The sequence below is a fragment of the Streptomyces sp. NPDC002054 genome, assembly GCF_040296685.1.
Taxonomy (GTDB): Bacteria; Actinomycetota; Actinomycetes; order Streptomycetales; family Streptomycetaceae; genus Streptomyces.
This window is the reverse complement of sequence record NZ_JBEOXT010000035.1, coordinates 1-56,874: the sequence shown is the minus strand read 5'-3', so window position 1 is coordinate 56,874 and position 56,874 is coordinate 1. Positions and strand designations below refer to the sequence as shown.

Annotated in this window: 53 protein-coding genes and 2 pseudogenes (1 of these 55 only partly in view); 22 read left to right on the top strand and 33 right to left on the bottom strand. The window is 70.7% G+C overall.

Annotated elements, in window-relative coordinates:
• The 13 genes from ABT123_RS28490 to ABT123_RS28430 all read right to left on the bottom strand — a co-directional run.
• Positions 1-782, bottom strand: partial view of a PBSX family phage terminase large subunit gene (locus ABT123_RS28490; RefSeq protein WP_351319808.1) — the 5' portion only. The gene continues 451 nt to the left of window position 1, outside the view; only the first 782 of its 1,233 coding nucleotides appear in the window; the start codon lies at positions 780-782; the stop codon falls past the left edge of the window.
• A complete protein-coding gene (locus ABT123_RS28485; RefSeq protein WP_051762326.1) occupies positions 782-1,231 on the bottom strand; it encodes a helix-turn-helix domain-containing protein in 450 nt (149 codons plus the stop codon). Before ABT123_RS28485 ends, ABT123_RS28490 begins: the two co-directional genes overlap by 1 nt.
• 110 nt (positions 1,232-1,341) lie before the next feature.
• Complete coding sequence (locus tag ABT123_RS28480; RefSeq protein ID WP_351319806.1) at positions 1,342-2,121, bottom strand: hypothetical protein; 780 nt, start codon at positions 2,119-2,121, stop codon at positions 1,342-1,344.
• Positions 2,118-2,483, bottom strand: coding sequence for a hypothetical protein (locus tag ABT123_RS28475; RefSeq protein WP_351319804.1), 366 nt, complete (start codon positions 2,481-2,483; stop codon positions 2,118-2,120). Before ABT123_RS28475 ends, ABT123_RS28480 begins: the two co-directional genes overlap by 4 nt.
• Positions 2,480-2,671, bottom strand: coding sequence for a hypothetical protein (locus tag ABT123_RS28470; protein WP_351319802.1), 192 nt, complete (start codon positions 2,669-2,671; stop codon positions 2,480-2,482). The genes ABT123_RS28475 and ABT123_RS28470 overlap by 4 nt, the downstream gene beginning before the upstream one ends.
• Positions 2,668-2,910 (bottom strand): hypothetical protein, encoded by a 243-nt coding sequence (locus tag ABT123_RS28465; protein ID WP_351319800.1) that lies wholly within the window; start codon positions 2,908-2,910, stop codon positions 2,668-2,670. The genes ABT123_RS28470 and ABT123_RS28465 overlap by 4 nt, the downstream gene beginning before the upstream one ends.
• Positions 2,907-3,119 (bottom strand): hypothetical protein, encoded by a 213-nt coding sequence (locus ABT123_RS28460; RefSeq protein WP_351319798.1) that lies wholly within the window; start codon positions 3,117-3,119, stop codon positions 2,907-2,909. Before ABT123_RS28460 ends, ABT123_RS28465 begins: the two co-directional genes overlap by 4 nt.
• Entirely contained in the window at positions 3,116-3,835 is a 720-nt protein-coding gene (locus ABT123_RS28455) for a zinc finger domain-containing protein (protein ID WP_351319796.1), read from the bottom strand. The genes ABT123_RS28460 and ABT123_RS28455 overlap by 4 nt, the downstream gene beginning before the upstream one ends.
• Complete coding sequence (locus tag ABT123_RS28450; RefSeq protein WP_351319794.1) at positions 3,832-4,779, bottom strand: mucin-2; 948 nt, start codon at positions 4,777-4,779, stop codon at positions 3,832-3,834. Before ABT123_RS28450 ends, ABT123_RS28455 begins: the two co-directional genes overlap by 4 nt.
• A gap of 186 nt (positions 4,780-4,965) precedes the next feature.
• Positions 4,966-5,868, bottom strand: coding sequence for a recombinase RecT (locus ABT123_RS28445; RefSeq protein WP_351319792.1), 903 nt, complete (start codon positions 5,866-5,868; stop codon positions 4,966-4,968).
• Positions 5,865-6,923 carry a YqaJ viral recombinase family nuclease gene (locus ABT123_RS28440; protein ID WP_351319790.1) on the bottom strand — a complete coding sequence of 353 codons (1,059 nt, stop codon included), beginning with the start codon at positions 6,921-6,923 and terminating at the stop codon, positions 5,865-5,867. Before ABT123_RS28440 ends, ABT123_RS28445 begins: the two co-directional genes overlap by 4 nt.
• Positions 6,920-7,213 (bottom strand): hypothetical protein, encoded by a 294-nt coding sequence (locus tag ABT123_RS28435; protein ID WP_351319788.1) that lies wholly within the window; start codon positions 7,211-7,213, stop codon positions 6,920-6,922. Before ABT123_RS28435 ends, ABT123_RS28440 begins: the two co-directional genes overlap by 4 nt.
• Complete coding sequence (locus tag ABT123_RS28430; RefSeq protein ID WP_351319786.1) at positions 7,210-7,350, bottom strand: hypothetical protein; 141 nt, start codon at positions 7,348-7,350, stop codon at positions 7,210-7,212. The genes ABT123_RS28435 and ABT123_RS28430 overlap by 4 nt, the downstream gene beginning before the upstream one ends.
• A gap of 206 nt (positions 7,351-7,556) precedes the next feature.
• Here ABT123_RS28430 and ABT123_RS28425 point away from each other — a divergent pair, with 206 nt between their 5' ends.
• Both ABT123_RS28425 and ABT123_RS28420 read left to right on the top strand, forming a co-directional pair.
• Entirely contained in the window at positions 7,557-8,003 is a 447-nt protein-coding gene (locus ABT123_RS28425; RefSeq protein WP_351319784.1) for a helix-turn-helix domain-containing protein, read from the top strand.
• A 121-nt stretch (positions 8,004-8,124) separates the two neighbouring features.
• Complete coding sequence (locus ABT123_RS28420; RefSeq protein ID WP_351319782.1) at positions 8,125-8,331, top strand: hypothetical protein; 207 nt, start codon at positions 8,125-8,127, stop codon at positions 8,329-8,331.
• A gap of 64 nt (positions 8,332-8,395) precedes the next feature.
• Here ABT123_RS28420 and ABT123_RS28415 read toward each other — a convergent pair whose 3' ends face one another.
• Complete coding sequence (locus tag ABT123_RS28415; protein ID WP_351319780.1) at positions 8,396-10,123, bottom strand: recombinase family protein; 1,728 nt, start codon at positions 10,121-10,123, stop codon at positions 8,396-8,398.
• Between the two features lie 228 nt (positions 10,124-10,351).
• Here ABT123_RS28415 and ABT123_RS28410 point away from each other — a divergent pair, with 228 nt between their 5' ends.
• Positions 10,352-11,236 carry a hypothetical protein gene (locus tag ABT123_RS28410; protein WP_351319778.1) on the top strand — a complete coding sequence of 295 codons (885 nt, stop codon included), beginning with the start codon at positions 10,352-10,354 and terminating at the stop codon, positions 11,234-11,236.
• Between the two features lie 102 nt (positions 11,237-11,338).
• Here the strand turns inward: ABT123_RS28410 and ABT123_RS28405 are convergent, their stop codons facing one another.
• Positions 11,339-12,181, bottom strand: a complete 843-nt coding sequence (locus tag ABT123_RS28405) for a C40 family peptidase (protein ID WP_351319776.1) — start codon at positions 12,179-12,181, stop codon at positions 11,339-11,341.
• 707 nt (positions 12,182-12,888) lie between these two features.
• Between ABT123_RS28405 and ABT123_RS28400 the strand changes: the two genes are divergently transcribed.
• From ABT123_RS28400 to nuoN, 14 genes are read left to right on the top strand one after another with little or no spacing between them, the layout of a single operon-like run.
• Entirely contained in the window at positions 12,889-13,248 is a 360-nt protein-coding gene (locus ABT123_RS28400; RefSeq protein WP_030201784.1) for an NADH-quinone oxidoreductase subunit A, read from the top strand.
• Positions 13,249-13,263: 15 nt separating this feature from the next.
• A complete protein-coding gene (locus tag ABT123_RS28395) occupies positions 13,264-13,818 on the top strand; it encodes a NuoB/complex I 20 kDa subunit family protein (RefSeq protein WP_351319774.1) in 555 nt (184 codons plus the stop codon).
• Positions 13,815-14,543: an NADH-quinone oxidoreductase subunit C gene (locus tag ABT123_RS28390; RefSeq protein ID WP_351319772.1), complete on the top strand. Its 729-nt coding sequence runs from the start codon at positions 13,815-13,817 to the stop codon at positions 14,541-14,543. The genes ABT123_RS28395 and ABT123_RS28390 overlap by 4 nt, the downstream gene beginning before the upstream one ends.
• A complete protein-coding gene (locus ABT123_RS28385) occupies positions 14,543-15,868 on the top strand; it encodes an NADH-quinone oxidoreductase subunit D (protein ID WP_351319770.1) in 1,326 nt (441 codons plus the stop codon). The genes ABT123_RS28390 and ABT123_RS28385 overlap by 1 nt, the downstream gene beginning before the upstream one ends.
• Entirely contained in the window at positions 15,865-16,611 is a 747-nt protein-coding gene (gene nuoE / locus ABT123_RS28380) for an NADH-quinone oxidoreductase subunit NuoE (RefSeq protein ID WP_351319768.1), read from the top strand. The genes ABT123_RS28385 and nuoE overlap by 4 nt, the downstream gene beginning before the upstream one ends.
• Positions 16,611-17,957, top strand: coding sequence for an NADH-quinone oxidoreductase subunit NuoF (gene nuoF, locus ABT123_RS28375; RefSeq protein WP_351319766.1), 1,347 nt, complete (start codon positions 16,611-16,613; stop codon positions 17,955-17,957). Before nuoE ends, nuoF begins: the two co-directional genes overlap by 1 nt.
• A complete protein-coding gene (locus tag ABT123_RS28370; protein WP_351319764.1) occupies positions 17,954-20,428 on the top strand; it encodes an NADH-quinone oxidoreductase subunit G in 2,475 nt (824 codons plus the stop codon). Before nuoF ends, ABT123_RS28370 begins: the two co-directional genes overlap by 4 nt.
• Complete coding sequence (nuoH, locus tag ABT123_RS28365; protein WP_351319762.1) at positions 20,425-21,789, top strand: NADH-quinone oxidoreductase subunit NuoH; 1,365 nt, start codon at positions 20,425-20,427, stop codon at positions 21,787-21,789. The genes ABT123_RS28370 and nuoH overlap by 4 nt, the downstream gene beginning before the upstream one ends.
• The gene (nuoI, locus tag ABT123_RS28360; protein ID WP_351319760.1) at positions 21,782-22,375 is read left to right on the top strand and encodes an NADH-quinone oxidoreductase subunit NuoI; all 594 of its coding nucleotides are present in this window, start codon (positions 21,782-21,784) and stop codon (positions 22,373-22,375) included. Before nuoH ends, nuoI begins: the two co-directional genes overlap by 8 nt.
• Positions 22,372-23,190 carry an NADH-quinone oxidoreductase subunit J gene (locus ABT123_RS28355; protein ID WP_351319758.1) on the top strand — a complete coding sequence of 273 codons (819 nt, stop codon included), beginning with the start codon at positions 22,372-22,374 and terminating at the stop codon, positions 23,188-23,190. The genes nuoI and ABT123_RS28355 overlap by 4 nt, the downstream gene beginning before the upstream one ends.
• Positions 23,187-23,486, top strand: a complete 300-nt coding sequence (gene nuoK, locus ABT123_RS28350; RefSeq protein WP_150209175.1) for an NADH-quinone oxidoreductase subunit NuoK — start codon at positions 23,187-23,189, stop codon at positions 23,484-23,486. Before ABT123_RS28355 ends, nuoK begins: the two co-directional genes overlap by 4 nt.
• Before the next feature lie 11 nt (positions 23,487-23,497).
• A complete protein-coding gene (nuoL, locus tag ABT123_RS28345) occupies positions 23,498-25,393 on the top strand; it encodes an NADH-quinone oxidoreductase subunit L (RefSeq protein ID WP_351319755.1) in 1,896 nt (631 codons plus the stop codon).
• A 1-nt stretch (position 25,394) separates the two neighbouring features.
• Positions 25,395-26,975: an NADH-quinone oxidoreductase subunit M gene (locus ABT123_RS28340; protein WP_351319753.1), complete on the top strand. Its 1,581-nt coding sequence runs from the start codon at positions 25,395-25,397 to the stop codon at positions 26,973-26,975.
• Between the two features lie 5 nt (positions 26,976-26,980).
• Entirely contained in the window at positions 26,981-28,597 is a 1,617-nt protein-coding gene (nuoN, locus tag ABT123_RS28335; protein ID WP_502971083.1) for an NADH-quinone oxidoreductase subunit NuoN, read from the top strand.
• Positions 28,598-28,662: 65 nt separating this feature from the next.
• Here the strand turns inward: nuoN and ABT123_RS28330 are convergent, their stop codons facing one another.
• The 8 genes from ABT123_RS28330 to fahA form a co-directional block, all read right to left on the bottom strand.
• Positions 28,663-29,271: a hypothetical protein gene (locus ABT123_RS28330; protein ID WP_351319749.1), complete on the bottom strand. Its 609-nt coding sequence runs from the start codon at positions 29,269-29,271 to the stop codon at positions 28,663-28,665.
• A gap of 122 nt (positions 29,272-29,393) precedes the next feature.
• Positions 29,394-32,264, bottom strand: a complete 2,871-nt coding sequence (locus ABT123_RS28325) for a fumarate reductase/succinate dehydrogenase flavoprotein subunit (RefSeq protein WP_351319747.1) — start codon at positions 32,262-32,264, stop codon at positions 29,394-29,396.
• Positions 32,265-32,276: 12 nt separating this feature from the next.
• A complete protein-coding gene (locus tag ABT123_RS28320; RefSeq protein WP_351319745.1) occupies positions 32,277-33,014 on the bottom strand; it encodes an ABC transporter ATP-binding protein in 738 nt (245 codons plus the stop codon).
• Between the two features lie 4 nt (positions 33,015-33,018).
• Entirely contained in the window at positions 33,019-33,948 is a 930-nt protein-coding gene (locus ABT123_RS28315; protein WP_351319743.1) for an ABC transporter permease, read from the bottom strand.
• Positions 33,945-35,291: an ABC transporter substrate-binding protein gene (locus tag ABT123_RS28310; protein WP_351319741.1), complete on the bottom strand. Its 1,347-nt coding sequence runs from the start codon at positions 35,289-35,291 to the stop codon at positions 33,945-33,947. The genes ABT123_RS28315 and ABT123_RS28310 overlap by 4 nt, the downstream gene beginning before the upstream one ends.
• A gap of 14 nt (positions 35,292-35,305) precedes the next feature.
• Positions 35,306-35,533: a 4Fe-4S dicluster domain-containing protein gene (locus ABT123_RS28305; protein WP_351319739.1), complete on the bottom strand. Its 228-nt coding sequence runs from the start codon at positions 35,531-35,533 to the stop codon at positions 35,306-35,308.
• Positions 35,534-35,574: 41 nt separating this feature from the next.
• Positions 35,575-36,330 (bottom strand): GntR family transcriptional regulator, encoded by a 756-nt coding sequence (locus tag ABT123_RS28300; protein ID WP_351319737.1) that lies wholly within the window; start codon positions 36,328-36,330, stop codon positions 35,575-35,577.
• 149 nt (positions 36,331-36,479) lie between these two features.
• Positions 36,480-37,706: a fumarylacetoacetase gene (gene fahA, locus ABT123_RS28295; RefSeq protein WP_351319735.1), complete on the bottom strand. Its 1,227-nt coding sequence runs from the start codon at positions 37,704-37,706 to the stop codon at positions 36,480-36,482.
• Positions 37,707-37,853: 147 nt separating this feature from the next.
• Between fahA and ABT123_RS28290 the strand changes: the two genes are divergently transcribed.
• On the top strand, positions 37,854-38,708 hold the full coding sequence (locus ABT123_RS28290; RefSeq protein WP_351319733.1) for an HAD family hydrolase: 855 nt from the start codon (positions 37,854-37,856) through the stop codon (positions 38,706-38,708).
• Here ABT123_RS28290 and ABT123_RS28285 read toward each other — a convergent pair.
• The 4 genes and pseudogenes from ABT123_RS28285 to ABT123_RS28270 all read right to left on the bottom strand — a co-directional run bounded on the left by ABT123_RS28285 (position 38,705) and on the right by ABT123_RS28270 (position 44,805).
• Positions 38,705-40,344: pseudogene (locus ABT123_RS28285) on the bottom strand (nuclease/transposase family protein). The gene ABT123_RS28290 and the pseudogene ABT123_RS28285 sit on opposite strands and share 4 nt — an antisense overlap.
• A pseudogene (locus ABT123_RS28280) lies at positions 40,337-40,907 on the bottom strand (IS607 family transposase). The pseudogenes ABT123_RS28285 and ABT123_RS28280 overlap by 8 nt, the downstream one beginning before the upstream one ends.
• Before the next feature lie 344 nt (positions 40,908-41,251).
• Positions 41,252-43,255: a CocE/NonD family hydrolase gene (locus ABT123_RS28275; RefSeq protein ID WP_351319731.1), complete on the bottom strand. Its 2,004-nt coding sequence runs from the start codon at positions 43,253-43,255 to the stop codon at positions 41,252-41,254.
• A 53-nt stretch (positions 43,256-43,308) separates the two neighbouring features.
• Positions 43,309-44,805 (bottom strand): peptide MFS transporter, encoded by a 1,497-nt coding sequence (locus ABT123_RS28270; RefSeq protein WP_351319891.1) that lies wholly within the window; start codon positions 44,803-44,805, stop codon positions 43,309-43,311.
• 259 nt (positions 44,806-45,064) lie between these two features.
• Here ABT123_RS28270 and ABT123_RS28265 point away from each other — a divergent pair, with 259 nt between their 5' ends.
• From ABT123_RS28265 to ABT123_RS28250, 4 genes are all read left to right on the top strand, one after another.
• A complete protein-coding gene (locus ABT123_RS28265) occupies positions 45,065-46,075 on the top strand; it encodes a polyprenyl synthetase family protein (RefSeq protein WP_351319729.1) in 1,011 nt (336 codons plus the stop codon).
• 213 nt (positions 46,076-46,288) lie between these two features.
• Positions 46,289-47,491: a LolA family protein gene (locus ABT123_RS28260; RefSeq protein ID WP_351319727.1), complete on the top strand. Its 1,203-nt coding sequence runs from the start codon at positions 46,289-46,291 to the stop codon at positions 47,489-47,491.
• Between the two features lie 108 nt (positions 47,492-47,599).
• Positions 47,600-47,803, top strand: a complete 204-nt coding sequence (locus tag ABT123_RS28255) for a plasmid partition protein ParG (protein WP_351319725.1) — start codon at positions 47,600-47,602, stop codon at positions 47,801-47,803.
• Positions 47,800-48,234: a hypothetical protein gene (locus ABT123_RS28250; RefSeq protein WP_351319723.1), complete on the top strand. Its 435-nt coding sequence runs from the start codon at positions 47,800-47,802 to the stop codon at positions 48,232-48,234. The genes ABT123_RS28255 and ABT123_RS28250 overlap by 4 nt, the downstream gene beginning before the upstream one ends.
• Here the strand turns inward: ABT123_RS28250 and ABT123_RS28245 are convergent.
• The 6 genes from ABT123_RS28245 to ABT123_RS28220 form a co-directional block, all read right to left on the bottom strand.
• The gene (locus ABT123_RS28245; RefSeq protein ID WP_351319721.1) at positions 48,224-49,582 is read right to left on the bottom strand and encodes a M28 family metallopeptidase; all 1,359 of its coding nucleotides are present in this window, start codon (positions 49,580-49,582) and stop codon (positions 48,224-48,226) included. The genes ABT123_RS28250 and ABT123_RS28245 overlap by 11 nt on opposite strands.
• Positions 49,583-49,770: 188 nt before the next feature.
• A complete protein-coding gene (rarD, locus tag ABT123_RS28240) occupies positions 49,771-50,736 on the bottom strand; it encodes an EamA family transporter RarD (protein ID WP_351319719.1) in 966 nt (321 codons plus the stop codon).
• A 206-nt stretch (positions 50,737-50,942) separates the two neighbouring features.
• Positions 50,943-52,019: a 2-oxoacid:ferredoxin oxidoreductase subunit beta gene (locus ABT123_RS28235; protein WP_351319717.1), complete on the bottom strand. Its 1,077-nt coding sequence runs from the start codon at positions 52,017-52,019 to the stop codon at positions 50,943-50,945.
• Positions 52,012-53,955, bottom strand: coding sequence for a 2-oxoacid:acceptor oxidoreductase subunit alpha (locus ABT123_RS28230; RefSeq protein WP_351319715.1), 1,944 nt, complete (start codon positions 53,953-53,955; stop codon positions 52,012-52,014). Before ABT123_RS28230 ends, ABT123_RS28235 begins: the two co-directional genes overlap by 8 nt.
• 141 nt (positions 53,956-54,096) lie before the next feature.
• Positions 54,097-54,756, bottom strand: a complete 660-nt coding sequence (locus tag ABT123_RS28225; RefSeq protein ID WP_351319713.1) for a response regulator transcription factor — start codon at positions 54,754-54,756, stop codon at positions 54,097-54,099.
• A gap of 215 nt (positions 54,757-54,971) precedes the next feature.
• Entirely contained in the window at positions 54,972-56,288 is a 1,317-nt protein-coding gene (locus ABT123_RS28220) for a sensor histidine kinase (protein ID WP_351319711.1), read from the bottom strand.
• Between the last annotated feature and the right edge of the window lie 586 nt (positions 56,289-56,874).

Below are 56,874 nucleotides of genomic sequence, written 5' to 3'. Positions count from 1 at the left end.
CCGAGGCCGAGCAGCAGTGCGGCGAAAGGATTCGCCGTGCCGTAGTCGATGCCGGCCCAGTAGCGGCGCATGGGGGGCAGCTCGTCGACGACGTGCTGCTGCTCGTCGTAGGCGTCGTAGATGGCGCCCTCGGCGACGACCCACTCGCCGAGGATCATGCGCCGGCGCCAAAGGCCGGTGAACTCGGCGGCGAGCGCGGCGACGTACGCCTCGCTCAACGAGGGGTTGTCGGCGAGGCGGAAGTGAAAGGCGGCGAGGTCGAGGTCGCCGGCGCGGTCGAGGTAGTCGGTCCGCAGCCAGTGCCGGGGCGAGTCGGGGTTCGTGGTCCCGATCAGCTTTGCGCCGGGGGCGGAGAGGCGGGCGAGGAGCTGCCGGAAGAACGCGGCGGGCAGCAGCGTGACCTCGTCGCAGTAGGCGAGCGAGGCGGTCATGCCGCGCAGGCGTCCCTCGGCGCGCGCGTCCGAGGCGCCGACGAGGTGAACGACGCGGCCCAGGATCACGGCGGTGGTGGCGCCGCGGGTGTGGTGGACCTCGGCCGCAACGTCGCCGAACAGCGTCGGGTCGGCGAGGACGTCGAGACAGTTCCGCTCGATCGTCTGGAGCGACCGACCGCAGATGACGATCAGGCCCGACGCGGGGGCGCGCCGGATCATGAGCAGGAAGCAGACGAGACTCGCGATCGTCTTTCCCGACCTGACGCTGCCGTGCCAGATGTTGATACGGGCGGTGGCGCCGCGGATCGAGTCGACCTGTTTGGGGGAGAGCGGGGCGAGGGTGGTCACTACACCCCCTCGCGGTCACCTCCGGCCGGGGGCCCGAGCAGGGCGTCGGCGAGGCGGTCGAGCATCGAGCCGCCGCTGCTCCCGTTGCTGCTGTGGCGGGCGAGTTCAGCGACGCGGGCGTGTACCTCGGTGAGGGCGCGGGCGGCGGTGGCGTGGTCGCGGGCATCGCGCGCTGTCTCGGCGCCGGCCGTGCGGGCGACTTGACCGAGGGCGCCGTCGAGGGCCTCGTCGGCGAGCTGCTCGCGGCGGGCGGCGGCGTCGGCTCGTCGGGCCTCGGTCGCGGCGGCAACGCGGGCGCCCCCGGAGAAGGTGAGCCCCTCGGCCTTGGCGATCTTGCTTACGGTCGCGGCGCTGCGCCCGGTGAGTCGGGCGATCTGGTTGCGGCTCTTGCCCTCGGAGTGGAGGCGGCGCACCTGCTCGCGGTCGCGTTCGCGGATCGGCTCGGGCACGTGTTCACCTCCCGGGCGGACATGAGTACGCCCCGCCGCAGGGGGGTGCGCGGCGGGGCGTACGGGATCGGGGGGTTTCCGGGCACGCCGGAGACGCCTCGAACAATAGGTCACGAACCGATAACGGCGCAAGCCTGTTCGTCGTGGGTCTCTCCCGACTCCGTCGCGGCGGCGAACAGAGCGAGCAGCGGGCCCATGTCGGACCGCTCCCACACCCGGTGTCCGTCGAGGTCGAGGGGGACCGGCGCCGAGCAGGACGGACCGCCCGAGCAGGTGATGCGCTGCACGTCCCCCGACGCCGAGTACGAGGTGAGGGGGGACGCGCACCACGGGCACGGGTACCGGCTGCTTGCCGACCGCTCGTCGTGGCGCAGGGTGCGCAGTACGCGGTCGGCGCACTGCCTCGCGACGCGGTGCGCCTCGTGCAACGCCCATCCGGGCAGGGGGGCGAACAGCGGGTCGGGCCCGTCGGTCTGCTCGCCGAGCACGCGTCCCTCGACGTACACGCTTGCCCAGTGGGCGCCCTGCGCTCGGGAGCCGTGCCCGTGCTGCGTGCGGTAGTTCCAGCGGTGCAGCTCGTCGAGGGGGGTGTGCTCCTGTGTCACGGCGGCGCAGGTGTCGGCGAGGTCGAACAACGCACCCTCGACGGCGACCACGGCATCGTGGGCGGTGAGGTTCAGCGGGGCGGGGTGCGCGCGCAGGGCGTACGGCTCCCGGTCCTCGACGAGCAGGGGCCCCTCGGCGACCTTGTCGAGGAACGCGGTCGTCTCCCTCGGTGGCCAGTCGGCCGCGGTGGGCGGCGCCTCGACGGCGGCGAGCAGCGCGCCCCACTTGTCGCGCACGATGCGCAGGGCGGCGACGGTCTGATCTATGGCTCGGGTCTGGTTCATCGGTCCCCCTCGACGGCGACGTGCTGCTCGACGAGCTGCTCGCGCAGGGCCTCGGCCTCGGCGAGCGCGAGGTCGCGGTCGGCTTCGGTCTCGACGAGGGCCTGCTCGGCGGCCTCGATGCGCTTGTGCAGGCGCATCGCCGCGGCCTGCTGTCCGCCGGCGCTGCGGCGGTGGGTGTCGCTCTCGGCGACCTCGGCCTCGACGTCGGCGCGCAGGGCGGCGCAGTCCTCGGGGGTGAGCACGCCGCGGTCGGCGCGGGCGAGGAGCAGCAGGAAGCGCTCGCGCCGGGCCTCGCGGGTAAGTTCGCGGACGAGGACTCGGCCGCGACGGGAGTCGGTACGGGTACGGGCGTGCAGTGTCATGCGGGCGTGTCTCCGTTCGAGGCTCGGCGGGCGGCCGACGAGCAGGCGGTGCAGTGGAGCGGGCAGGGACGGCGGACGAGGGCGCGCGCCTCGCGGTCGAGGCGGCCGTCGAGCCGCACGGCGCCGACGAGGGCGGCGACCACGGCGAGGGCGAGCGCGGCGACGAGGCCGAGCAGGACGTCGGTCATGTGGTGCGGTCCCCGTCCGTACGGGCACGGCGGAACCAACGGGCAAGGGAGCGCCGAGCGCGCGGTTCCCGCGCGCGAGGCGCGACCGGTCGCGCGTAGTGGGTGCTGTTGATCTCCCATCCGTCGATGGCGAGGCGGTCGAGCAGGGATGCGGCGGTGAGCGTGGCGAGGTGGGGGTGCACGTCGAGCGTGTCGGTCAGGTGGGCGGCGATCGAGGCGCGGGCGGCGGGCGGGGTCATCGGTGCTGTCCTCCTGATGTGTGGCGGGCGCGGGTCTCTCGGGGCGAGGGCGGGGTGCACATGAGGCGCACGAGGCGGTCGTGCTCGTCCTCAGCGTGGTCGGCGAGGATGCGGTCGCAGAACGCGGCGGTCAGTTCGGCGAGATGGGCCTCGGCGCGGGCGCGGCGGGCGGCGTCCTGCTCGACGAGGCGTCGAAGGTGATCACTCACGCGGCGGCCTCCTGTGCGGCTCGGATGCGGGCGGGGTGCGGTTCGGGGGCGGTGCAGTGCTGGCCGGGGGTGGCGCCGCAGTCGGGGCAGGTGGTGACCTCGACGGCGTAGGCGTCGCGGCGGCGGCCGTGGACGTTGTTGCGCAGCTCGATCCCTGCTCCTCGCTTGCACAGTCGGCGGCGGCCGGCGCGGCAGGTCTCTACCGGGCACGGCACGGCGAGCGCGGGCAGCGCGGCCCGTTGGTTGGGCAGGGGCGCGCGCAGGGCGGACCGCTGCTCGGGCGTGATGTACGGGCGCACCTCGTCGTCGACGGGCCGGCCGACTCCGGCGACCAGGGCGAGGACGGCGGCCGGCGGGGCGGCGTCGAGTGCCTGCGTGATCGACCGCGCGGGCAGGTGTCCCTCGGCCGCGGCGGCGAGCTGCTCGCGGCGGCGTGCGGTGAACTGCGCTCCGGTCTCGGTCGGGTTGCCGTCGTAGACCGGGTGGGCGGCGCCGATCCGGGCCTCGCGGATACGGGCGCGAATCCTGCGCACGTCCGCGGGGGTGGCTCGCTTCTCGGTCACGCCGTAGTGGTCGGCGACCGCTTGGCGGGTGTCGTCGTCGAGGGGGACGTCGCGCAGGGCGTAGGCCCATGCTCGGGCGTCCGCCTCGCCGATGGTGCGCAGGTCGAACGCGGCGCACAGGGCAAGGACTTCGGCGGCGTCTGCCGGGGTCATCGGGCGTTCTCCTGTTCTCGGAGTTGGGCGGCGAGGTCGAGACCGGCGCGCACCCGCTGATCGGTGGTGGAGGGGCGGGCGGCGCCGGGGTTGAGCGGGACGACGTTCGGGCCGGCCCCGGGTGCGCGCGGGGGCGGGGTGGGCAGGGAGCGCCAACCCGAGACGAAGTAGCGGGCGGAGCGGGGGCGGGTGCGTGCGGCCTGCCAGGCACCGCCGGCGTGGTCGACGAGGACTTGTACGCCGCACCGCTCGATCAGGGCGTGCAGCAGCAGCCACTCGGCGGAGGACAGTTCCCAGGAGACGACCATTCCGGCGGCGCTCATGGCGTCGACGAGGGGCCGTACAGGCTCGGCGATCCGGGGACCGTCCGGGCTAGCTTGTTCCCCTCTACTTCCGAAGGAAGTAGAGGGGTAAGGCTTGGTGCTGGCTTGGGGGCCTGTGACGCTATCGACGGCGTCACGGTGTGACACCCCCTCGCGACCTGCGGATTCCTCCTGAAACGGGGGTGCGTTTCGGTTCTGATTCGGAGCCGATCCGCGCTCGTTTCGCGCACGATCCGCCGCCGATTCGCCGCCGATCCGAGCCTCGTTTCGCGTGCGGCTCTTCGCCTTGCGCTCCGCGGCGGCGGTCCGGTTGGCCTCGACCTGCGCCCTCGTCGAGTTCCGCCCGCCCTCGAAAAAGTCGTGCACCATGAAGTCGCCGACGGGGGGCTGCGGGCACCGCGGGCAGGTGTGACCGTGCTCGTGCCACAGACCGACCGTGACCAACTTCCGGGCCTGCGGGGCGGTCCCGTACTGGCGGGCGACCACGGCGGGCACGGTGCCCTCGGTGAGGTGCTGCGCGGAGTAGGCGCCCGCCCGTACCCACAGACCGAGGGCGGCGTTACCCGCCTTGACGATCTTCGGGTGCATGTGCGAGCTGTCGTCGATCTTGAACCACGCCACGGCGGGTGACTCCTTCCTGATCTGCGGGGGGTGGGGTGCCCGGCTCGGGCCGGCCGGCGAGAGCGGCCGGGGTGTGCAGCGGGCAGCGGTAACCGGGCAGGTAGCGGCGGGCGCCCGGGGCGCCGCAGTAGCGACGCCCCGCCCCGCTCCAGTGCCGGCACCGGTAGTCGATGGCCGGCCCCGGGGTCACTGCGCGGCCGGCTCGGCGGCCTCGGGCCACCCGGCGAACCGCGAGGGCACGTCCTCGACCGACGACTGCTCGCCGCCCTGTACGGACGGCTGCTCGACGATCTCGCCCTCGATGAACTCCCCGGGCACGTCGAGCCCCTCCGGGGACGCATCGCGCCGCACGGTCCCGTCATGGGCCACGGCGCGCGCGAGTTCAGCGGACTTCGGCAGCAGCTTGAACAACTGCCGTACGGCCGTCTTGCACGCCATCGCGTCGTAATCCGTGGACCACGGCCCGAAATCCTTCGCCTTGCTCCGCTTGCGGATCGCCTCGACGTCGTCGACGTCCAGCACCACGAACGCGCTGCCACCGTTGGCCAGTCGCGCAACGGCGTAGTAGTGCGTCGCCTGCCCCCTCGCCGAGCCGCGCGCCGGAACATGCCGCAGCTTGGGGTCGAGCCCGTACTCGAACTCGAACTCGTCGCCCTCGTGCACGGTCCCGGTGTCGAGGCCAGCGGCGAGCGGGTGCTGCCAAAACAGCTTGATCATGCCCTGATAGCCGATGACGAGCTGTACCTCGTACCCGCGGATCTTCTTGTTCCAGAACGGCAGCAGGTACGCCTCGCCGGACACGCCGCCCGGCTCCAGCCCGAGGGCAGAGCAGGTCATCAGGGCGCCGGCGAAGCTCTCGCGGCTGCACTCGGCGAGGTGTTCGACCCTGCGCAGCTCGGTAAGCGCGATCCGGGCGATACGGTCGGCGCCGCCCATGTGCGCGGGCAGCGCGCGCTCGATCTCCGGGCGCATCTGCTGCACGAACTGCACGAGGGTCGCGGCCGGTTGCGCGGCGCGGGTGGCGGGGACGGCGGGTGTACGGGTCTGCGTGGTGCGGGTGGCGACGCGGTCGGCAAGGTTGCTGCTCATGCTGCGGTGCTCTCTTTCGGGACGACGAGGCGTCGGGCGCGGTGCGCCCGGAACTCGTCGGGGCGCTCGGCGGCGAGGCGCGCGGTATCGAGCGCGTCGACGCGGTGCGTGTACTGCTGCGCGAGGTCGGGGTGCGCGGCGGTGAATCGTTTCTGTGAGAGCGGGCCGTTCTGCTTCCACGTGAACGCGACGGCGCCCTGCGTCTTGACGATCTCGGCCTCGCCCGCGGCGGCTTTCAGGCGGTTGTCGACCTCGCGCAGCTCGGCCGCGGTGCGCTCCTCGCGCGCCTTGAGCTCGCGGCGGCGCTCCAGCAGGGGCAGCACCTCGGCGGGGTCGGCGACGAGCACGCCGCCGGCCTTGACCGCGTAGAGGTGATCGAGCAGGGACTCGGTCGCCTCGGAACCGTCGACCGGCGGCGGGACGCGGTCGAGCACGCCCTGCCAGAAGCGGCCGACGATCTCGACGAGGTGCTCGACGAGGGTCTCGTCGCGCTCGACGCGGTGAATCAGCAGCCGGTTTCCGCCGAGCAGCGCGGCGACGTGTGCGTGCCCGTATCCGGTGACGGCGAGGTACCAATGCGTTTGGAGTGCCGGCCCGTCCGGCACGCCGAGCAGCCACTCGTCGAGCTGAAAGGCGCTGCGGGTCTTGATCTCCAGCAGGCTCGACGGCGCCGAGGCGCCCTCGTCGAGCACGTACCGGTCGACGTTCGCCAGCATCCAACGCCGCTCGACGTGTGCGAGCGTTCCCGGACCATCGACGACGCCGAGGCCGGTCCGCTCGGCGAACACGCGGGCGACCGTCGGCTCGTGTTGGTGCCCCCAGAACGCCGCCTCGGCGAGGATCGGGTCGAGCGGGCGGTCGAGCGGCAGCTCGCCCATCTTGTCTAGGTAGACCTCGGTCGGCGAGGTGTACCTGCTCATCCCGAGCACCGCGGCAACCTCAGAGCCGCCCACCCCCGTACGCCGCACGGTGAGCCACTGCTCGCGGTCGAGGTTCGACGGGGCGACGACGACGCCGGTCGGCGTCACGAGCGGCGCCGCCGGAGCGCCGCTCACTCCGCACCCCCGACGTACCGGGCGTAGACCCGGTATTCGGTCGAGCCCCCCGAGGTGACCGTGCGGGCGACCGCCTCGAAGCTGCCAGCAGGACCGTACGCGGGCAGTCGGGCGTTACGGATCGCCTGCGCGGCAGACGAGGCGCGGGTGACGCTCGCCGGCTTCTGTACGACACCCCAGACGTTCGGGTGAGCGCGTAGGTCGGCGGCGATCCTGACGTGCTTCGTGTTGCGTTGCTTGGGCGGCGGGCCGACGAACTCGACCGCGCTCACGCGCTGTTCGCTCTTCACGCTGCGACCCCCTGCTCGGCGCGCACCTGCCGGATGCGAGGGGCGAGGATGCGTCGGATCACGGCGAGCTGCTCGTCGGTGGGTTCGGGCCAGTCTTCGCTTTTGGTCGGTGTGTCGGGTGCCTCTTTGGTGTGCACGGTTCCCCCTCCGTGTGTTGCAGATGTCGAACAATCAAGGGCCCAAAGTGCTCCATAGCGCCCAACTGGCTGTTGCAGATGTCGAACAATGGCAACCGTAGGTGGCAGGAAAGTGCACGTCAACGGCATTGATCCGCGTGCAGTTCGGGGCAATGGCTGATTAGATGAGACTGTTCGAGTTGTGAAACAAGAACGGAGACAAGAGAGTGCCGGAGAGTGACAACCCGTTTCGGGCTCCGTATGGGACGCCCTTCGGGGATCTCCTGCGGTCTGCGAAGGAAGAGCTAGGGCTCTCGTATCGCAAGCTCGCCGAGAGGGCGATCGACCCCACGACGGGCGAGGCGGTGGGGTACACGACGCTGCATCGGATAGCGGCGAACAAGTCGATCATGCTCTCGCCCGGGGTGGTGGGTGCCGTTGCCGCTGCCATTGGTCGCCCCGAGCGCGACGTTCGAATCGCCGCATCGCAGCAGTATTGCGGCCTGGTCGCCGATGATCCGTTCGACATGAGCAACGACGAGACGACCGTCGTCGTCGTGCACGCTCCCGGCATGGGTCGGAAGGACATGCCCAAGGTCGAGGCGCTCCTGCGACGCTATGCGGCGGGTGAGGTTCCGCCGGAACTTTCCGAAGGGGACCGCTCGTCTTCCTAGTTGATCACTACGCGTCGTATGCGCGTGACCTGCGGTGTTGGGATGAGTAAGGTGGTTCGGGCGTCTTGCCTCGTGCATATGTTCGAGTCAAGGTCCGTCATGCCACGAGGGGGGCAACACCTTGATCCGCGTCATCCGCACCCAACTCGATACCGGAGCGATCACCGTAGTCCGCGCCACCGAACACGGACTCACGATCGACATGGACGGCCGCCACATCACCCCCACAGGTGCGGCAAGCCTCCAGCAAGCCCTTAACGGCCTCGCCCCCCACGCCGAACAGGACGGCGCCGCCCAAGGCGCTCCGTCGGCGCCCGCTGGCGAGTGAACCTGAACACCACAAAGGGCCGCAGGGGGCGCATCCCCTGCGGCCCTTCGGCCGTCCGTATCCGCTACGCCGCGCCCGCTGCCGACTTCACCGGCATACGAGGAGCGAGGGACACGTGCTCGCTCGCCGGCACGCTCGGACCGTGCGGGACCTTCTTCATCCGTACATCGAGCAGCGTCTCGGCGATCAGGCGACGCTGCGGAAGCTCCAGCGTCGCCCACCCCTTGGCGACCTCTTCCGGCGTGGTCCCGACGATCTCGCGCACGACCGACGGGGCCTTGAGCGACTTCACCTTTGCTTCCGCGGCGGCGATCTTCGGAGTGAGACCGGCCTCGATCTCAGCAAAGCTGTCCGCCGAGAGGGCCCCCTCGATCGCCTTCGAACGGAACTCCTTAAGGCGTACCCGCAGCATGACGACCTCGGCCTCGGCCTCTTCGATCTGGTTCAGCGCCTCGTCGTCGCCCTCCGTAAAGGCGGCGATGAACGCCGGCGACGACAACCACTTGAACAGCTCGCCCTCGACGTACGCGTCTATCCCCTTTGTCAGACCGGAGACGTGATACCCCTTACCGCCGAACTTGCCCTCGACCTTGGGCTGCACACACCGGTAATAGGGGCCGTACTTGTTCCTTCCCGACCCAACCGCCACAGAGCACACATCACAGACCATGCTGCCGGACAGCCAGTTAACGGCCTTTCCGGGCCTGGAATTGTGCCTCTTCGCCTTGCGTTCGGCGATGATCGCGACCGCCCTCACGTGCACTGCCTTGTCGACGATGCGCGGCCACGCGTCCTCGGCCGTCACCTTGCCGTGGTGGGTGCGAGCACCGAGGTATCGCGGGTCTTCCGCGTAGTCAACGACCGTCGCAGGGTGCCACCGGGCGAGCAGCAGCGGCTCGCGGCGCGCGTTGAAATCCTGCGAGATGTCGAGGGGTAACTCGCCTGCCGCCAGACGGGTGCGAGCCTCGACGCGCAGATCTTCACGGTCAACGAGGCGGGTCACCCATGCGGGATGCAATCGAGAGTTGGCCGGGAGATCTTCCCTCCACTCGGCCAACGCCTTGATCTGTTCCTTGCGCCACTCGCGGGCGGGCGGGGTCACGCCGCGGCGATTCAACGCCAGAGCGATTTGGGCGTACGCCTTGCCATCCGCGACCGCCTTGCAGATCTCCGCGACGATCTCGGCCTCGGCCGGCTCCTTCTCCGTTCGCAGCAGCTCGCGGGTGTGCGGGTCGTAGACGCGTCGGTACCCGTATGCGCGCTGACCGTGCGGCTTGCCGTTGATCGCGTTCGCGCGCAGGGACCGCAGCACGTTGTCGCGCATCTCGTCGACCTCGCGCTCGCCGATCAGCGCGTCGAGGCCCGTGCGAAAGCGGTCGTCTTTGTCGCTGAGGTCATAGACCTTGCCGCCGTAGCACCAGAGCACACCGTGCTTGGCACAGGCATCGCGGAGACGGGCATAGACAGCCAAGTCGCGTTGCAGACGAGTCGCCGCCCACGCGTACACGATGTCGAGCTTCCCCTGCTCGATCCACTCGATCATGCGCTCAAAGTCTTCACGCTCGCGGCCCCCCGCGTGACGTGATGCCGAACGGTCGTCGTCGATGAACGTCTCAACGATGTTCACGCCGTCGCGATCAGCGTCGGCCTGCGTGGCGTCGAGCTGCTCACGGACCGATCGGCCCTTGCTGTTCGTCTTGCCGCGGTACGCGCTCTTGCGTGCGTATCGGCCGCCCCGCAGGCCGGCGAGGCTACGTGTCCCCCGCGGCCCTGCAATCGTCTTTAGGCTCATGCCTCCCCCTCGCTTCAACCGAAGTATCTCTAACTCGGTGAAACCAAGGTGGCTCCGAAGGCCTGACGACGGTGCGGCGGTTGTCCGCCCGTGGCGGTCAACCGCCGCGGGCGGAAAGCCCATTGCCCCGCATATCCCTCCATTGGCAGACTCGCGGCGATCAGCCGACGATCATCGTTTGGCTGACGATCATCTGTCCCATGGGGGGAACACAGAGTGAGATTCCGCATGCCCGCGCTCCGGCGCACCGCAGCCGTCCTGACCGCGCTGGCCCTGCCGCTGACCGCCGGCCTGGCCGGCGCCGGCACCGCGCAGGCCGCGCCGATGCCGACGGGCGAGTTCCACTGGGCGGGGGACCAGGGGGACGGCGACACCGATCGGTCCGTCTGGTACGGGCCGGTGTACGGGGACCGGCTCGACGCCACAGCCTCCGCCGACCACCGCACCCTGCGCGTGGTCATCACGCGGCCGGGCGACACCTGGACCGTGGACCTGGCGGCGCCCGCCGGGCAGGCCCTGGGCGTGGGCAGCTATGCGAACGCGGTGAAGACGCCCGAGATGCCCGGGGTTGCCCTGGACACGCCGAGCATGTTCGTGAACGGGTACCAGAGCGGCTGCGCCACGCTGTCCGGCGGGTTCACCATCAGCGAGCTGACCTTCGGCGAGGGCGGCACCGTCAAGTCTCTGAAGGCGAACTACCGGCAGGAGTGTGCGGACCGGGGTGTGCTGACCGGGTACGTGCAGCTCAGCGATGTGGCGCCGCCGAAGCCGCTGGCCCTCGGCATGACCATCAAGGCGGGCGGCAAGCTGGCCAACGGCAAGGCCACCCTGAACGGCACGCTCACCTGCACCAAGCCGGCCCGGGTCCACGTCGGCGGCTCGGCGAGCCAGGAGCAGCCGCTGTTCGTGCAGGGCCGGTTCGTGGCCGAGGTGGACTGCGTACCGGGCAAGAACGTGCCGTGGAAGGTCGAGGTGCAGGTGCACACCCCGGCGGAGGGCACCCCGTTCATCCGGTCGGAGCGTCTGAAGGTCTTCGGCAATGTGCAGGCGCAGGACCCGGACACCGGTTCCTACGTCTTCGGTGACGCCAACAAGTGGGTGACGCTCGGCTAGCCGCTGCCGCAGGGCATGCCGAAGGGCCGGCACTCCACCCCCGAGCGGGGGAGTGCCGGCCTTTCTGCACGCTTGGGTGCGTCTCTGCGCGTCTGTGACGGCTCAGAGGACGCGGACCGCTCCGGTGGGGCGGTCGTAGCTCAGGGAGCGCTCGACGATGCCCGTGCGGGGGTTCTGGGCGCCGACGAACTTGCCGCCGCCCACGTAGACGGCCACGTGGTAGGCGCTGCCCTTGGAGCCCCAGTACAGGATGTCGCCCGGCTGGAGGTTGCTCAGCGAGACGGAGCGGCCGGCCAGCGACTGGTCCTGGGACATGCGCGGCAGGGAGATGCCGGCCTGCCGGTAGGCGGCGCGGACGAGGCCGGAGCAGTCGTACGCGGTGGGGCCGGTGGAGCCCAGCACGTACGCCTTGCCGACCTGGGCGCGGGCGAAGCTCACGATGGCGGCGGCGGAGCCGGTGGCCACCGGGGTGCTCGGGCCGTCCTCGTCCACGGTGGTGGTCTTGGTGGACTTGGTGGAGGTCGTGGTGAGGGAAGTGCGGCTGTCGTTGCGGGAGGCGCGCTCGGCGGCGGCCTTGCGGTCGGCCTCCTCCTTCGCCTTCTTCTCGGCGTCCAGCCTCTTCTGGGCCTCTTCCTTGGCCTTCTTGGCCTCGGCGGCGGCGCCGGTGCGGGCGCTCTCCTCCTGCGCGTTGAGCTCGCCCTCGACGGCCGCGGCGCGGCTGTTGTCGGCGGCCGTGGTGACGGCGGAGGACACCTCGGAGCCCAGGTCCAGGTTGAGGACCGGCATCTCGAGGGTCTCGGTCACGGGCTCGACGGGGGTCGCGCTCGCCGTGCCGGCCATCGCCAGCGTGCTGAGAACGCCACCGGCAACTCCGGCGCGGACCGCGAGCTTCGAGGCGCTGCGGCGCGGCTTCCGGTGGCTGGGTATGTGAGCGGTGAGGGACATGAGTACAACCGCTATCAGGGCGTCAGGGTTCCCTTCAAGAAACGTGGGTTGCGCCACAGTTGTGCGCGAACGGCTCGAACCGGACGCTCCGCTCACCTTATTGACGCCGTAACGGGCGAATCGGACAGGCCGTTGCAAGCCCGTGATCATTGGCTTTCCATGATTCGTCCGTTTTGGTCCAGTGCCTACCATCCATGCGCACAGTTGGCCAAGCCCTCTTTCCTCGGCGCGAATCGGGCGTGACGCAGGTCACAGATTCATCACTCTGTGAGGGGCCTGTGGAGTTCGTGAACGGATGCACGCGTCCACTTCGGTCCCCGCCGCCTCCCCCGGTCGGGCGACGCGGGTTCCCTTATCACGCGATTGCCCGCTGTTGCCAATTTGCATGCAGGATCCAGGCTTTGATAGTGCGACAGTCTTTCTACCTGCGGAAACCGGCCCGGATGTCACCTCTGGTGATCATGTGGGTGCTTCGCGTATGAAGATCACCACTCATTGGACTTCATGATCGTTCGTCAGGTGGTGGAGATCACAAACTCGGTCTGGACACCCGTGTCGCAGATCACAGACCGCCGGGCATAGGATGCGCAGCAGTCCGGCTTGTGAACTGCCTCACATGCGACCTCGAACCTGGGGGCGATCTTCGAGGCGGGGCACGCGCCGGCGAGCGGTCCAACGGTCAAGGACGACTGGAAGGAGCGAGGAGCGTGAATGCCTACGCGCCCATCCTCGTGCTCGGCGCCCTCGGGGCAGGGTTTGCGATCTTTTCCGTGGTCATGGCCACGCTGATCGGTCCAAAAAGGTACAACCGGGCAAAGCTTGAGGCATACGAGTGCGGCATCGAGCCGACACCGGTGCCCGCTGGCGGCGGCCGCTTCCCCATCAAGTACTACCTGACGGCGATGCTCTTCATCGTCTTCGACATCGAGATCGTCTTCCTCTACCCCTGGGCCGTCACCTTCGACGCCCTGGGGATCTTCGGGCTCGTCGAGATGCTGCTCTTCGTGCTCACCGTCTTCGTCGCCTACGCGTACGTCTGGCGGCGCGGCGGCCTGGAATGGGACTGAGGGGCTGAATTTTCCATGGGACTGGAAGAGAAGCTGCCGAGCGGCTTCCTGCTGACCACCGTCGAACAGGCCGCGGGCTGGGTGCGGAAGTCATCCGTCTTCCCCGCCACCTTCGGCCTGGCGTGCTGTGCCATCGAGATGATGACCACCGGCGCCGGACGCTACGACCTGGCCCGCTTCGGCATGGAGGTCTTCCGCGGCTCACCGCGCCAGGCCGACCTGATGATCGTGGCCGGGCGGGTCAGCCAGAAGATGGCGCCGGTGCTGCGGCAGGTGTACGACCAGATGCCCGCTCCCAAGTGGGTCATCTCCATGGGCGTATGCGCCTCTTCGGGCGGAATGTTCAACAATTACGCGATCGTCCAGGGCGTTGACCACATCGTCCCGGTGGACATCTATCTGCCCGGCTGCCCGCCCCGGCCCGAGATGCTGATCGACGCGATCCTCAAGCTCCATCAGAAGATCCAGACCTCCAAGCTCGGTGTGAACCAAGAGGAGGCGGCCCGTGAGGCGGAGGAGGCGGCCCTCAAGGCGCTCCCCACCATCGAAATGAAGGGGCTGCTCCGGTGACCGACCAGACAGCCGAGAACGGCAACAACGTTCCTGCCCCCCGCGATGCCGCCGGAGCTGGCGCCGGCGAGGTGATCGGCGTACGCAAGGGCATGTTCGGCGCCGCGAGCGGCGGCGACACCAGCGGCTACGGCGGCCTGGTCCGGGTCGTGGCCCTGCCGGGGCCCTCCGCCCGCCCCTACGGTTCGTACTTCGACGAGGTCGCCGACGAGCTCGAAGGCGCCCTGGAGGAGCAGGGACTCGTCCCGGCGAACGCCATCGAGAAGACGGTGGTGGACCGGGGCGAGCTGACCTTCCACATCGCCCGCGAGCATCTCGTACGGGTTGCCCGCACCCTGCGCGACGACCCGGCCCTGCGCTTCGAGCTCTGCACCGGGGTCTCCGGAGTGCACTTCCCGGGGGACAAGGGCCGCGAGCTGCACGCCGTCTACCACCTGCGTTCGCTCACCCACGGCAGGCTGATCCGGCTGGAGGTCTCGGCGCCGGACGAGGACCGGCACATCCCGTCGCTGGTCGCGGTCTACCCGACCAACGACTGGCACGAGCGCGAGACGTACGACTTCTTCGGCCTGATCTTCGACGGGCACCCGGCCCTCACCCGGATCATGATGCCGGACGACTGGCAGGGCTTCCCGCAGCGCAAGGACTACCCGCTCGGCGGCATCCCCGTCGAGTACAAGGGCGCCCAGATTCCGGCTCCCGACCAGCGGAGGTCGTACAGCTGATGTCCACGTCAAACCACGCCTCCGCCCGGGAGACGACCGAAGGCACCGTCTACACCGTCACCGGCGGCGACTGGGACGAGATCGTCCAGTCCGCCGTCAAGGCGGACGACGAGCGGATCGTCGTCAACATGGGTCCGCAGCACCCGTCCACCCATGGTGTGCTCCGGCTGATCCTGGAGATCGACGGAGAGACGGTCACCGAGGCCCGCTGCGGGATCGGCTACCTGCACACCGGAATCGAGAAGAACCTCGAATTCCGCAACTGGACGCAGGGCACCACCTTCGTCACGCGCATGGACTACCTGATGCCGCTCTTCAACGAGACGGCGTACTGCCTGGGCGTGGAGAAGCTGCTCGGCATCACCGAGCAGATCCCCGACCGGGCCACGGTCCTGCGGGTGCTGCTGATGGAGCTCAACCGGATCTCCTCCCACCTGGTGTGCATCGCAACCGGCGGCATGGAGCTGGGCGCGACCACGATCATGATCTACGGCTTCCGGGACCGCGAGCTGATCCTCGACATCTTCGAGCTGATCACCGGTCTGCGGATGAACCACGCGTTCGTCCGCCCCGGCGGCCTCGCCCAGGACCTGCCGCCGGGCGCCATGGACCAGCTCCGCGAGTTCGTGAAGACCATGAAGAAGAACCTGCCGGAGTACGACAAGCTCGCCACCGGCAATCCCATCTTCAAGGCCCGCATGCAGGACGTCGGCTACCTGGACCTGGCCGGCTGCATGGCGCTGGGAGCCACCGGTCCCATCCTCCGCTCCGCCGGCCTCCCGCACGACCTCCGCAAGACCGATCCGTACTGCGGCTACGAGACCTACGAGTTCGACGTGCCGACCACCGAGACCTGCGACTCCTACGGGCGGTTCCTGATCCGCCTGGAGGAGATGCGGCAGTCGCTGCGGATCGTCGAACAGTGCCTGGACCGGCTGCGGCCGGGCCCGGTCATGGTCGCCGACAAGAAGATCGCCTGGCCGGCGCAGCTCGCCATGGGCCCCGACGGCCTCGGCAACTCGCTCGACCACATCAAGAACATCATGGGCACCTCCATGGAGGCCCTCATTCACCACTTCAAGCTGGTGACCGAAGGCTTCCGGGTACCGCCCGGCCAGGCCTACGCGGCCGTCGAGTCCCCCAAGGGCGAACTCGGCGTGCACCTGGTCTCCGACGGCGGCACCCGCCCCTACCGGGTCCACTTCCGCGACCCGTCCTTCACCAACCTGCAGGCCATGGCCGCGATGTGCGAGGGCGGCCAGGTCGCCGACGTCATCGTCGCCGTCGCCTCCATCGACCCCGTGATGGGAGGCGTCGACCGATGACAGACGCTACGTCGACGAGCCTGGGCATGCCGCAGCTGCCGGCCCCCGACTTCCCGGCCGACGTACGAGCCCGGCTCGACGCGGACGCGAAGGAGGTCATCGCCCGCTACCCCGACAGCCGGTCCGCCCTGCTGCCGCTGCTGCACCTGGTGCAGTCGGAGGAGGGCCATGTCTCCCGCACCGGCATCCGGTTCTGCGCCGAGGTCCTGGGCCTGACCACCGCCGAGGTCACCGCCGTCGCCACCTTCTACACGATGTACCGGCGCAAGCCCTCCGGGGACTACCAGGTCGGGGTCTGCACCAACACCCTGTGCGCGGTGATGGGCGGTGACGCCATCTTCGAGGAGCTCAAGGACCACCTCGGGGTCGGCAACAACGAGACCACCCCCGACGGCAAGGTCACCCTCGAGCACATCGAGTGCAACGCCGCCTGCGACTTCGCCCCCGTGGTGATGGTCAACTGGGAGTTCTTCGACAACCAGACCCCCGAATCGGCGAAGGCCCTGGTCGACGACCTGCTCGCGGGCCGCCCGGTCGAACCGACCCGGGGCGCGCCGCTGTGCACGTACAAGGAGACCGCCCGGATCCTGGCCGGGTTCCCCGACGAGCGCGAGGGCGCGGTCGAGGCCGGCGGCGGTGCCGGACCGGCCTCGCTGGTCGGCCTGCGCATCGCGCGCGGCGAGTCCCCGCACGCCCCGATCGTCCACCCGCGTGGCGCGAGCACGGCTGAGGGAGGGGAGTGATGAGCGTGTCGACTGAGCTGAGCAAGAACGGGAGCCCGGAGAAGCTGCTCGCACCGGTGCTGTCGGCCTTCTGGGACGACCCCCGGTCGTGGACGCTGGACACCTACCGGCGGCACGAGGGCTACGAGGGCCTGCGCAAGGCGCTCGCCATGACTCCCGACGACCTGATCGCGTACGTGAAGGACTCCGGTCTGCGCGGACGCGGCGGTGCGGGCTTCCCCACCGGAATGAAGTGGCAGTTCATTCCGCAGGGCGACAACAAGCCGCACTACCTCGTCGTCAACGCCGACGAGTCGGAGCCGGGAACCTGCAAGGACATCCCCCTTCTCTTCGCCAACCCGCACTCCCTCATCGAGGGAATCGTGATCGCCTGCTACGCCATCCGCTCGCAGCACGCCTTCATCTACCTGCGCGGCGAGGTCGTCCCCGTACTGCGCCGCCTGCACGAGGCCGTGCGGGAGGCGTACGAGGCGGGCTACCTCGGCAAGAACATCCTCGGCAGCGGGATCGACCTCGAACTGACCGTGCACGCCGGCGCCGGCGCGTACATCTGCGGCGAGGAGACCGCTCTCCTCGACTCCCTCGAAGGCCGGCGCGGACAGCCCCGGCTGCGTCCCCCCTTCCCCGCGGTGGAAGGCCTCTACGCCTGCCCCACTGTGGTGAACAACGTGGAGTCGATCGCCTCGGTTCCCGCGATCCTCCACAGGGGCAAGGACTGGTTCAAGGCGATGGGGACGGAGAAGTCCCCCGGCTTCACGCTGTACTCGCTCTCCGGGCACGTGGCCAGCCCCGGCCAGTACGAGGCCCCGCTCGGCATCACCCTGCGCCAGCTGCTCGACATGAGCGGCGGCATGCGGCCCGGCCACCGGCTGAAGTTCTGGACCCCGGGCGGCTCCTCCACCCCCATGTTCACGGACGAGCACCTGGACGTCCCGCTGGACTACGAGGGGGTCGGCGCGGCCGGCTCGATGCTCGGCACCAAGGCCCTGCAGTGCTTCGACGAGACCACCTGCGTGGTGCGGGCCGTGACCCGGTGGACCGAGTTCTACGCCCACGAGTCCTGCGGCAAGTGCACGCCCTGCCGCGAGGGCACGTACTGGCTGGTCCAGCTGCTGCGCGACATCGAGGCCGGCAAGGGCCGGATGTCCGACCTCGACAAGCTCAACGACATCGCCGACAACATCAACGGCAAGTCGTTCTGTGCGCTCGGCGACGGTGCGGCCAGCCCGATCTTCTCCTCGCTGCAGTACTTCCGCGAGGAGTACGAGCAGCACATCACGGGCAAGGGCTGCCCCTTCGACCCCAAGAAGTCGACCCTGTGGGCCGACACGGAGGTGACCGCATGACCGCCCCGGCAGAGGACCACGTCTCCCTGACCATCGACGGGGTCGAGCTGTCCGTGCCCAAGGGGACGCTCGTCATCCGGGCCGCCGAGCAGATCGGCGTCGAGATCCCGCGCTTCTGCGACCACCCCCTCCTCGACCCGGTCGGCGCCTGCCGCCAGTGCATCGTCGAGGTCGAGGGCCAGCGCAAGCCGATGGCCTCCTGCACCATCACCTGCACCGACGGCATGGTGGTCAAGACCCAGCTCAGCTCCCCGGTCGCGGAGAAGGCCCAGCGCGGGGTGATGGAGCTGCTGCTCATCAACCACCCGCTGGACTGCCCGGTCTGCGACAAGGGCGGCGAGTGCCCGCTGCAGAACCAGGCGATGTCGCACGGCAACGCCGAGTCCCGGTTCGCCGGGCAGAAGCGGACCTACGAGAAGCCGGTGGCGATCAGCACCCAGGTGCTGCTCGACCGCGAACGGTGCGTGCTGTGCGCGCGCTGCACCCGCTTCTCCAACCAGGTCGCCGGCGACCCGATGATCGAGCTGCTGGAGCGCGGCGCGCTCCAGCAGGTCGGCACCGGCGAGGACGACCCCTTCGAGTCGTACTTCTCCGGGAACACCATCCAGATCTGCCCGGTGGGCGCGCTGACCTCGGCCGCCTACCGTTTCCGGTCCCGCCCCTTCGACCTGGTGTCTTCGCCGAGCGTGTGCGAGCACTGTGCGGGCGGCTGCGCCACCCGCACCGACCACCGGCGCGGAAAGGTGCTGCGCCGGCTGGCCGCGGAGGACCCCGAGGTCAACGAGGAGTGGATCTGCGACAAGGGCCGCTTCGCGTTCCGGTACGCGCAGCGCCCTGACCGGCTCACCACCCCGCTGGTGCGGAACCCCGCCTCGGGCGGGCTGGAGCCGGCGAGCTGGCCGGAGGCGCTGGCCGCGGCGGCGAGCGGGCTGGCCGCGGCGCGCGGCCGGGCCGGGGTGCTGACCGGCGGCCGGCTGACCGTCGAGGACGCCTACGGCTACGCGAAGTTCGCCCGGGTGGTGCTGGACACCAACGACATCGACTTCCGGGCCCGGACCCACAGCGCGGAGGAGGCCGACTTCCTGGCCGCCACCGTGGCGGGCCGCGGGGTCGGGCTCTCCGGTGACGGGGTGACGTACTCCTCGCTGGAGGCTGCCCCGGCGGTGCTGCTGGCCGGGATCGAGTCCGAGGAGGAGGCCCCCGGGGTCTTCCTGCGGCTGCGCAAGGCCCACCGCAAGCACCGGCAGCGGACCTTTGCGCTGGCGCCGTTCGCCACCCGGGGCCTGGAGAAGGCAGGCGGCACCCTGCTGGCCGCCGCCCCCGGCACCGAGCCGGAGTGGCTGGCCGCGCTGGCCTCCCGTACCGGTCTGGAGGAGGGCGGGCACGAGGCCGCCGAGGCGCTGCGCGCGCCCGGTGCGGTGATCGTCGTCGGCGAGCGGCTCGCGGCCGTGCCCGGTGCGCTGACCGCGGCCGTACGGGCGGCTGGCGCGACCGGCGCGCAGCTGGTGTGGATCCCGCGGCGGGCCGGTGAGCGGGCCGCGATCGAGGCGGGCGCGCTGCCCTCGCTGCTGCCGGGCGCCCGGCCGGCCACCGACCCGCGGGCCCGTGAGGAGGTCGCCCGGGCCTGGGGCCTGGACGAGCTGCCGCACCGGTACGGCCGGGACACCGGCCAGATCGTGGAGGCCGCGGCCGGCGGTGAGCTGGGCGCGCTGCTGGTCGCGGGCGTCGAGGTGGCGGACCTGCCGGATCCGGTACGGGCCCGGGAGGCGCTGCGGGAGGCCTTCGTGGTCTCCCTGGAGCTCCGCCCCAGCGAGGTCACGGACCATGCCGACGTGGTGTTCCCGGTTGCCGCGGTGGCCGAGAAGCCGGGCGCCTTCATCAACTGGGAGGGCCGGATCCGCCCGTTCGAGGCGGCGCTGAAGCCCGAGCAGATGACCAGGCGGCTGGCTCCGTCCGATGCCCGCGTGCTGCACATGCTCGCGGACGAGGCGGGCCGGCCGCTGGGCCTGGCGGACATCCACGCCGTACGCCGGGAGATCGAGCGGCTCGGCGGGTGGACCGGTGAGCGGGCCTCCGATCAGCCGGCCGGTCCGCAGCCGCTGCCGCGCCCCGGCGCGGGCGAGGCGGTGCTGGCGGGTCACCGGCTGCTGCTGGACCAGGGCCGGCTGCAGGACGGGGACGATGCCCTGGCCGGCACCCGGCACGAGGCCAGTGCCCGGCTGTCGGCGGCCACGGCCGCCGAGACGGGCGTCAAGAACGGTGACGTGCTGGCCGTGACCGGCCCGGCCGGCACCGTCGAACTCCCGCTGCGGATCACCGAGATGCCGGACCGGGTGGTCTGGCTCCCGCTCAACTCGACGGGCGGCGGGGTCACCGCGGACACCGGTGCCCTGCCGGGCGCCCTGGTCCGCATCGGCGCGGCAACCCCGGCCGCCGCCGGCGGCGAACCCACTGCGGAGGTGGACGCGTGAACCCCGTACAACTCGCGGCCGAGGACCTCTCGCTCTTCGGGCGGGACGTGTGGTGGCTGGTCCTCATCAAGGCGGTGTTCTGCTTCGCCTTCCTGATGGTGACCGTGCTGTTCTCCATCGTGTGGGAGCGCAAGGTGGTCGCCTGGATGCAGCTGCGCATCGGGCCCAACCGGCACGGCCCCTGGGGAATGTTGCAGTCCCTCGCCGACGGCATCAAGCTGATGCTGAAGGAAGACATCATCGTCAAGCGGGCCGACAAGGCGGTCTACGTCCTGGCCCCGATCGTGGCGGCGGTCCCGGCCTTCATGGCGATCGCGGTGATCCCCTTCGGCCCGGCCGGCGACGAGGTCTCCATCTTCGGGCAGCGCACCACCATGCAGCTGACCGACCTGCCCATCGCGATGCTGTACATCCTCGCGGTGGCCTCGGTCGGGATCTACGGCATCGTGCTGGCGGGCTGGTCCTCCGGCTCGACGTACCCGCTGCTCGGCGGACTCCGCTCCTGCGCGCAGATGATCTCGTACGAGATCGCCATGGGCGCGGCCTTCGCCTCCGTGTTCCTCTACTCCGGGTCGATGTCGACCTCGGCGATCGTGGAGGCGCAGGCGGACCGCTGGTACATCGTGCTGCTGCCGGTGTCCTTCCTCATCTACGTGGTCACGATGGTCGGCGAGACCAACCGTGCGCCCTTCGACATGCCGGAGTCCGAGGGCGACCTGGTCGGCGGCTTCAACACCGAGTACTCCTCGATCAAGTTCGCGATGTTCATGCTCGCCGAGTACGTGAACATGGTCACCGTCTCGGCGGTCTCGGTCACCCTCTTCCTGGGCGGCTGGCGGGCCCCGTACCCGATCAGCACCTTCTGGGAGGGCGCGAACCACGGCTGGTGGCCGATGCTCTGGTTCGTCCTCAAGGTGCAGCTGCTGCTGTTCTTCTTCATCTGGCTGCGCGGCACCCTGCCCCGCGTCCGCTACGACCAGCTGATGAAGCTCGGCTGGAAGGTCCTCATCCCGGTCTCGGTGGTCTGGCTGATGCTGGTCGCGACCGTCCGGGCGCTCCGCAACGAGGCCTACGACTTCGGCGAGATCGTGCTGTACGTCGGCGGGGGCGTGGTCGCGGTCCTGCTGCTCTCCCTGGTCGTGGACGTGTTCCGGGACCGGAAGGAGAAGGCGGCGGCGCCCGCGAAGGACGCCGCGGAGGAGCCCTTCGACCCGATGGCGGCCGGCTTCCCGGTGCCGCCGAAGCCCGGCCAGAGCCTGCCACCCGTGCCGCGCAGGCGGCCCCGCAGCGAGCGGGAGCTGATTGTCAGTGGCGGGGCGAATACTGACAGTGACCGAGAGGAGGGTGCTGAGAATGTCTGAGGAGAAGTGGCAGAACCCGGTGGCCGGCTTCGGCGTGACCTTCAAGGCCATGTTCAGGAAGCGGCTCACCGAGCAGTACCCGGAGCAGCAGAAGACCACCGCTCCGCGCTTCCACGGACGGCACCAGCTCAACCGCCATCCGGACGGTCTGGAGAAGTGCATCGGGTGCGAGCTGTGTGCCTGGGCCTGCCCCGCCGACGCCATCTATGTGGAGGGCGCGGACAACACGGAGGAGGAGCGCTACTCCCCGGGTGAGCGGTACGGCCGGGTCTACCAGATCAACTACGCCCGCTGCATCCTGTGCGGTCTGTGCATCGAGGCCTGTCCGACCCGCGCGCTGACCATGACGAACGAGTTCGAACTGGCCGACGCCAGCCGCGAGTCGCTGATCTACACCAAGGAGCAGCTGCTGGCCGGGCTGACCGAGGGCATGGTCGACAGCCCGCACTCGATCTTCCCGGGGATGGACGAGCAGGACTACTACCGGGGCCGGGTGACCGGGGCGGCTCCGGGCACGGTCCGGCAGCCGGCCGTCTCCAAGGGCGAGGAGCCCGCGTCCACCTCCTCCGAGGAGGTGGACGCGTGAGCGCCGTTGTCGCAGCCGCCGCCACCTCCACCGGTGAGGCCGTCCAGTTCTGGGTGCTCGGCACGATCGCCGTGATCGGCGCGCTGTGCACCGTCCTGATGAAGAAGGCCGTGCACAGCGCGCTGTGCCTGGCCGGGACGATGATCATCCTGGCTGTCTTCTACCTCGCCAACGGGGCGTACTTCCTCGGCGTCGTCCAGGTCATCGTCTACACCGGCGCGATCATGATGCTGTTCCTCTTCGTGGTCATGCTGGTGGGTGTCACCGCGGCGGATTCGCTGAAGGAGACCCTCAAGGGGCAGCGCTGGCTGGCCCTGCTCTGCGGGCTCGGCTTCGGCATCCTGCTGATCGCCGGCATCGGGCAGGCCGGGCTGACGCAGTTCAACGGGCTGGGCCGGATCAACTCCGGCGGCCATGTCGAAGGCCTCGCCGAGCTGATCTTCACCAAGTACGTGTTCGCCTTCGAGCTCACCGGCGCGCTGCTGATCACCGCGGCCGTCGGCGCGATGGTGCTCACCCACCGCGAGCGCACCGAGCGCGCCGCCACCCAGCGCGAGCTGTCCGAGCGGCGGGTCCGCGACGGAGTCCAGCTGCCGCCGCTGCCGGCGCCCGGTGTGTATGCGCGGCACAACGCGGTGGACGTCCCCGGCCTGCTCCCGGACGGCACCCCGTCCGAGCTGACGGTCAACAAGACCCTGCGCGACCGCGGCCAGATCCGCGATGTGTCCGGTCAGTCCCTGGAGGACCTGAAGGCGCTGGAGCAGCGCTCGGCGGAGCGCCTCGGACGGGACGATCGCGAGGAGGCTGCCAAGTGAATCCGGTCAACTACCTCTACCTGTCGGCGTTGCTGTTCACCATCGGGGCGGCCGGGGTGCTGATCCGGCGGAACGCGATCGTGCTGTTCATGTGCATCGAGTTGATGCTCAACGCCTGCAACCTCGCCCTGGTCACGTTCTCGCGCATGCACGGCAATCTCGACGGCCAGATCATCGCGTTCTTCACGATGGTCGTCGCCGCCGCGGAGGTCGTGGTCGGCCTGGCGATCATCGTGTCGCTGTTCCGTACCCGCCACTCGGCCTCGGTCGACGACGCCAGCCTGATGAAGCTGTAAGGGGCGTACACGTGGAGAACCTGATTGCGCTGCTGATCGCGGCGCCGCTGCTCGGAGCGGCGGTGCTGCTGTGCGGCGGCCGGCGCCTCGACAAGGCCGGCCACTGGATCGGCACCCTGCTGGCCGCCGTCTCCTTCGGGATCGGCGTGGTGCTGTTCGTCGACATGCTGGGGCTGAGCGCGGACGACCGCACCCTGACCCAGCAGCTGTACACCTGGATCCCGGTCGAGGGCTTCCAGGCGGACGTCGCCTTCCAGCTCGACCAGCTGTCGATGACCTTCGTCCTGCTGATCTCCGGCGTGGGCACGCTCATCCACGTGTACTCGATCGGGTACATGGAGCACGACGAGCGCCGGCGCCGATTCTTCGGCTATCTGAACCTGTTCCTCGCGGCGATGCTGCTGCTCGTCCTCGCCGACAACTACCTGCTGCTGTACGTCGGCTGGGAGGGCGTGGGCCTCGCCTCGTACCTGCTCATCGGCTTCTGGCAGCACAAGCCCAGCGCGGCCACCGCCGCGAAGAAGGCCTTCCTGGTCAACCGGGTCGGCGACATGGGCCTGTCGATCGCCATCATGATCATGTTCACCACCTTCGGGACCTTCGCCTTCGGCCCGGTGCTGGCTTCGGCGGACAAGGCCTCCGAAGCCACCCTGACCGGCATCGGCCTGATGCTGCTGCTGGCCGCCTGCGGCAAGTCCGCCCAGGTGCCGCTGCAGTCCTGGCTCGGTGACGCGATGGAGGGCCCGACCCCGGTCTCGGCCCTGATCCACGCGGCCACCATGGTGACCGCCGGCGTGTACCTGATCACCCGGTCCGGTGCGATCTTCAACGCGGCTCCGGACGCCCAGCTCGCGGTGGTCGTGGTGGGCGCGGTCACGCTGCTCTTCGGTGCGATCATCGGTTGCGCGAAGGACGACATCAAGAAGGCCCTCGCCGGGTCGACGATGTCGCAGATCGGCTACATGATCCTGGCCACCGGCCTCGGCCCCATCGGATACGCCTTCGCCATCATGCACCTGGTGACGCACGGCTTCTTCAAGGCCGGGCTCTTCCTCGGCGCCGGCTCCGTCATGCACGGCATGAACGACGAGGTCGACATGCGCAGGTACGGCGGCCTGCGGAAGTACATGCCGGTCACCTTTGTGACCTTCGGCCTGGGGTACCTGGCCATCATCGGCTTCCCGGGGCTGTCCGGCTTCTGGTCCAAGGACAAGATCATCGAGGCGGCCTTCGCCAAGGGCGGCACCGAGGGCTGGATCCTCGGCTCGGTCACCCTGCTCGGCGCGGCCATCACGGCGTACTACATGACCCGGGTCATGCTGCTCACCTTCTTCGGCGAGAAGCGCTGGCAGCCGGACGAGCAGGGGGAGCTTCCCCACCCGCACGAGTCGCCCAAGTCGATGACTCTCCCGATGGTCGTGCTGGCCTTCGGATCGGTGTTCGCGGGAGCGCTGTTCAGCTTCCACGACTCGTTCGTGAACTGGCTGAAGCCGGTCACCTCCTTTGAACACGGACACCCGCCGCTGAGCGCCGGGGCCATCACCGCCTCGACCGTTGTGGTCCTGCTCATCGGTGTCGGGATCGCGTACACCCAGTACGGCCGCAAGCCCGTCCCGGTCGTCGCCCCCCGCGGCTCGCTCCTCACCCGGGCGGCCCGCCGGGACCTGCTCCAGGACGACTTCAACCACGTCGTGCTGGTGCGCGGCGGCGAGCACCTGACCCGCTCGCTCGTGTACGTCGACCACACGCTGGTCGACGGAGTGGTCAACGGCACGGCCGCCTCGGTCGGCGGACTGTCGGGCCGGCTGCGCAAGCTGCAGAACGGCTACGCCCGCAGTTACGCGGTGTCGATGTTCGGGGGCACGGCGGTCCTGATCGCCGCCACCCTGCTGATGAGGGCGGTGTGACATGAACTTCCCGCTTCTGACGGTGACGGCCGCTCTCCCCGCGGCCGGCGCGATCCTCACGGCGGCCGTACCGGCCGCCCGCCGGACCGCCGCCAAATGGCTCGCGCTGCTCGTCTCCCTGGCGACGCTGGCGCTGGCGGCGCTCGTCGCGATCCGCTTCGAGCCCGGCGGCGCCCGCTACCAGCTCACCGAATCCCACGCCTGGATCCCCGACTTCGGGGTCCGCTACGAGGTGGGCGTGGACGGCATCGGAGTGGCGCTGATCGCGCTCACCGCACTGCTGATCCCCTTCATCATCGCGGCCGGCTGGCACGACGCCGACCCCCTCGAGACGAAGAGCTCGCGCTGGCGGCCGACCCAGGGCTTCTTCGCCCTGATCCTGATGGTCGAGGCGATGGTGATCATCTCCTTCGCCGCCACCGACGTCTTTGTCTTCTACGTCTTCTTCGAAGCCATGCTCATCCCGATGTACTTCCTCATCGGCGGCTTCGGGGACCGGGCACACGCAGGCACCGACGAGAACGCCGCCGCCCAGCGCTCCTACGCCGCGGTCAAGTTCCTGCTCTACAACCTGGCCGGCGGCCTGATCATGCTGGCCGCGGTCATCGGGCTGTATGTGGTCGCCGGGACCTTCTCCCTCCAGGAGATCGCCGACCTGCGCGCCGCGGGCAAGCTCGACATGGCGACCAACACCGAGCGGCTGCTCTTCCTCGGGTTCTTCTTCGCCTTCGCGGTGAAGGCCCCGCTGTGGCCGCTGCACACCTGGCTGCCCAATGCCATGGGGGAGTCCACCGCCCCGGTCGCCGTCCTCATCACCGCGGTGGTCGACAAGGTCGGCACCTTCGCGATGCTCCGCTTCTGCCTCGGCCTGTTCCCCGAGGCCAGCAAGTGGGCCACCCCGGTGGTCCTGGTCCTGGCCCTGATCAGCATCGTGTACGGCGCGCTGCTCGCGGTCGGCCAGCGGGACATCAAGCGCCTGGTCGCCTACGCCTCGATCTCGCACTTCGGCTTCATCATCCTGGGCATCTTCGCGATGACCTCCCAGGGCCAGTCCGGCGCCACCCTCTACATGGTCAACCACGGCCTGTCGACGGCGGCGCTGATGCTGGTGGCCGGGTTCCTGATCTCCCGGCGCGGCTCCCGGCTCATCGCCGACTACGGCGGTGTGCAGAAGGTGGCCCCGGTGCTCGCCGGCACCTTCCTGATCGGCGGCCTCGCCACCCTCTCGCTGCCGGGCCTCGCCCCGTTCGTGAGTGAGTTCCTGGTGCTGGTGGGCACCTTCGCCCGGTATCCGGTGGTCGGCATCATCGCCACCTTCGGCATCGTGCTGGCCGCGCTCTACACCCTGGTGCTGTACCAGCGCACCATGACCGGCCCGGTGAAGGAGGAGGTCCGGTCCATGCCGGACCTGCGCCTGCGGGAGGTGCTGGTCGTCGCTCCGCTGATCGCCCTGCTGATCTTCCTGGGCGTCTACCCGAAGCCGCTGACCGAGATCGTCAACCCGGCGGTGCAGCACACCATGTCCGACGTCAACGAGAAGGACCCCAAGCCGACAGTGCCCACCGTGGAGGCGGCGAAGTGAACGTCCTGAGCGCCGACGCGATCGAACGGATCCCGGCACCGCACATCGAGTACACCCAGCTCGCCCCCACGCTGATCGTGATCGGCGCGGCCATCCTGGGTGTCCTCGTGGAGGCCTTCGTACCGCGCAAGTCCCGCTACTACGTCCAGGTGTTCCTCTCCGTCGCGGCTCTCGCCTCCGCCTTCGCGGCGGTGGTGGCTCTGGCCGCCGGCGGGTACGGGACCACCAAGGCGCAGGTCGCCGCGATGGGCGCCATCGCGGTGGACGGCCCCGCCCTGTTCCTCCAGGGCACCATCCTGCTCGCCTCGGTCGTCGCCCTCTTCACCTTCGCCGAGCGGCGCCTGGACCCGGCCGCGCACGGCAACCGGGTCGACTCCTTCGCCGCCCAGGCCGCCTCGGTCCCGGGCAGCGAGAGCGAGAAGGCCGCGGTCAAGGCCGGGTTCACCACCACCGAAGTGTTCCCGCTCGCCCTGTTCGCGATCGCCGGAATGCTGATCTTCCCGGCAGCCAACGACCTGCTGACCCTGTTCATCGCGCTGGAAGTGTTCTCCCTCCCGCTGTACCTGCTCTGCGCCGTCGCCCGCCGCCAGCGGCTGATGTCGCAGGAGGCCGCGATCAAGTACTTCCTGCTGGGCGCGTTCTCCTCGGCCTTCCTGCTGTTCGGCATCGCCCTGCTGTACGGCTACGCGGGCTCCGTCTCGTACGCCGCCATCGCCGACGTCGTGGACGGCACGGTCGCCACGCTGGACCCGGCGCTGGCCTCCACCATGGGCAATGACGTGCTGCTGCTGATCGGCGGCGCGCTCATCCTGATGGGCCTGCTGTTCAAGGTCGGCGCGGTGCCCTTCCACATGTGGACCCCGGACGTCTACCAGGGCGCGCCCACCCCGGTGACCGGCTTCATGGCCGCGGCGACGAAGGTGGCCGCCTTCGGCGCCCTGCTCCGTCTGCTGTACGTGGTCCTGCCCGGCCTGCGCTGGGACTGGCGGCCGGTGATGTGGGGCGTGGCGATCGTGACGATGCTGGCGGGTGCGGTCATCGCCGTCACCCAGACCGACGTCAAGCGGCTGCTGGCCTACTCCTCGATCGCGCACGCCGGCTTCATCCTGGCCGGTGTGATTGCCACCTCGGAGGAGGGGATCTCCGCGGTCCTCTTCTACCTGGCCGCCTATTCCTTCGTGACGATCGGTGCGTTCGCCGTGGTCACGCTGGTGCGCGACGCGGGCGGCGAGGCCACCCACCTGTCCAAGTGGGCCGGTCTGGGCCGGCGTTCCCCGCTGACCGCGGCGGTCTTCGCCGTCTTCCTGCTGGCTTTTGCCGGTATCCCGCTGACCAGCGGGTTCTCCGGAAAGTTCGCGGTGTTCAGCGCGGCGGCGGCGGGCGGCGCGGGTGCGCTGGTGGTGGTTGGTGTGATCTCGTCCGCGATCGCCGCGTTCTTCTACATCCGGGTGATCGTGCTGATGTTCTTCAGCGAGCCGAAGGCCGACGGCCCGACGGTGGCGGTGCCGTCCCCGCTGACGATGTCCACCATCGCGGTGGGCGTCGCGGTGACGGTGGTGCTGGGCGTGGCCCCGCAGTACTTCCTGGACCTGGCGGGCCAGGCAAGCACCTTCGTCCGCTGACCGGCCTGTTCATCCCGCAGGGCCCGGCTCCCCGATTCGGGGGCCGGGCCCTGCGGCATGTGGTGCTAGTGGTGGCCGTGTGCCGGCGTGGTCGTGGTGGCGGTGGTCTTCTTGGTCTTGGGGCAGGTCAGGGCCGTGTTCCAGTTGTGGAAGCGGCCCGCCGGGTTGTGCTTGTAAGCCCACATGTGCAGGTCGTAGTGCTTGGGCATGCCCTTCCAGTGGCCGGGCATCGGGCCGTCGAACGGCAGGCCGAACATCGTCGGCCGGTCGTCGGCGGTCTTCAGGTCCTGGTCCCGGTCGGTGACCATCCACTCCACCGCCTGGAGCTTGCGGCGGCCGTGTTCGTCGGTTTCCGCGCTGTAGACGAGCGCGGTGGGCCTGCTCGGGTCGGTCGAGCCCCAATAGGCGTCCTTGACGTAGTGGAAGCCCATGGAACCGGCCCCGAACGGGTTGTTCATGCACTCGCCGTGCTTCACATACCCGTCCTTGATCGCCAGCCGCTCGTCCACGTACTTGGCGGTCACCGCGATGGCAATGGCCATGTCGCGCATCGCGCGGTGGTTGCGGGGGTCGGGGGCCGGGCCCTCCACCGCGTGGGACGCCGGTACGACCGTCAGGGCAAGGGACGCGGCAGCCGCGCAGGTGAGGGCGGTCTTGAGGTGACGGGCGGTCATGGGGACTCCTCGCGGTGGGTGTACGGAGCTACGGGCCTGCCCGGGCCCGTCCGTCCACCCTGGCGGCCCGCCCGGCGCGGCGCACGCGGGCCGCGCCCAATGGGGGTGCGCCGCGCGGGGGATCAGGTGGAGGGTGCCGCCGCCCGGGTGGCGTACGCGCGGACGTCCGCGTCCGGGTCGGTGACCGCCGAGGCCAGTGCCGCGCCGGCGTCCGGGGCGTTCCGGTGGGCCGTCAGGGCCAGCACCGCGGCCTTGCGGACGTCGGCGTTCGGGTCGGCCAGCGCCTTCGCCAGCGCGGGCACCGCCAGGTCGGCCGGAGCCGCCGACAGGGCCGTCGCGGCCCCGGCCCGGACCTGCCACGCCGTATCACCGAGAGCAGCCGCGGCCCGCTCGGCGTGCCCGGCCGGGCAGCCGGTCGTGGCCAGCGCCGCCAGCGCGGCACCCCGGACCAGCGGGTCGGCGTCGTCCAGCAGCGGCTCCAGCAGCTCCAGCGGCTCCGGCGACTCCGGCGACTCCGGCGCGGGCGCGCGCACCGCCGCGAGGCCCTTGGCGACCGCGACCCGCACCTCCCGGGCCGGGTCGGCGGCGGCCGTGCCGAGGGCCTGGACGGCGTCCACGGAGACCAGGCCGCGGACCGCCTGGATCCGGACCCCCACCTCGGGGTCGGCGAGCGAACGGGCGTACAGTCCGGCGTCCCCCAGCCGGAGCGCACGCAGTGCTTCGAGCGCGGCCGTCCGGACGGCCGGGTCGGCGACGCCCAGCGCAGCCCGCAGCCCGGCGCCGAACTCCACTTCGCCCGGCAGTACTTCGAGCAGCTCGCGCAGCGACGCGGCGGCGGCCGAGCGGACCTGCGGCGCCGCGTCGGCGAGCCGCTCCGCGAGGGCGGGCCCGGCCCCGGCCGGCAGGGTCTCGGCGAGCGTGGCCACGGCCGCTGCCCGCACCGCGGGGTTCGGGTCGGTGAGGTACTGCCGCAGCGCGGCCAGGTCGGGCTCCTCCTCGCCGAGCGCGAGCAGCTGCAGCAGCCGCCCCTCGCCCGACCCGGAACTGGTTGTTCCGGCCGGGCTGTCGCCCGGGCTGCCGGTCGGGCTGTCGGTCGGGTCGCCGGCCGAGCCGCCCGTGGCGGTACCCGCGGCACCCGCAGCCGCTCCCGTGACAGCCGCGGGCCGGGCCGCCGCCGGCGCCGCGTCGCGCGGGCCGGCCGTGGCCACCGGGACGAGTGCGACCTCGCCCAGGTGCCGGGAGGGGCCGCCCGGCGGGTCGAATTCCGGGACGGGCACCACGTACGGCTCCACCGGCCGGGCGGTGAACTCCATCGCCCCGGACGGGGATTTGCGCAGGTCGAGGTGGTGCAGCCAGCCCGAATCGTCCCGCTCCGGGTGGTCCAGCCGCTCGTGGTACAGGCCCCACCGGGACTCCGTCCGGGCCAGCGAGGCCCGCGCCGCCATCTCCGCGCAGTCCCGGATGAAGGACACCTCGGCGCAGCGCATCAGCTCGTGCGGGGTGCGTGCGCCCATCTCCGCGATCTCCCCGGACATCCGGGTGAACGCCTCCACCGCCAGGGACAGCTTCGCCCCGGTCTTCGGCGGGGCCACGTAGTCGTTCACGAACCGCCGCAGCTTGTACTCCACCTGCGGCTGGGGCGGGCCGTCCGGATTCCGCAGCGGCCGGTAGATCAGCTCGTGCGCGTCGGCCAGCTGCCCGGCGGGCAGGGGGCCCTCGTACGCCCGGTGGCGGGCCGCGTCCGCGCCCGCCAGATCGCCGAAGACGAACGCGCCGATCATGTAGTTGTGCGGGACGCAGGCCAGGTCGCCGGCCGCGTACAGCCGGGGCACGGTGGTGCGGGCGTGCGCGTCCACCCGTACGCCCGAGGCCGAGTGGCCGCCGCACAGGCCGATCTCCGAGATGTGCATCTCGATGTCGTGGGTGCGGTAGTCGTGGCCGCGATTGGCGTGGAAGGTGCCGCGGGTGGGCCGTTCGGTGGAGTGCAGGATCGATTCGACGGCGCCGATCGTCTCCTCCGGGAGGTGGCTGAGCTTCAGGTACACCGGGCCCCGGTCGGAGGCGAGTTCGGCGGCGAACTCGGCCATCATCTGCCCGGACCAGTAGTCGGACTCGACGAACCGCTCGCCGTGCCGGTTGACCTGGTAGCCGCCGAACGGGTTCGCGACGTACGCGCAGGCCGGGCCGTTGTAGTCCTTGATCAGCGGGTTGATCTGGAAGCACTCGATCCCGGTGAGCGCGGCGCCCGCGTGGTAGGCCATCGCGTAGCCGTCGCCGGCGTTCGTCGGGTTCTCGTACGTGCCGTAGAGGTAGCCGGAGGCGGGCAGGCCCAGGCGTCCGCACGCTCCGGTCGCCAGGATGACGGCCCCGGCCCGGACGGTCACGAAGGCGCCGGTGCGGGTGTGGAAGCCGGCCGCGCCGATGGCCGCGCCGCTGTCCGGGTCGGTCAGGACGCGGACCGGCATCACCCGGTTCTCGATCCGGATCCGCTCGCGCATCTCGCGGCGCCGCAACTGCCGGTAGAGCACCTTCTTGACGTCCTTGCCCTCCGGCATGGGCAGGACGTACGAGCCGGACCGGTGGACCTGGCGGACCGCGTACTCGCCGTGCTCGTCCTTCTCGAACTTCACCCCGTACGACTCCAGGCGCTGGACCATGGCGAAGCCCCGGGTGGCGGTCTGCCGGACCGTGGACTGGTCGACGATGCCGTCGTTGGCGCGGGTGATCTCGGCGACGTAGTCGTCGGGCTCGGCGCGGCCGGGGACCACCGCGTTGTTGACCCCGTCCATGCCCATGGCCAGGGCGCCGGAATGGCGTACGTGCGCCTTCTCCAGGAGGAGCACGTTTGCGCCGCGTTCGGCGGCGGTGAGGGCGGCCATGGTGCCGGCCGTGCCGCCGCCGATGACGAGGACGTCGCAGGAGAGTTCCTCGGCCTCGCCGATCGCGGGGATGGCGACGGGGTCCGTGATGTCGGCGGTGTCGGTGGTGGCCACGGGTGGTGCCTTTCAGAGGGAGTCGAGGATGCGCTGCCGGAGGGCTGCGGTGTCGGCGCCGCGCTCGCGGGGGTGCGGCACGTCGAGCACGGCGCCGAGGCGTCCGGAGCCGAGGAGGGCGACCCGGTCGCCGAGGTAGAGGGCCTCGTCCACGTCGTGGGTGACGAAGACGACGGTCGCGCCGGTGTCGTGCAGGATCTCCACCAGCAGGTCCTGCATATCGGCGCGGGTCTGTGCGTCGAGCGCGCCGAAGGGCTCGTCCATCAGGACGGCGCGGGGGCCGCCGGCCAGCGCGCGGGCCAGCTGGACGCGCTGCCGCTGGCCGCCGGACAGCTGGTGCGGCAGTTTGTGGGCGTGCGCCGCGAGGCCGACCCGGGCCAGCCAGGAGGCCGCGGCCTGCCGCCGCTCGGCCCGGGTGCCGGCCCGGCGGATTGCCAGCGGCAGCTCCACGTTGGCGCGTACGGTCCGCCAGGGCAGCAGGGCGTCGTCCTGGAAGACCAGGGCGCGGTCGGCGTGCGGGCGGGTGATCGGGGTGCCGTCCTGGGTGACCCGGCCGTCGAGCGGGGCGAGCAGTCCGGCGAGGGTCCGGAGCAGGGTGGACTTCCCGCAGCCGGAGGGGCCGACGACGGCGAGCAGCTCGCCGGGGGCGATGTCGAGGTCGAGCCCGTCGAGGACGGGGTCTTCGCTCCTGCCGAGCCCCACCCCGCGCAGGGCGAGTTCGGCGCCGGTGGTGGGGGCGTACGTGGTCATGGCGTCAGCTCCTGCTCGGTTGCCTGCTGTCGGCGGGGGCCGGGTCCGCTGCCGGTGCCGCCGGCGGGTGCGGCGCGAGGGTCGGGGCGGAGCCCCGGGGGGCCGGCTTCGTGGGGCGGGCGCTGCGGCGGGCCGAAGGGTGGCGGGCTTCGGCCGGGCCGGGCGCAGGACGTGGCAGCCAGGAGGTGGCGCGGCGGCCCAGGAGTTCCACCGCGGTGGAGGTCAGCCAGCCGAGCGCGCCGATGGTGACCATGCCGACGAACACGCCGGGGTAGTCGACCACCGTGTAGTCCTGCCAGGTCCGGTAGCCGACCCCGTACTCGCCGGAGATCATCTCCGCCGAGATCACACAGATCCAGGCGACGCCGATCCCCACCGACAGTCCGCCGAAGATGCCCGGCAGCGCGCCGGGGAGGACCACCGAGAACAGGACCCGGGCCCGGCCCCCGCCCATGGTCAGGACCGCTTCCTCCCAGACCGGGGTCAGGGCCCGCACCGCGTGCCGGGTCGAGACCAGCACCGGGAAGAAGGCCGCGGTACAGGTGATGAAGACGATCCCCTGCTCGTTCGAGGGGAACAGCAGGATCGCCACCGGCACCAGCGCGATGGCGGGGACGGGCCGCAGCACCTCCGTCAGCGGGCCCAGCAGGTCCGCGGCGAGCCGGGAGCGGGCGATGGCCGTGCCGGCCGCCACCCCCAGCACGGCGGCCAGCAGGAAGCCCGTGACGATCCGGCGCAGACTGTACGTCAGGTCCTCCCAGTACGGGCCGGACCCGACCCGCTCCGAGAGCTCCGCGGCCACCTCGCCGACCGTGGGGAACTGCTCGAACCGCAGCCACAGGTTCAGGTCCAGCGAGGTCAGCAGCTGCCACAGGCCCAGCGCCGCCCCGAGCGAGACCGCCCGCAGCAGCCACCGCCCGGCCGAGGCCGTCATGAGGCCAGGCCCACGGCGTCCGCGTAGCTCACGATCCGGGCCCCGGCGTGCTGTCCGGCGTACGCCTGCGCGCCCGCCTCGGTCACGAAGGCCCGCAGCTCGGTGCCCTCGGCCACCCAGACCGCGCGGCCCGCGAACCACAGGGTGCCGGTCACCGCGTCCGGTACGTATGCGGCCCGTACGTCCGCCCCCTTGGCGGCCTTGAGCAGCTCGCGCGGGCTGTCGAAGGTACGCGTGCTGCTCTGCCCCTTCAGCCACAGCTCGGCGCGGGCTGCGGCCGGCTTCGGGAGGCCGGGGGCGCCCGCCGAGGCCGCGCGCAGCGGCGCCGGGTCCACGAAGGCGTCCACGTCCACCTCGCCCACCAGCTGTGCCTCCCGCAGGACCGGCACGTCCTCCTTCAGCGCGGCGATCAGCTCCGGCCGCAGCTCCGGGTCGAAGGTCGCGATGCCGTTCGCCCCGTTGTAGAGGTATACCACCTCGGCCGGCAGGCCGGTCTCCTTGGCCACCGACTCGGCGGCGGCGACCGGCTGGGACCGCAGGTGGTCCGTCGCCTTCCGCTGCGCGCGCAGGAAGTCCTCCAGTACCCCGGCCCGTTCGGCGGCGAACTTCTCCCGGACGGTCACCCCGTGGAAGGTCGGCAGGTTCAGCTCGGCCCCGTCGTACAAAGCCGTCGCTCGCCCCTCATAAGCCAGCTGCCCGGGCCAGGCCACGAACTGGGACAGCGCGTCCGCGCTGCCCGCCTGGAGGGCCGAAGCGCCCACACTGGGCTGCTGGTTGAGTTTCCGGATGCCCTTCTCCGGGTCGATGCCGGCCCGCTTCAGGGCCCGGACGAGCGTTCCGTCGGCCGCCGAGCCCACGCTCGTCGACACCCTCTTCCCGCGCAGGTCGGCCAGGGACTTCAGGGGCGAACCGGGGGCGGTGACGATGGTGTTGAGGCCGCCGTGCAGGTTGTAGCCGGTCACCGAGACCAGCCGGGTCGGCTGCTTCAGTTCCTTGCCGCGGGCCGCGTTGATGAGCAGCGGATAGTCGCCCATCGACCCGATGTCGATCTTCCCGGCGGTCATCTGGGCGGTGATGGGGGCGCCCGTCGCGTAGTCCTGCCAGTCCACCGTGTAGGTGACCCCGTCCTTCTTGCCGCGGGCCGCCAGCTCCTGCTCGAAGTAGCCGAGGGAGCGCAGCAGGGTGCCGGCGGTGACGGTGTTGATGGTCTTGGACTGGTAGCCGACGGTCACCGTGACCGTCTTGCCCTCCTGGCCGGCGTCGGCGCCGGCCTCGCCACCGCAGGCGGTGGCGAGGGGCAGCAGGAGTGCGGCGAGCGGGGCGAGCGGGTGGATGCGTCGCATGGGAGTCGGGCCTTTCACCGGAGCAGGTAGGGCATGTTGACGGTCACCGCGCCGGTGGGACAGCGGGCGGCGCAGGGGCCGCAGTACCAGCACTCGTCGACGTGCATATAGGCCTTGCCGTTGTCCTGGTGGATCGCGAGCGAGTCGAGCGGACACATGTCGACGCAGAGGGTGCAGCCGTCGATGCACTTGGACTCGTCGATGGTCACGGGCACGTCGGCACGCTGGGGCACCAGAGGCATGGCTGTCTCCAGGAGGGCAGGCGGAAGAGGGACTTCGGAGTTCAGAGCGAGCGGCGCAGCAGGCCGCTCATGGTGATCCGGTCGCCGCGGAAGCGGATGAATTCCAGGTCGACGGGACGCCCGTCGCGCAGGTGGGTGAGCCGCTCCAGCATCAGGACGGCCGCGCCCTTGGGCGCTTGGAGCACGGCGGCGGAGTGCGCGTCGGCGTTGACGGCTTCGAGGGTGATGTCGGCATGGCCGAGCGGCTGTCCGGCGAGGGATTCCAGCAGCCGGAAGACGTCGGTGTTCTCCAGGTCGCAGCCGAGGAGTCCGCTGCCGAGGTCCATCGGGACGTAGGTGAGGTCGAGGGACAGCGGAAGGCCGTTCAGCCTGCGCAGCCGCTCGATGTAGAGCACATCGGTGTGCTCGGGGAGGCCCAGCCGGTGGGCGACGGGTGCGGGCGCCGGCACCGGGCCCACGGTGCGGACCTCGTTGCTGACGGTGCCGTGCTCGTGCAGGGTCTCGGCGAGCCCCTGCAGGCGGTCGAGGCCGTGCGGGTATTTCTCGCAGACCACGACCGTGCCGACGCCGGGCTGCCGTTCGACGAACCGCTCGCCGCGCAGCAGGTCCAGGGCCTGCCGGACGGTGTTGCGGCTGGCCCGGTAGTCGGCGGCGAGGGTGTTCTCCAACGGGAGGACCCCGCCGGGGAAGGCGCCCGAGAGGATCTGGTGGCGCAGCAGGTCGGCGAGCTGCCGCGCCTGGTCCGCGCGCAGCCGTCGCCGCCGCGCGGCGTGGTCGAGGCTGCGTTCGGCTGGCATGGCAGGGAACGTACCGGCGGCCGGGCCGTGATGGTGTTGCCGCAGTATTGCGCCACCGGGCGGCTGATGTGAACCGCTCTGACCTGCGGTTTCCGGGGCGGGGTGGCAAGATCCGCCACCCCGCCCGCGGGGGTGTCCCAGGGTGTGGACTAGCGGGCGCCCACAATGCGGCCGGTGACCTCGCCGAGGCCCACCCGGACCCCGTCCGGGCCCGGCGCCCAGGCGGTCATGGTGACGGTGTCGCCGTCCTCCAGGAAGGTGCGCTTGCCGTCGGCCAGTTCGATGGCGTCCCGGCCGTTCCAGGTCAGCTCCAGCAGGGAGCCCCGCTGGTTCACCTCGGGTCCGCTGACGGTGCCGGAGCCGTAGACGTCGCCGGTGCGCAGCGAGGCGCCGTTGACCGTCATGTGGGCGAGCTGCTGGGCGGCCGTCCAGTACATGGTCGCGAACGGCGGACGGGCCACCTCCTGCCCGTTGACCGACACGGTGATGTGCAGGTCGAACCCGCCGTCCTCGTCGGTGGCGGAGTCGTCGAGGTAGGGCAGCAGGGGGAAGTCGCGGGCCGGCGGCGCGACCCGGGCGGCGTCCAGGGCCTCCAGCGGGGTCACCCAGGCCGACACCGAGGTGGCGAAGGACTTGCCGAGGAAGGGGCCGAGCGGCACGTACTCCCAGGCCTGGATGTCCCGCGCGGACCAGTCGTTGAGCAGGAACAGCCCGAAGACGTGCTCCCGGAAGTCGCCGAGGGCCACCTGCTCGCCCATCCCGGACGGGGTGCCGACGACGAAGCCGACCTCGGCCTCGATGTCGAGCTTGGTGCTGGGCCCGAAGACGGGCGCCGGGTCGGCGGGGGTCTTGCGCTGCCCGGAGGGCCGTACGACATCGGTGCCCGAGACCACGATGGTGCCGGAGCGGCCGTGGTAGCCGATGGGCAGGTGCTTCCAGTTGGGGGTGAGCGCGTCGCCGTCCGGGCGGAACATCCGGCCCACGTTGGTGGCGTGGTGCTCGCTGGCGTAGAAGTCGACGTAGTCGGCGACCTCGTACGGCAGGTGCAGGGTGACCGCGTCGAGGGCGATGAGGTGCGGTTCGACGGTCGGCCGGTGCCCGGGGTCGGTCACCCAGGCGGTCAGGGCGCGCCGTACGTCGTGCCAGACGGTGCGGCCGGCGGCGAGCAGCGGGTTGAGGGAGGGCTTCCCGAGCAGTCCGGCGTACGGGGAGCCGAGCGCGAGGGCGGCTGCACCGGCGTCGAGCACGTGACCGCCGAGCCGCACGCCGATGCGCCGCCGGGCGGGCTCCTCGGCCGTGCTGAACACCCCGTACGGGAGGTTGTGCGGTCCGAACGGATCGCCCTCGGGGACGTCGAGGGGGCTCTGCTGGGGCATGGGGTGCTGCCTCGCTTTCCACGCGGCCGGGGGTGTCCCGGGTGACACAGTGCGGGTTGACACGTTACGTGGCTCCTTTAGCGGACGGGAGGCCGGATTGGGGAGCGATTTGTAGGACTTGTCCGAGCCGGTCCTATCCTTGGCGCCGTGACTCGCGCCCTCCCGCACTCTCCCTCTCCCTCTCCCTCTCCCTCTCCCTCCCTCCCCTATGCCCTCATCGCCACCGACCTGGACGGGACCCTGCTGCGCGCCGGTGACACCGTCTCGCGCCGCTCGTACGCCGCGCTGGCGCGGGCGCGCGCGGCGGGCGCCCGGCACATCGTGGTGACCGGCCGCCCCGTTCCCCAGGTACGCCATGTCCTGGACGGGCTCGGCTACACGGGGCTCGCGGTGTGCGGGCAGGGCGCGCAGGTGTACGACGCGGCGGGCGGGCGGCTGCTGCACTCCGTCCCGATGGACCGGGAGCTGGCGGAGGTCGCCCTCGGGAAGATCGAGGCGGAGATCGGGGAGGTCTACGCGGCGGTCAACGGGGCAGGCCTGGACGCGGCGGCGATGCTGATAGAGCCGGGCTACCGGATGCCGCACCCGCACCTGGCGACGATCCGGGTCGCCCGCCGGGCCGAGCTCTGGTCCGCCCCGATCAACAAGGTGCTGCTCCAGCATCCGGAGCTGGACGACGACGAACTGACGCGGATCGCGCGGGGGGTGGTCGGGGACCTCGTCAACGTGACGATGGCGGGGGAGCACACGGTGGAGCTCCAGCCGCCGGGGGTCTCGAAGGCGAGCGGGCTGGCGGTGGCGGCGGCCGAACTGGGCTTGAGCGGGGGCGCGACGATCGCGTTCGGGGACATGCCGAACGACATCCCGATGTTCGCGTGGGCGGCGCACGGGGTGGCGATGGCGAACGCGCATGCGGAGCTGGTCGCGGTGGCCGACGAGGTCACCCTGTCCTGCGAGGACGACGGCATCGCGGTCATCCTGGAACGCCTCTACCGTTCCTAGTCAGTGAGCAGGAGTGAGTCTTGGGCCCACGTCCCGGCACTGCGCGCATCCCGAACGGTTGTGGATGCGCTGGTCTCCCGCGTTCCTTGTGTTGTCCCTGTCCGGGCACGTGCATCGTGTGCACGGTCCGTGACGGGTGGGCGGGTTCCCTCACGCTCTTGGGCACCACGGTCGGCCTGGACGGTCCGATGCCCGCGACGATCACTCCGGTCGTCGCGGGGCGGTGCCGTCCGTCGCCGGATCGGGTGCCCGAGGGCGCGTCGTCCGATCGCGATACCGGCGGCATCGTGACGGGAGATCTTGCGTCGTGGGGTGACAAGCGGCTTGCGCCAGTGCTGATCGCCCCACTGAGAGGTGTAAGCCGGATCAACCGCGACGATCGACAGACCGGCTTCGGCGGCCATGGAGACGAGCCGAGCCTTGAGCCTGCCGGTGGGCATACCGGAGATGAGCTGCCGGAACCGCTTCTTGCGGCCGTGCTTCTCCCGGGTCTTCTCCGCTTGGAAGTCAAGGTCCTCGACGGCGATCGCGGCGACGCCGCGTCGTTTGGCCCAGTGCAGTACCTGGGTGATGGCGTGCCGGATCTGCGCATCCCGGTGGTCCGCGGTGCCCGACAGGTCATAGAAGAACCGGTGCGGCTCACCCATCGGATTGCCGTGGGTGTCGAGGCGGTAGGCGGCGAAGTGGCCGGCGTTCGTATCGACGCCGATCACACCGCTCGTGAGTGCCGTCTCCAGCGGGATCGTCTGGACGACGGGGCGCTGCCAGGATGCGGTGAGGTACCAGCGCCCGCGCGGGGCGTCGTAGTGGATGCGGTAGGCGACGGCCCGGTTGCCGTCGATCCGGTCCCGCCATTCCCGGCCCCGGTGCGCGAAAGCGATGCGGGAGGCCAGGACGTACCGGCCGTGCTTGGCATTCGCCAGATCCGCGAGTGGCGCGGGCAGCTTGATGGATACCCGGCCGTCAGGGGTGACACGGATCGTCTCGTTTCCGAAACGCTTCCCCGACTCGCCGTCAGCGGCCAGGAACCAGCGCTCCGCCTCCCACCGCTGCCGCCACTCGGCCTCGGTGAGCTGCACTGCCTGGAGGTTGCGCCGGTTGTTGAGGAGCTTTCGGCCGCCGCGCACGATGTGCACGACGCCGTTCTCCCGGTCGGCTCGGGCGACGTCGAGACGGTGCTCCAGGGTGTGCAGACGCCGGGATTTGTGGAACCACTCGCCCTTGCTGCGGTATCCGCCCGGTGCCCGCTTGCTGCCCTTGCCCCCAAGGGGCTGGGACAGTCGGTGCGTCAGCATGCGGACACCGGCCTCAAGGCTTTGGATGTGCGCGAGCTGGCAGCGGCGGGAGAGTGCCCACTGATCATGTGTGGCCTTCGTGATCGACCCGGCCCAGCGGGAGGACGACCCGGCTGTCATCGCCCGCTTCCGGGCAGCCCACGTGTCCGTGGAGTGCTCCAGGCCGTCTTGAGGTCACGGGACGCGAGAACGCCCAGGTGCTCGCCCACGCCACGCAGAACCGTCTCGTCCTGGGCGGTCAGGCCCTTGAGGCGGTCGCGTATCGCCACACCGGACGGGCCGAGCGCCACGAACGGCGCCTCGACGGTGCGCAACTGCCGCTTCTTCGGCTGCTCAGTCATCGGCAGCCGCCGCTACCAGAGCCTTCCTCGCCCGGTCCTTCGCTGAGCGGCGGCCGTACAGACGGGCGCAGAACGAGGTCAGTACCTCCATCATGTCCCGCACCAGGTCGTCTTCGGTCTCGCCGTCATCGAGAACGATCAGGCGGCGGCCATGTGCGGACAGCGCGGCCTCGACCAGTTCCACGTTCATCCGCCCGAGCCGGTCCTTGTGCTCCACAACCACGCTGGTCACACCCGGGTCAGCGAGCAGCCGCCGGACTTGGGAACGCGAACCGTTCACACCCGAACCGATCTCGGACTCGACTCGCACAACCCGATGACCGGCCTTCGCAGCCCACGCCGACAACCTGGCGTTCCAGATCCGGCTTCTGGCCGTGAGAGGAGACACGGGCATACAGCCCAAGACCACCGGCCGCTTCAGAAGCGGTGCCTGCGCCCACATTCACCAGGATCACGCGCGTCCCGACCCTCTGGGCCGGCACCGGCAAAGTGCCCTCACGGAACCAGCGATACGCAGTCTGCGGATGCACACCCTGTGCCTTCGCCCACTCCTTGAGGTTCATGCACCCGACGGTAACGACACTCACCAAAACGCACCATAACTCACAAGAGTGAACCAACAAGGCAGCAGCCCACCGCCCCGACGGGGCCCAGCCCGTGCCGGGGCCGCGGGGCGCCGCTGCGCGGAATAGGCCCGCCCCTTTCCCGAAACCGGAGCTGCGCCCCGGACCCCGTCAGGGGCGCGGGGAACTGCGCGACCGGCCACAGCCGGCCCGCAGGCCCGCAACAAGGGGCCGCCCCGGCCCCGGGGGTGGGGCGTGGGGCGGGGCCCCGGGCGGGGCCGGGCGGCAGCCCGGTTTCGGGAAGGGGCGGGGTGGGGGATAGGCGCGCGCAGCGCAGGGCGGGGTCAGCCCGCTGCGCGGGGGAGGCGGCGTTCCCAGGTGTGGTGGAACACCACCTCCTCGCCCTCCCGGCACACCACCTCGTTCAACGTCAGGAAGCCGCCCTCATCGCACGAGGTCTCCGACCGCGTCTCCACCCGCGCATCCCACCCCAGCTCCGGCCGGTGCAGCCGGATCCGCCACTCCGAGCGCGCCCGCGCCGACAGCGGATCCGCCTCCTGGATCTCGTACACCTCCGCCGTGTCCTCGCCGAACTCCAGCCCGTCCGGGTACACCCGGGTGCCCCCGTACCGCGGATCCACCTCCAGCCGCCACATCCCGCGCGCCACGTCCCGTACCACCAGCCGTTCCGGGCGCGGCTCGTCCAGGGTGACGGGGAAGGACACCCCCAGCGGTTCCGACTGTTCCGGTGCCTCGAACGCGACCGAGCCGTCCGCCGGCGACGGCGACCGCACCGGCAGGGTCAGGGTGCTGCCCGTCGGGTCCACCGTCCAGCCGGCCTCCGAGCCGGCCCGCGGCCAGATCCACGGCCAGTACGCGGAGGAGAGGGCCAGGCGGATGCGGTGGCCGGGCGGGAAGGAGTGGCCGATGCCGTTGAGGTCGAAGGTGACCGCCTCCCAGGCCCCGGCCGGCCACGGCACGGCCCGGTCCCGGCCCGTCCGGGCCGACAGGTTGAGCGCACCCCGGGTGACCAGGGTCGAGGACCCGTCGGGGGCGACATCGCAGAGCCTGGCGATCACCTGCCCGTACGGGACGTCCATGCGGAGGCGGACCGTCACCGAGGGCCGCCCCAGTACCTCCACCGCGGAGCCGACCGGCACCGGGAACTCGAAGCACGCCGACTTCGCGTCCTCCTCCCGCTGGTCCGGCGGCAGGTCCGCGTCGTTGCCGAACGGGAAGAACCGGCCCGCGTCCACGCCGGTGTGCTGCGGGGAGCGCACCAGCACCGGTTCGCCCTGGAAGGCGTACGCCACCGGTGTGACGTTCGGCGAGGGCCAGGCGGGGTCCGCGACCCAGCGGCCCGGCATCTCCTGGTAGACCGTGCGCGGCGGGTGCGAGTCGCTGATCCAGGAGCGGAGCAGCGGCTCGTCCATGACCCCGTTGTCGGCTCCCTTCAGCCAGTGGTCCCACCAGCGCAGGGTCTCCTGCAGGAAGCCGATCGCCGGGCCGGGCGGCAGCCCGCGGTCCGGGTACTGGTGGGACCACGGCCCGATCAGGCCGCGCACCCGGTCCGCCGGCAGGTGCTCTACCAGCCGGAGGACCGTGTCCCGGTAGGGGTCGTGCCAGCCGCCCACGGCCAGGACGGCCGCGCCGATCGCCCCGTAGTCCTCGCAGACGCTGCCGTGCTTCCAGTAGCCGTCCCGGGTCTGGTGGGACAGCCAGGTGTGGATCAGGGGTTCCACGGACTCCAGGCGGGACAGCCACTGTTCCCGCCAGCCCTCGCCCGCGTACAGCGGGTCCGGCGGGCGGGCGGCGAAGGCCAGCATGGTGGCCGCCCAGGCGTGCATGTCCACGGCCAGCACCGAGCCGCCCATGTAGTGGACGTCGTTGTCGTAGCGGTCGTCGGTGGAGCAGACGGTGACGATGGCCTTCAGCGGTTCGGGGGCGAGGGCGGCGATCTGGAGGGAGTTGAAGCCGCCCCAGGAGATGCCGAACATGCCGACCGAGCCGGTGCACCAGGGCTGGGCGGCCAGCCATTCGACGACCGCGACGCCGTCGGCGAGTTCCTGCGCGTCGTACTCGTCGCCCGGGCGGCCGTCGCTGTTGCCGTGCCCGCGCACGTCCACCCGTACGGAGGCGTATCCGTGCCCGGCGTACCAGGGGTGCCGCTGCCAGTCGCGGGGCGCGGTCCAGTCGGTCAGTCGGTACGGCAGGTACTCCAGCAGCGCCGGCACCGGTTCGTCGGTGAGCGGGCGCCAGATGCGGGCGTAGAGCTCGACGCCGTCCCGCATCGGGATCCGGACGTCGTCGTGCGTCGTCTCGTAGGGGAACTCGGTACGGATGATCATCGGCGACCTCGAAACCTCAACCTCGAAACCTCAAACCTGGAAACCTGGAAACCTCAGTGGACGGGGTGCATGGTGCGCCGGAGCCACGGCGCGAGGGCGAGCACGGCCAGGCCGACGGCCACCGCGATGGCGCCGTTGACGCCGAAGTACACGGGGTTGGACACCTCGCCGTAGAACTTCACGACCTGTGCCTGGATGCCGTTGGCCAGGGCCAGCGAGAGGAACCACAGGGCCATGGTCTGGCTGCTGAAGGCCTTCGGCGCGAGTTTGCTGGTGGCGGACATGCCGGAGGTCTGCAGCAGGACGTCGCCGAGGCCGAGCAGCAGGTAGGAGCCGACGATCCACCAGGCGGCCATCCGGTACGTGTCCGTGGCGTGCCCGGAGGTGGGGATCACCATCAGCAGGAAGGACAGGCCGCCCAGGATCACCCCGAAGGCGATCTTGTTGGAGGTCTGCGGCTGGCGGCGGCCCATCCGGACCCAGACGGCGGCCACCACCGGGGCCAGCGCCACCTCGAAGGCGCCCAGAGCCGAGGCGTACCAGCCGGCCGGGAAGTCGAAGCCGAGGAGGGAGGTGCGGGCGTTGGTCGAGGCGAGCAGCATCATCGTCGAGTACGCCTGGAAGAGGATGAAGTTGAAGGCGACCGAGGCGAGGAAGAGCACCGCGTACGGGCGCAGCCGGCCGCGCTCCTCGGCGCTGACCTGCGGGCTGCGGAACATCACCGTGAAATAGACGACGGGCGCGATCACCGAGGTGAGGGTGAGGACGTCGACGAAGCGGTCCATGGTGAGCCAGCCGGCGGCGGCGAGCAGGCCGCAGAGGGCAGCGAGGCCGAGCAGCCCGCCGGCGATGGTCCGTACGGCGCGGCGCATGGCGTCGGGGGTGAGGGGGAACTCGGCCGAGTGTTTCCGTCCGGCCAGATGGCGGCGGCCCAGTACGTACTGCACCAGCCCGGCCGTCATGCCGAGCGCGGCGGCCGAGAAGCCCCAGTGCCAGCCCTTGTTCTCGCCCAGCCAGGCGGTGACCAGCGGGCCGGCGAAGGCGCCGATGTTGATGGCCATGTAGTAGAGGGCGAAGCCGGCGTCGCGCCGCTCGTCGGCCGTCCGGTACAGCTTGCCGACCATGCTGGCGACATTGGGCTTGAGCAGGCCGGTGCCGGCGCTGATCAGGCCGAGGCCCGCCCAGGTCATGGCGGTGGTCGGGACGGCCATGGCGTAGTGGCCGCAGGCGATGAGGATGCCGCCCCACAGGACGGCCCGGTAGGAGCCGAGGATCCGGTCGGCGAGCCATCCGCCGGCGACGGAGACCAGGTAGACCATGGTTCCGTAGGCCGCCGAGACGGATGCGGCGGTGCCGGGGTCCATGCCCAGGCCGCCGTTCGCCACGGTGTCCGCGAAGTAGAGGACGAGGATGGCCTGCATGCCCAGGAACGAGAAGCGTTCCCAGACCTCCAGCCCGGACAGCGTGGCCAGGCCCCGGGGGTGTCCGAGGAAGGCGTGGTCGTCGGCGGGCGGCGGCTGGTCGGCCTGGGGGTCCACCGGCTCCGGCAGCTCCGGGAGCTCCGGCGGCTCCGACGGCTCACCTATGGCAGTCTCAGTTCTGGACAAAACGTATTCTCCGGTTGTTATGGGTCTCTCAAGAACATACCGGTGCGCATCGGGTGGTGCGTGAAAAGCGGGCCCGGCTTGGAACGGCGGGCGCTCACGGTGATCGAAAATGGACGGGATACGCTGGCTTGAGCGAAGGCAGCGACACATCGACAATCCAGGTGATCGTCACCGTGATCGGCAGCAGACAGGAGTACCCCTCGTGACCGTCGTCGGGCCGTTCGGACTGAGCGTGCGGGACCAGGCTCTTGAGACCGATGTCCAGGCCGGACTGGCGGCCGTGGAGGCGGGTCTGCTGGAGGCCACCAAGAGTGAGGTCCCCTTCATCACCGAGGCAGCGCAGCACCTGGTACGCGCCGGGGGCAAGCGCTTCCGGCCGCTGCTGGTGATGCTGGCCTCCCGGTTCGGGGATCCGTACGCGCCCGGAATCGTGCCCTCCGCCGTGGTGGTGGAGCTCACCCATCTGGCCACCCTCTACCACGACGATGTCATGGACGAGGCGGACGTACGCCGCGGGGTGGACAGCGCCAACGCCCGCTGGGGCAACTCGGTGGCAGTCCTGACGGGTGACTTCCTGTTCGCCCGCGCCTCGCACATCCTGGCCGACCTCGGACCGGAGGCCGTCCGCATCCAGGCCGAGGCCTTCGAGCGGCTGGTGACGGGGCAGATCCTGGAGACCGCCGGCCCGCGCGACGGCCGCGACCCGGTCGCGCACTACCTCGACGTCATCGCCGGCAAGACCGGCTCGCTGATCGCCGTCTCCGGCCGGTTCGGCGCGCTGATGTCCGGTGCCGACGAGTCGGTGGTCGACATCCTCACCCAGTACGGCGAGCGCCTCGGCACCGCCTTCCAGCTGGCCGACGACGTCCTCGACATCGCCTCCGACTCCCACGAGTCCGGCAAGACCCCCGGCACCGACCTGCGCGAGGGCATCCCGACCCTGCCCGTGCTGCGGCTGCGCGAGATGGCCGCCCGGGACCAGAACCCCGAGGACCTGGAGCTCGTCGCCCTGCTCGACAGCGATCTGACGGACGACGCCCGGCACGCCGAGGCGCTGGCCCGGCTGCGCGTCCACCCGGCGCTGGAGCAGGCCCGCCGCGACACCATCCGGTATGCGGAGGACGCCCGCGCCATGCTGGCCCCGCTGCCCGAGTGCTTTGCGAAGTCCGCGCTGGAAGAGCTGTGCGACGCGGTGGTACACCGCGCCGGGTAGTTCTTCCGGCGGTGCAACGGGCCCTTTCTACCCCTACGGGATGGGGGAGGAAGGGCCTTGTCGTCTCATCCCACGGTCGTACGCGAATTGGCTCCGCGGACTGACGCGGCCTACGGGCCCGGTTTGGTCAGATGGATGCAACAACCCCACCGCATCGGGTGAGCGTGGCGACACGGGGGTCGCCGCCGAAGACACAGAGGGCAGGGCACTGACATGGCAGCGAACACGAAGACTTTCCGCAAGGCCGCGCGGTACGCCGTACCGGTCGCGGTGATCGGCGTGGTCGGCGCGACCGTCGCACTGGTCCCGGCCTTCGCGAACGCAGGAGGCCCTGATCTGCCGAAGATCACGGCGCAGGAACTGATCGAGAAGATCGCCGCCTCGGACGTGGAGCAGCTGTCCGGCACCGCCAAGATCAGTACGGACCTGGGCCTGCCGAAGCTCGCGGGCGGACTGCTCGGCGGCGGTGGCGGGGTGGCCGGCGGCTCGGCGGACCCGACGGACAAGGTGGCCCAGCTCGCCTCGGGCACCCACACCTTCACGATCGCGGCCGATGGCCCGGACCGCCAGAAGCTGACCTTCCTGGACGGCAAGGACGAGTACAGCCTCACCCACAACGGCAAGGACGTGTGGGGGTACGACAGCCAGTCCAACGAGGTCTACCACGAGAAGGCGGACGAGGCGCGGCCGGCTCCGGAGCGCAAGACCGCGGAGCGGCTGCCGGCCACGCCCAAGCAGCTGGCCGAGGAGGCCCTGAAGGCGGCCGGCACCACCACGGAGGTCACCGTCGGCGACACCGCGCAGGTCGCCGGGCGGAACGCCTACCAGCTGGTGCTCAAGCCCAAGCAGTCCGGTTCGACCGTGGACTCGGTGCGGATCGCGGTGGACGCGAAGAACGGCATGCCGCTCCGCTTCCAGCTGCTGTCCGGCAAGGGCGGCAAGCCGATCGTCGACGCGGGGTTCACCCAGATCGACTTCAAGAAGCCGGCCGCCGACACCTTCGCCTTCACCCCGCCCAAGGGCGCGAAGGTGATCGAGGGCGACTCCGAGCACGGCAAGGACGGCAAGGAGTTCAAGGGTCTGGAGTCCATCCCCGGCCTGGACGGTCTGACCGGCGGGGCCCTGAACGGCGCGGGCGCGGGCGAGGTGAAGGTCCTCGGCGAGGGCTGGGCCTCGGTCGCCCGGATCGACTCGGGCACGGGCAAGGGCCTCAAGGAGCTGGAGAACGACAAGAACGCGCCCAAGGAAGCCAAGCAGTTCCTGAACTCCCTCGGGGACAAGGTCACCGGCAAGTTCGGTGAGGGCCGGGTCTTCTCGACCCGTCTGGTCAACGCCCTGATCACGGACGACGGCAAGGTCTACGTCGGCGCGGTCACCAAGGACCAGCTGGTGAAGACGGCCGACGCCGACAAGTAGCCGACAAGTAGGCGCACCTGCACGGAGGGTGGCCCGGGACCTGTGTCCCGGGCCACCCTTTCGCCGTTCCCGTTCTGCGTACAGCAACCCCGCTGTACGGTGAACGGTATGTCGAGACACGTCACCATCCGCCTGGACGAAGAGTTCCACGAACGCCTCAAGGCGCGTGCGGCGGCACTGGGCACGACGGTCACCGCGATGATCACCGAGGTCACCGAGCGCGAACTGGACGAGGACCGGAGGAAGTTCCTCTCCGGAATAGAGGAGTTCGCCGATCACTGGGGCTACTTCCAGGAGCGGTTCGGGAATTGAAGATCACCATGGAGTGGGCCTGGACCGCACTCGCCCACCATCTCCCGTCCGATCCCGCCGTGTGGGATCCGTCCGGAGTGGCGGCTGCGGTGGCGCGGCACCAGAACGACCTGGTGCTCGTCCCGGAGCAGCCGGCCCCGGACACGGCCTGGCGGGCAGCCGCCTTCCTGCACACCCTGGCCGTGTGCCCGGCGCTGGAATCCCCGATGAACGAGTTCTATGCAGCCGCCGCCACCCGCTCGTACCTGCGGGTGGCCGGGGCCAAGCAGCTGCCCTCGCCGGAGGCGCTGGGTGATCTGGTGGAGGCTGCCAAGAAGGGCCGGGCGGACATCGCCGCGGTCGCGGAGGAGCTCCGCGCCCAGATCCAGGAGCCGCCGCCGGTGATGCACGGCGACGGCTCCGAGGACGGCGGGACCGGGATCAGAAGGTGATCTTCCAGCTGTTGATGTAGCCGATGTCCTGCGCCGCCGCGTCCTTGACCCGGAGGTTCCAGACCCCGTTCGCGACCTCGCTGGAGGCGTTGACGGTGTACGTCTGCACCAGGTTGTCGGCGCTGCCGCCGCTGCGGTTGTGCAGGTTGTAGACGGTGCCGTCGGGAGCGACCAGGTCGACCACCAGGTCACCGCGGTAGGTGTGGACGATGTTCACGTCCACCTTGGTGGTGGCCGGGGCGTTGCCCGCGACACCGGAGACCGTGATCGGCGAGCTCACCGCGGCAGCGGGGGAGTCCGGTATGTTCACGTCCGCGGTGTTCTCGAAGGACTGGCCCGGCGGGACCGGGGTGCCCGCACCCAGGTTCCACAGGGCGTAGGCGATGGCGTCGCTGTTGCGGTCCAGGGCGGTGTCGTTGACGCTCGCCAGGGTGTCGCAGGAGGAGTGGTAGCAGCGGTCGAAGGCCTGCCCGGCGGTGCCGCCCCACTTCTGGGCCTGGGCCGCGGTCTTCGTCCGGCTGGCGCCGGTGAAGAGACCGCCGACCGGGATGCCCACGTTCTTGAACGACGCGTGGTCCGACCGTCCGTCGCCCTCGGTCTCGATCTCCGTCGGGACGCCGATGCCCGAGAAGTAGTTCTTGAAGGTCTGCTCGATCGCGGGGTCGTCGTCATAGACGAAGTAGCCCGCGTTCAGCGAGGCGACCATGTCGAAGTTCAGGTAGCCCGAGAGCTTCGACCGCTCGGCGGCCGGCAGGTTGTTGACGTAGTACTTCGATCCGATCAGGCCGAGCTCCTCCGCCCCCCACCAGCCGAACCGCAGGTGCTTGGTGGGCTGCAGGCCGGCCCGCGAGACGGCCAGGGCGTTCTCCAGCAGGGCCGCCGAACCCGATCCGTTGTCGTTGATGCCCGGGCCGGAGGTGACGCCGTCCAGGTGTGCGCCGGCCATCAGCACCGAGTTGGGGTCGCCGCCGGGCCAGTCGGCGATCAGGTTGTAGCCGGTGGCGCCGCTGCTGGTGAACGTCTGCAGGGTGGTGGTGAACCCTGCGGCATCCAGCTGGGCTTTGACGTAGTCGACCGAAGCTTTGTAGCCGGCCCGGCCGTGGGCGCGGTTGCCGCCGTTGTTGGCGGCGATGGTGGAGAACTGCTGGAGGTGTGCCTTGACGTTGGCCACCGGGATGTCCGGCGGGGTCGGCGCCGCGGTGCCCGCCGACGGGGCGGCGATCGCAGTCGGGGCGGCTATCGCACTCGGCGCGGCGAGCGCGGCGGGAGCGGCGGCGCCGACCAGGCTGCCCACCGCGAGTGCGGCGACGGCGAGGACGGCAGGGCGTCGTGGAACGGACAGACTCATGTGGGGGCTCCGGGATTCCGAACGGGGATGGAACGGAACGTGCGGGGATAGAGCGTCTGTGCGAGCCCGATGGTCAGTGAGAGTGTGACTATCCGTCAAGAGCGTAATCCGGTCACGGTGGTTCGCTTAACGGACAATCGCCCGCACGCATGATGCGTACGGGCGACTGCGGGACGGAAGATGTGCGGTTAAGCCGACTGCGACGGCTCCCGGGGAGCGGCAACGGCGGGGCCGGCCGGGAGGGGCTCCAGCGGCTCCAGCGGGGACCGGGCGCGCCGCGCCGCCCGCAGCGCATCCCAGGTGAGCAGCGCCAGCGCGACCCACACCAGGCCGAAACCGGCCCAGCGCTCCGGCGGCATGGCCTCGTGGAAGTAGAGGACGCCGAGGGCGAACTGGAAGACCGGCGCCAGGTACTGGAGCAGGCCGAGGGTGGAGAGCGGGACCCGGATGGCCGCGGCGCCGAAGCAGATCAGCGGCAGCGCGGTGACCAGGCCGGTGGCGGCGAGCAGCGCGGCATGGCCGGCGCCCTCGGAGCCGAAGGTCAGCTCGTCCCGGCCGCTCAGCCACAGCAGGTAGCCGAGGGCGGGCAGGAACAGGATGGCGGTCTCGGCGGCCAGGGACTCCACCCCGCCCATGTTGATCTTCTTCTTGATCAGCCCGTATGTGGCGAAGGAGCAGGCGAGCACCAGGGAGATCCACGGGGGGCGGCCATAGCCGATGGCGAGCACCAGGACGGCGGCGGCGCCGATGCCGACGGCCGTCCACTGGGCGGGCCGCAGTCGCTCGCCGAGGACCAGTACGCCCATGCCGATGGTGACCAGCGGGTTGATGAAGTAGCCCAGGCTGGCCTCGACTACCTGGCCGTTGTTGACGGCCCAGATGTAGACGCCCCAGTTCACCGTGATGAGGGCGGCGGCCAGGGAGGTCAGGGCGAGTTTGCGGGGCTGCCGTACGAGCGTGCGGATCCAGCTCCAGCGGCGCAGCGCGAGCAGGATGACGCCCAGTACCACCACGGACCACACCATGCGGTGGGCCAGGATCTCGACGGCGTCGGAGGGCTTCAGCAGCGGCCAGAAGAGGGGGACCAGCCCCCACATCCCGTAGGCGCCGATTCCGTAGAGCAGACCCGTGCGCTGCTCGTTCTCTGCCTTCACGGGCCCTCCTGGGTGGTGCAGGCGTATTCCGGCCAACCTCTCGACGGTAGCGCCGGACGGCCGCAATGTCATGGCCGTCCACAGTGACACTCATGACACCCTCGAGTGGGCGCGCGGGCGCGTGCGGACAGCAGAACGGGCCCGGAGCTCATGGGAGCTCCGGGCCCGTCCGACGGGACGCGGGACACGCAGGTGCGCGGCGCGGGTCAGCCGATGACCGTCCAGGTGTCGTTGCCGGTCAGCAGCCGGCTCAGGTCGCCCTTGCCGTACTGCTCGATGGCGGAGTCCAGCTGGTCCGCCATCTGCGTGTCGTAGACCGGCCGCTCCACACTGCGGAACACCCCGATGGGGGTCTGGTGCAGGGTGTCCGGGTCGGCGAGCCGGGACAGCGCGAAGGCGGTGGTCGGCGAGGTGCTGTGCGCGTCGTGGACCAGGACCCGCGCTTCGTTCTCCGGGGTGACCGCCACGACCTGGAGATCGCCGGTGGCCGGATCCCGGACGACGCCCTTGGTGCCGTCCGCACCGAACCGGATCGGCTGCCCGTGCTCCAGCCGGATCACGGCATCCAGCGCCTGGTCGTTGTCCTTGAGGACCTCGAAGGCGCCGTCGTTGAAGATGTTGCAGTTCTGGTAGATCTCCACCAGCGCCGTACCCGGGTGGTCGGCAGCCGCCCGGAGCACCTCGGTCAGGTGCTTGCGGTCGGAGTCCACCGTGCGCGCCACGAAGGAGGCCTCGGCGCCGAGCGCCAGGGACACCGGGTTGAAGGGCGCGTCCAGGGAGCCCATCGGGGTGGACTTGGTGATCTTGCCGACCTCGGAGGTGGGCGAGTACTGGCCCTTGGTCAGACCGTAGATCCGGTTGTTGAACAGCAGGATCTTGAGGTTGACGTTCCGCCGCAGGGCGTGGATCAGGTGGTTTCCGCCGATGGACAGCGCATCGCCGTCACCGGTGACCACCCACACGCTCAGGTCGCGGCGGGAGGAGGCCAGGCCGGTGGCGATGGCCGGGGCGCGGCCGTGGATGGAGTGCATCCCGTACGTGTTCATGTAGTACGGGAAACGGGAGGAGCATCCGATTCCGGATACGAAGACGATGTTCTCCTTGGCCAGCCCCAGCTCGGGCATGAAGCCCTGTACGGCCGCCAGGACCGCGTAGTCACCGCAGCCGGGGCACCATCGGACCTCCTGGTCCGACTTGAAGTCCTTCATGGACTGCCGGGCCTCGGCCTTGGGGACCAGGGAGAGCAGGGAATGGCCGGCCGGTGCAGCCGCCGTCTCAGTCATTGATGGCCTCCTTGAGAACCGTCGCGAGCTGCTCCGCCTTGAAGGGCATTCCGTTGACCTGCGTGTACGACTGCGCGTCGACCAGGTACTTCGCCCGGATCAGCATGGCGAGCTGCCCGAGGTTCATCTCCGGCACCACTACCTTGTCGTAACGCTTCAGGACCTCGCCGAGATTCCTCGGGAAGGGGTTGAGGTGGCGCAGATGGGTCTGTGCGATCGGGACTCCGGCGATCCGCAGCCGCCGGACCGCGGCCGTGATCGGCCCGTAGGTGGAACCCCAGCCCAGGACGAGCGTGCGGGCCCCGTCCGGGTCGTCCACCTCCAGATCCGGGACCTCGATGCCGTCGATCTTGGCCTGCCGGGTGCGGACCATGAAGTCGTGGTTGGCCGGGTCGTAGGAGATGTTGCCCGTGCCGTCCTGCTTCTCGATGCCGCCGATCCGGTGCTCCAGCCCCGGGGTGCCGGGCACCGCCCACGGGCGGGCCAGCGTCTCGGGGTCGCGCTTGTACGGCCAGAAGACCTCGGTGCCGTCCGCCAGCTCGTGGTTCGGCCCGGAGGCGAACCGGACGCGCAGGTCGGGGAGGTCTTCGAGGTCCGGGATCCGCCAGGGCTCGGAGCCGTTGGCCAGGTAGCCGTCGGAAAGCAGGAAGACCGGGGTCCGGTAGTTCAGGGCGATCCGGGCCGCGTCCAGGGCGGCCTCGAAGCAGTCCGCCGGGGTCTTCGGGGCCACGATCGGGACCGGGGCCTCGCCGTTGCGCCCGTACATGGCCTGGAGCAGGTCGGCCTGCTCGGTCTTGGTGGGCAGCCCGGTGGAGGGGCCGCCGCGCTGGATGTCGACGACCAGCAGCGGCAGCTCCAGGGAGACCGCCAGACCGATGGTCTCGGACTTCAGCGCCACTCCGGGGCCCGAGGTGGTGGTCACGGCGAGCGCCCCGCCGAAGGCCGCGCCGAGCGCGGCGCCGATGCCGGCGATCTCGTCCTCGGCCTGGAAGGTCCGTACGCCGAAGTTCTTGTGCTTGGACAGCTCGTGCAGGATGTCCGAGGCCGGGGTGATCGGGTACGAGCCCAGGTAGAGCGGCAGATCAGCCTGCTGACCTGCGGCGACGAGCCCGTACGAGAGGGCCAGGTTGCCGGAGATGTTCCGGTAGGTGCCGGGCGGGAAGGCCCGGGTGGCCGGAGCCACCTCGTAGGAGACCGCGAAGTCCTCGGTGGTCTCGCCGAAGTTCCAGCCGGCCCGGAAGGCGACGATGTTCGCCTCGGCGATGTCCGGCTTCTTGGCGAACTTCTGCCGCAGGAACTTCTCCGTGCCCTCGGTGGGCCGGTGGTACATCCAGGACAGCAGGCCCAGGGCGAACATGTTCTTGCTGCGCTCGGCCTCCTTGCGGGAGAGCCCGAAGTCCTTCAGCGCCTCGACGGTCAGGGTGGTCAGGGGCACCGGGTGGACGTTGAACGCGTCCAGCGAGCCGTCCTCCAGCGGGGAGGTCTCGTAGCCGACCTTGGCCATCGGGCGCTTGGTGAACTCATCGGTATTGATGATGATCTCCGCGCCGCGCGGCACATCGCCGATGTTCGCCTTCAGGGCCGCCGGATTCATCGCCACCAGCACGTTCGGGGCATCGCCCGGCGTCAGGATGTCATGATCGGCGAAGTGCAGCTGGAACGAGGAGACACCCGGCAGAGTGCCGGCAGGGGCGCGGATCTCGGCGGGGAAGTTCGGCAGCGTGGAAAGGTCGTTTCCGAATGACGCGGTCTCCGAAGTGAACCGGTCACCCGTGAGCTGCATTCCGTCGCCGGAGTCACCCGCAAAGCGGATGATCACCCGGTCGAGGCGGCGGATTTCCTTGCCGCCCGGGCCCGCCGGCGTGCGCTGCCCGGTGACTACGGCCCCTCCTGCCCCGTCGGACTGCTCGGCTGGGCTACTGACCTGGCTGGTCACTGAACTGGACCTCCTTCGAGGCGGGCGCCCCAAGGCCAACCCTACGTCCGTAAGGATGTCCTTCCTCGGGTCGCTCATATTCTGGACGGCTTTTTGAGACGGCCGGTTCAATTTGCCAATAGCTGACAGAATGTCAGTTGATCAGGAATTCAGATAGGTGAGGACCGCCAGCACGCGGCGGTGATCCCCGTCACTCGGCGAGAGGCCGAGCTTCATGAAGATATTGCTGACATGCTTCTCGACCGCTCCATCGCTGACCACCAGCTGTTTCGCGATCGCGGAATTCGTGCGGCCTTCGGCCATCAGGCCCATCACTTCGCGCTCACGGGGGGTCAATCCCGCAAGAACGTCCTGCTTCCGGCTGCGGCCCAGCAGCTGGGCCACCACCTCGGGATCCAGCGCGGTACCGCCCCGGGCCACCCGCACGACAGCCTCGGTGAACTCGCGCACCTCGGCCACCCGGTCCTTCAACAAATACCCCACCCCGGTGCTGGAACCGGCCAGAAGTTCGGTGGCGTACTGCTCCTCCACGTACTGCGACAGCACCAGCACGCCTATGCCGGGGTGGTCCCGGCGCAGCCGCACGGCCGCCCGTACCCCCTCGTCCGTATGGGTGGGAGGCATCCGGACATCCGCCACCACCACATCCGGCAGCGCTTTCTCGGCCGCCAGCTCGGCGACCGTCTTGAGCAGGGCTTCTGCGTCCCCGACGCCCGCAACGACGTCATGCCCCCGGTCGGTCAGCAGCCGGGTCAGGCCCTCACGGAGCAGCACTGAATCCTCGGCGATGACCACCCGCACCCTGTCTTCCACGTTTCAGCAGCTCCCGCGTGCACTCGTATCCGGCATTGGCTGAGCCAAGCATCCCAGCCTCGCGTCCCGGACAGGGCCAGCCTTAAGGACGAGTGGAGATCCAGGTCGGGACACCGTCCGTACGGGCCCGTGCCCGGTACGCACACGAAACCGGCCGAGCCCGCAGGCCCGGCCGTTCGAGTGGCTCTATAGCTTCGGAGTGGTCAGTCCCGCCAGGGCAGCTCGGCGATCACGGTCGTCCCACCGCCCGCCGGGGATTCCACGAGCAGGACGCCGTCCACCGCGTCCAGCCGCTCGCCCAGCCCCGCAAGGCCGCTGCCGGCTCCGGCGCTCGCCCCGCCCAGGCCGTCGTCCGCGACCTGGATCAGCAGCCGCTCGCCGGACTTCCACACGTCCACCGAGGCGGTCCGGGCCTGTGCGTGCTTGCTGATGTTCTGCAGCAGCTCGGAGACGGTGAAGTACGCGATTCCCTCGATCGCGGCAGCCGGCCGCGCGGGCAGCTCCACTGCCACCTGGACCGGCACCGTGCAGCGGGCGGCCACCGAGGACAGGGCGGCGTCCAGCCCCCGGTCGGTCAGCACCGCCGGGTGGATCCCGCGGGCCAGATCGCGCAGCTCCTGGAGGGCGATCTTCACCTCGCCGTGCGCCTCGTCGACCATTCGGGCGGCTGCCTTCGGGTCCTCGGTCAGCTTCTCCTTGGCCAGCCCCAGGTCCATGGCGAGGGCGACCAGCCGGGCCTGTGCGCCGTCGTGCAGATCGCGCTCGATCCGCCGCAGGTCGGCGGCGGCGGTGTCGACCACGATCCCGCGGTCCGACTCCAGCTCGGTGACGCGGGTGGCCAGCCGGGACGGCCCGAGCAGGCCGGTGACCAGCAGCCCGTCCACGGTTGCCAGCGCGCGGATCACCCAGGGGGTGATCAGGGTCAGGGCCAGCCCGAACAGGCAGGTCAGGGCGACTCCCGCCGGGCCGGCGAGGTAGAAGGTGTAGTCGTCGTTCTGGAACAGCTGGAGTCCGGGCTGGTCGGTGAAGGCAGGGAAGACCCAGAACCACACCGGGTAGAGCAGGAAGGACCAGCCGTAGGCCCACAGGACCAGCGCGAGGGTGAAGGCGAAGACCGACCACGGGAAGTGGAGGAGCGAGTACAGCACGTGCCGCCAGGCGCTGCCGCTCTTGAGCATGGCGCCCATCCAGGCCAGCGCGCCGGACTTGCCGGCCCGTACGCGCACGGGCTCCGGATCGGCGACGTCCAGGTGCAGCAGGGCCCGGGCGCGGCTGCGCTCGAAGGCTCCGAAGCCACGGCACATGGCGAGCACCCCGGCGAGCACCGGGACGCCGATGAAGGTGACCAGCAGGCCGGCGCCGAGGCTGATGCCGGTGATGGCGAGCGAGAAGTACAGGACGCTCAGGGGAAACCCGAGCATCAGATAACCGAACTCCCGCCAGGTCCGCCCCTCGACCGGCGCCCGCAACACCGCCGGCACCCGCCGCTCCCGCTCCACCGTGCCGTTGCCGTTGGCCATGTTCCCGATCCCGTCCTGTCGGCCTACCCCTGAACCCCTGAACACCCCCACCTTCCCGCGCCCCCACCCCTGCCATCCATGCGGCAGGTCGGCGTCCTCACCGGGGGGTTAACCCCACCCCGTCGGGGGTGGCGGGGGCTTGCTTGGGGCGGAGCCCGCGCGTACGGGGCCGGGGCGGAGCCTCGGGGGGTGTGGTCCGGCGGAGCCGGGGGGCGTCCGGCGGAGCCGGGCCCGCGGGGTCCGGGGAACGGGGGCGGGGGTGGAGCCCGCGCGTACGGTCCCGGGGCGGAGCCCCGAACGGGGTGCCGGGCGGAGCCGGGGCACCAGGCGGGGTCCGGGGCGGAGCCCCGGGGATGGGTCCGGCGGAGCCAGAGCCTCCGGGTCCGGGGCGGAGCCCGGGACGGGGGTGGGGGCGGAGCCCCGGGGTGCCGGGCGGAGCCCGGGCACTTGGCGGGGTCCGGGGCGGAGCCCCGGTTTCGGGAAGGGGCGGGGTGGGGGAAGGCTCCGCGCAGCGGCCCCCCCCCCCCCCCCCCCCCCCCCCCCCCCCCCCGGGGCCCCCCCCCCCGCCCCCCCCCCCCCCCCCCCG

What these genes read in the sequence shown, in the direction of transcription:
- ABT123_RS28305 (WP_351319739.1), bottom strand. Translation starts at nt 35,533, where the DNA reads ATGCCTCTGGTGCCCCAGCGTGCCGACGTGCCCGTGACCATCGACGAG.
- ABT123_RS28475 (WP_351319804.1), bottom strand. Translation starts at nt 2,483, where the DNA reads ATGACACTGCACGCCCGTACCCGTACCGACTCCCGTCGCGGCCGAGTC.
- ABT123_RS28330 (WP_351319749.1), bottom strand. Translation starts at nt 29,271, where the DNA reads ATGACCGCCCGTCACCTCAAGACCGCCCTCACCTGCGCGGCTGCCGCG.
- nuoI (WP_351319760.1), top strand. Translation starts at nt 21,782, where the DNA reads ATGTCTGAGGAGAAGTGGCAGAACCCGGTGGCCGGCTTCGGCGTGACC.
- fahA (WP_351319735.1), bottom strand. Translation starts at nt 37,706, where the DNA reads ATGCCCCAGCAGAGCCCCCTCGACGTCCCCGAGGGCGATCCGTTCGGA.
- ABT123_RS28320 (WP_351319745.1), bottom strand. Translation starts at nt 33,014, where the DNA reads ATGACCACGTACGCCCCCACCACCGGCGCCGAACTCGCCCTGCGCGGG.
- ABT123_RS28465 (WP_351319800.1), bottom strand. Translation starts at nt 2,910, where the DNA reads ATGACCCCGCCCGCCGCCCGCGCCTCGATCGCCGCCCACCTGACCGAC.
- ABT123_RS28370 (WP_351319764.1), top strand. Translation starts at nt 17,954, where the DNA reads ATGACCGCCCCGGCAGAGGACCACGTCTCCCTGACCATCGACGGGGTC.
- nuoF (WP_351319766.1), top strand. Translation starts at nt 16,611, where the DNA reads ATGAGCGTGTCGACTGAGCTGAGCAAGAACGGGAGCCCGGAGAAGCTG.
- ABT123_RS28415 (WP_351319780.1), bottom strand. Translation starts at nt 10,123, where the DNA reads ATGAGCCTAAAGACGATTGCAGGGCCGCGGGGGACACGTAGCCTCGCC.
- ABT123_RS28315 (WP_351319743.1), bottom strand. Translation starts at nt 33,948, where the DNA reads ATGACGGCCTCGGCCGGGCGGTGGCTGCTGCGGGCGGTCTCGCTCGGG.
- nuoE (WP_351319768.1), top strand. Translation starts at nt 15,865, where the DNA reads ATGACAGACGCTACGTCGACGAGCCTGGGCATGCCGCAGCTGCCGGCC.
- ABT123_RS28385 (WP_351319770.1), top strand. Translation starts at nt 14,543, where the DNA reads ATGTCCACGTCAAACCACGCCTCCGCCCGGGAGACGACCGAAGGCACC.
- ABT123_RS28395 (WP_351319774.1), top strand. Translation starts at nt 13,264, where the DNA reads ATGGGACTGGAAGAGAAGCTGCCGAGCGGCTTCCTGCTGACCACCGTC.
- ABT123_RS28255 (WP_351319725.1), top strand. Translation starts at nt 47,600, where the DNA reads ATGTCGAGACACGTCACCATCCGCCTGGACGAAGAGTTCCACGAACGC.
- ABT123_RS28260 (WP_351319727.1), top strand. Translation starts at nt 46,289, where the DNA reads ATGGCAGCGAACACGAAGACTTTCCGCAAGGCCGCGCGGTACGCCGTA.
- ABT123_RS28455 (WP_351319796.1), bottom strand. Translation starts at nt 3,835, where the DNA reads ATGACCCCGGCAGACGCCGCCGAAGTCCTTGCCCTGTGCGCCGCGTTC.
- ABT123_RS28245 (WP_351319721.1), bottom strand. Translation starts at nt 49,582, where the DNA reads ATGAGTCTGTCCGTTCCACGACGCCCTGCCGTCCTCGCCGTCGCCGCA.
- ABT123_RS28445 (WP_351319792.1), bottom strand. Translation starts at nt 5,868, where the DNA reads ATGAGCAGCAACCTTGCCGACCGCGTCGCCACCCGCACCACGCAGACC.
- ABT123_RS28480 (WP_351319806.1), bottom strand. Translation starts at nt 2,121, where the DNA reads ATGAACCAGACCCGAGCCATAGATCAGACCGTCGCCGCCCTGCGCATC.
- ABT123_RS28410 (WP_351319778.1), top strand. Translation starts at nt 10,352, where the DNA reads ATGCCCGCGCTCCGGCGCACCGCAGCCGTCCTGACCGCGCTGGCCCTG.
- ABT123_RS28405 (WP_351319776.1), bottom strand. Translation starts at nt 12,181, where the DNA reads ATGTCCCTCACCGCTCACATACCCAGCCACCGGAAGCCGCGCCGCAGC.
- ABT123_RS28470 (WP_351319802.1), bottom strand. Translation starts at nt 2,671, where the DNA reads ATGACCGACGTCCTGCTCGGCCTCGTCGCCGCGCTCGCCCTCGCCGTG.
- ABT123_RS28220 (WP_351319711.1), bottom strand. Translation starts at nt 56,288, where the DNA reads ATGGCCAACGGCAACGGCACGGTGGAGCGGGAGCGGCGGGTGCCGGCG.
- ABT123_RS28300 (WP_351319737.1), bottom strand. Translation starts at nt 36,330, where the DNA reads ATGCCAGCCGAACGCAGCCTCGACCACGCCGCGCGGCGGCGACGGCTG.
- ABT123_RS28340 (WP_351319753.1), top strand. Translation starts at nt 25,395, where the DNA reads ATGAACTTCCCGCTTCTGACGGTGACGGCCGCTCTCCCCGCGGCCGGC.
- ABT123_RS28275 (WP_351319731.1), bottom strand. Translation starts at nt 43,255, where the DNA reads ATGATCATCCGTACCGAGTTCCCCTACGAGACGACGCACGACGACGTC.
- ABT123_RS28310 (WP_351319741.1), bottom strand. Translation starts at nt 35,291, where the DNA reads ATGCGACGCATCCACCCGCTCGCCCCGCTCGCCGCACTCCTGCTGCCC.
- ABT123_RS28235 (WP_351319717.1), bottom strand. Translation starts at nt 52,019, where the DNA reads ATGACTGAGACGGCGGCTGCACCGGCCGGCCATTCCCTGCTCTCCCTG.